Here is a 57,671-nt window from a genome sequence, read left to right as displayed (position 1 = left end):
CAATTGCTGAATAGCTTAAGGTGTTTGTTTCGTAAAAATCATTATTAAGCAGTGCTTGAGGACTAACTGTTAAACCAATGTATGCGGCTAGACCGGTGATAGCAATAGATAAGATGCTTTTGTTATCAAAATAGTAGGCACAAAAGAGTCCGATGGCAGTGGGAATTAAAGTAGCTAACCCATAATGAGTGCCAAAGGCAGTGTATTGAAATTGTAAATAGCCTATAAAAATACAAGTCAAAAGAACAGCCGCAAGAATAAGGTAATCAAATATGGGGTTGTCAAAACTTGTTTCTCCTTTCTGAAATCCAGTGCTATTTTTAAAACTAAAAAAATAACAAACAATAGTTACAATTAATAATATAGATAAGATAGCAATATGACCAATCGTATCAATATTTTGATAAATCAATATTCCAATCCCTGTCGTAAAAGACAAAATAGAAAGGTATAGAAACAGTTTTAACTCGAGATTTAGTGAAAAAATTTCCAAACTTCGATATGCTTTAACTTGTTTGAATTGGGTATCCGTTATTAATTTTTTCTCAAAAAGGGCTTGAGTTGCTTGTTCTTCAAAGGGGTTCATATTTATAATTTAAATTGGCTACTTTCAAATATATGCAAAATGTGTTAATTTTCGGAGTTTAAAATTACTTTGATTTGGACTGATTTAAAAAACAAAAAAATCCATTCGTTTGAAGGAATGGATTTATAAAATAGTTAGGTATGAAGTAGTTTTTAGAAAGCCAAATTCATTTTATCCTTAATCTCTGCTAAACACAAATTATTGATACTTCCTTCATGGGTATGTTTAGTTTCTTTTGGAGACTGAAAGGTACCGTTTTCAAGCTGTTCTGCAACGGCTTTGTAGGCATCTCTAAAAGGGATTCCCGCCACCACCATTTCGTTTAAAGTATCTACGGTAAATAAGTAGTCGTATTTTTTATCGGCTAAGATATTGTCCTTTACTTTGATGTCTTTGATCGAAAAAATGGCAATATCCAGACAAGCTTTTAGGTTTTGAATGGCCGGGAATAATCCTTCTTTCAATAGCTGTAAATCTCTATGGTAGCCGCTTGGAAGATTATTAGTAATTAAGGTAATTTCGTATGGCAACGCTTGAATCTTGTTGCATTTACCACGGATTAATTCAAATACATCTGGGTTTTTTTTGTGTGGCATAATGCTAGAACCTGTAGTTAAATGTGCAGGCAAACCGATAAAATCAAAATTCTGACTCATGTACAAACAGACATCCATAGAGAACTTCGCCAAAGTTGCTGCCACGCTACTCATTGCAAAAGCTAAAATTTTCTCTGATTTTCCACGGCTCATTTGTGCAGCAACCGAATTGTATTTTAAGGTTTCGAAACCCAATTCTTTTGTAGTGAATGTTCTATTGATAGGGAAGGAGCTTCCGTATCCTGCTGCAGAACCTAGCGGATTTTGATCCACCACTTTTAAAGCAGCATTCAACATCGTGATATCATCAATCAAGGTTTCGGCATAAGCAGAAAACCACATTCCGAACGAGGACGGCATCGCGATTTGTAAATGGGTATATCCTGGTAATAATACATTTTGATGTTTCTCGGCTGATTCCATCATCAAATCAAACAAGGTTCGTACTTGCTCTTTTAAATCTGTAATAACATCCTTCAAATACAAGTGAACATCAACTAATACTTGGTCATTACGGGAACGAGCGGTGTGAATCTTTTTACCCGCATCACCTAATTCTACCGTTAGTAGATATTCGATTTTCGAATGTACGTCTTCAAAGCTGTCTTCGATTACGAAATTTCCTTTTTCGACATCAAGGATGATTTCTTCTAAAGCCGAAACTAGAGATGTAGTTTCTGAATCGGTCAAAAGTCCAATTTGGCCCAGCATTTTGGCATGAGCAATAGAGCCCAAAGCATCGTATTTTGCCAGTACTAAATCGAGTTCTCGGTCATTGCCAACGGTGAATTGTTCGATTTGCTTATCAGTAGGTATTCCTTTTTCCCAAAGTTTCATAGTGGTGTGTTTTGTTTCGCAAAGATACTCGAAGGTGACCCAGAGCATCGCAAAGTTTTATATATTAATCTTATTGTTACCACAAAATGCTAGCCCTGATAGCAGTGGAAATCCTTTTATTTTTTATCTAAAAAATAAAAGATTGTAACGGATAGCGGGAAATTGCTCCCAATTATTCTATTTTCTTAAAGAAATCCCCCAGTATTTTAACATACAATTTGATTCCTTCTTCAATTTCGTTTACATATATAAATTCATCTGCGGAGTGCGACCGCAGCGTATCTCCAGGGCCTAATTTCAATGATTTACAGTTCAAAACCGATTGGTCAGAAAGAGTAGGAGAGCCATAAGTCGTGCGACCTAAAGCAATTCCGGCTTGCACTAATCCGTGCGATTCTGGAATAGAAGACGAACTTAAATTCATAGATCGGGGAGTAACTTCGGCATTGACATTGTCTTTTACAATTTGTAAAATTTCATGATTCGTATAACAGTCGTTGACACGGATATCGATAACCAAATCACATTCTGACGGCACGACGTTGTGTTGTTTTCCGGCATTGATTTGGGTAACGGTCATTTTTACAGGGCCTAATTGCTCTGATATTTCGTCGAAAGTATAATTTTTAAACCATTCCATCACGGGAATTGTTTTATAGATGGCATTATCTTCGTTTTGATGGGCAGCGTGACTTGGCGTTCCTTTTATCTTTACGTCAAGAACTAATAATCCTTTTTCGGCTATTGCCAATTGCATTAAAGTAGGTTCTCCTACAATAGCACATTCTAGTTCCGGTAAATGTTGTAGGACACTATTTAAGCCTTTTTTACCGCTGCTTTCTTCTTCGGCAGAACCAACAATTACAATATTATAAGGCAAATTTTCTTTAGCATAAAAATGAACAAAAGTAGCCAACAAAGAAACCAAACAACCTCCTGCATCATTACTCCCCAATCCGAACAATTTCCCGTCTTTTACAATCGCCTTAAACGGATCGTTTGTGTAGGCTTGGTTGGGTCTTACAGTATCGTGGTGTGAATTTAAAAGTAGGGTAGGTTTAGCGGCGTCAAAATGCATGTTGTAAGCCCAAACATTATTGTTTTCTCTTTTGAAAGGGATATCGTTTAAATTGAACCAGTTTTCAATTAGTAAAGCGGTCTTATCTTCTTCACTTGAAAAGGAAGGAGTCTCAATTAGTGCTTCTAAAAGGGAAATAGCTTCTTGTGTAAGGATTTCGATGTTTTTCATTTTATTTTTGTTTTTGCCACTAAGGCGCAAAGGCGCAAATTTTATTTTTTATTAGATATGCGATAAACAATATCCGTTGCTACACCTTCTCCTTTGGAGAGGGCTGGGGTGCGGACATTTTATAGTTGTATTGTTGTACAAATAGCATCGTCGTTTTGTAACATGCTATGGTGTCCAATTCGTATTTTTTGAACTCCTTTAGACAAGCTATTGAAGCAATTATCTAGTTTTGGAATCATTCCTGAATGAATGGCTTTTTCTACTTTTAATTTCGAATATAATTCGGCATTCATATTTAAAATTACAGAGGAATTATCTTCTGAATCGAATAAAACGCCTGGTTTTTCAAAACAATAATTCAAAGTCACCTCAAATACTTCTGACAAGGCAATGGCTAATTCACTTGCAATAGTATCCGCATTTGTATTTAATAACTGCCCATTTTTATCATGGGTAATCGCACAAAAAACAGGAACTATTCTGCTAGAAAGTAAAGTTTCTAGTAGGGGCGTATTCACTGATTTCACATCGCCTACAAAGCCGTAATCGATGGTGGGATGGTTCCTTTTGTCAGACTGAATTAAATTTCCATCCGCTCCAGAAAATCCCATCGCATTAGTATTATGTGCTTGTAATTGAGCTACAATGTTTTTATTGATTTGCCCAGCATAAATCATTACTACCACATCAAGCATAGGCGCATCAGTGATACGACGTCCGTCAATCATTTGTGGAACTAAACCAATGCTTTGAGCCATTTTTGTCGCTGACTTTCCCCCGCCATGAACAAGTATTTTATAGCCTTCAATTTTGGAGAAATAAGTTAGAAACTGTTGTAGCTCTTTGGGATCATCAATAATGTTTCCACCAATTTTTATTACTATAACGGATTTTTTATTGCCCATTTTTTAATATTTTTTGCAACACTAATTGTACGGCATAGGTTCTATTGTTGGCCTGTTCAATTACAATTGAATTTTCGCTGTCTAGTACTTCATCGGTAACAATTACATTACGTCTAACTGGTAAACAGTGCATGAACTTGGCTTTATTAGTCAGTTTCATTTTATCTGCTGTTACTGTCCAATTTGGATCACTATTAGTGATTTTTCCGTAGTCTTTATAGCTACTCCAGTTTTTAGTATAGATGAAATCGGCATTTTCAAATGCTTTATTTTGATCGTATTCAATCTTCGAATCTTTTGTAATTTCTGGATTCAATTCGTAGCCTTCAGGATGCGTAATGACAAAGTCTGCATCTTGCAACTGCATCATTTCCACAAAGGAATTGGCTACAGCCTGAGGTAAAGCTTTGGGGTGTGGTGCCCAAGATAAAACTACCTTTGGTCTGTGTGCTGTTTTGAATTCTTCCATGGTAATCGCATCAGCAAGAGACTGCAAAGGATGTCCTGTTGCAGCTTCCATATTAACGATAGGCACAGTGGCATATTTTAAAAATCCAGCCATTACGGTTTCGGCATTGTCTTTTTCTTTGTCTACCAATCCAGCAAAAGCTCTAATAGCGATGATATCACAATATTGAGACACTACTTCTGCAGCTTCTTTTATATGTTCAGAAGCGCCCTGATTCATGACAGCTCCATCTTCAAATTCCAGTGTCCAACCTTCATTTGTGAAATTCATGACCATGACATTCATACCTAAATTTAGAGCTGCTTTTTGTGTACTTAATCGTGTTCTTAAACTTGGATTAAAAAACAACATCCCTAAAGTTTTGTTCTTTCCTAGTTTTTTATTTTTAAGCGGTTGGCTCTTAATTTTAATTGCCGACTTTACCCATTTAGAGAGTGAGTCGATATCTTTTATTGAAGTGTAGTTCATCTTTTTTATATAATTTAACTCCGTTTTTTATATTTGTTCTATTAATTCAAGTCTTTTTACAATTGAATTTTTTTCAAGAATTGTTCCAGGTGATAGCACCGCATTTGCTCCTATTCTAGAATTATCGCCAACTAAAGCGCCAAATTTTTGAGAATTGGTATTAATAATTTCTGATTTATATTTTACAAATATATTCTTATCAATTCGTTCATTAAAATGATTTGCTGCAATTGAGCCAGCTTCAAAGTTTACATTTTTACCAATTATACTATTTCCGATATAATTAAAATGTGCAATCGCACTATTCGATAAAAGTATACTGCCTTTAATTTCACATCCTGGACCTATTTTAACATTTTTATCTAAAAAAACACCTTCTCTAAAATAAGCATTTGCTCCAACAAAACAGTTTTCGTTAATAACTACTGGACTTTTAAGTACAACTCCACGTTCAATAATGGCCGTTTTATGAATTGCAATTCCATCAGTAATAATATAATCATCCTTGTTTAGTTCTTGAATGTATCTGCTTAAATTATGTTTTAATTCATTTGTTATTTCCCAGGGCTGCAGCGCTATCTTAGTTAAGAAAGGAAGCCTAAGTTTTTCTACAAAGTCTTTAATATCTATCATAGTTTGTTTTCTAACCTAATTAATTTTTGTAAAAGGTATTTTATTTTCTAAGGCGTTCAAAATAAAGTTATCGTTTAAACCATTGACAACCCAAGTCTCGATATTTGCCGCTTTAGCAATTGCTGCCGCTTCAATTTTAGATTGCATTCCGCCGGTACCCTGTGAAGACTTAAAGTCACCTATTTCTTTTTCAAGCGATTGAAGGTCTTTAACTAATGTAATAGTTTCAGGTATCGAATCGTGGATAGACGATTTAGTGTAAATTCCATTTGTATTAGTTGCGATAATTAGTATATCCACTTTTAATAAAACGGCAGCTAGAGCGGCTAATTTATCGTTGTCACCAAACTGAATTTCATCTGTGGCTACGGTATCATTTTCATTAATAATCGGAATGTAATTGTTCTCGACTAAGACATTGATTGTATTGACAATATTTACTTTTGATTGGTCTTTTTCAAAGTCGGAATAGGAGAGTAGACACTGCGAAGTAAGCAATCCTAAATCACTGAAGTTCTCATGGAAAATCCGCATTAAATGAGGTTGTCCAATAGAAGCCAACGCTTGTTTAACTACTATTTCTTTGCCTTTACTTTCCAGTTTTACAAACTGTTTTGCTGCAGCGATAGCACCTGAACTTACAATGATAAATTCGTATTCTTCGTTTAAAGCGGCTATTTGCATTCCAATATCCTCAATCTTTCCTCTCGAAATATGATTGGTTTCTCTGGTTAGTGTATTTGTACCTATTTTTAGTAATATTCTTTTTTTAGCCATAATTTTTATTTAACCAAATAGGTTTCTATGTGTTTTCTTTTAACCGCAAAGGGCTCAAAGATTCTTTTATCCTTTTTTATCTACAAAAACGCAAAGTTCGCAAAGCTTTGTGTTAGTATTTTTTCCTTATTTCCAATTACTATTTTCTTAGACTGATTACTGAACACTAAGAACTGTACACTGCAAACTACCTTATTTGCCCTTCTCCATAAATATACCATTTATTGGTAACTAGGTGCTGCAATCCTATTGGTCCTCTTTGATGCAATTTATCAGTACTGATGGCAAGTTCACCACCAAGACCCAATTGACCGCCATCAGTAAACCGAGTTGATGCATTATGATACACTGCTGCCGTATCCACGTTTTCCATGAATTCCTGCGCTACAGCATCATTTTTCGTGATGATAGAAGCCGAATGTCCGCCACAATATTTGTTTATTTTTTTAATTGCTTCTTGATCAGAATTGGTAACTCCAATGACGATTTTGTAATCTAAGAACTCCTCATACCAAATCAAATCAGATTCAATTTCTTGTACTCCGGTCGCTTTTGCAACAGCATCATCTCCTAGTACCGTAACATTAAATAGTTGAAGCTCTCTGATAATTTGCTTGGCAAAAATTTCCCAATTTGGTAAATTTGTATCAATAAGTACTTTGTCTAAAGCATTACAAACAGAGATGTTTGATGTCTTTCCGTTGATGATAATAGCAATAGCTTTTTCAATATTCGCTTCGGCATTTACATACACAAAATTATTTCCTCTACCACTTACAATTACTGGGCAAGTAGCGTGTTTCTTAACAAAATTAATTAGGTTTTCACCACCACGAGGAACGATTAAATCGACTTTTTGTGTTGGTTTTTCAAGAAATACTTGTGTTTCTGTTCGGTCATAATTCAAATATTCCACACATGAAGTAGCAACATCATTATCTTTTAAGGCTTGATGCCAAAGACTGACAATTTTTAAATTAGAAAGTAGTGATTCTTTTCCGCCTTTAAGCAAAATCTTATTTCCTGATTTGAATGCTATTCCGCCCGCTTCAACAGTAACATCTGGTCTTGATTCATAAATGATTAAAATAGTTCCAAAAGCAGCTGTTTTATTACTGATTTTTAAACCATTATCATGCGTAAAATTAAAACGCACTTGCCCCACAGGATCTTCTTGGCTGGCTAGTTGTTGTAAAGAAAGAATCATTCCGTCAATTTTAGCATCATCAACGAGCAAGCGTTTCTCCATAGCCAAATCATCACCAGAATAGTTGGCAAGATCTTGCTGGTTTGTGGTTTTTATAGCTGTTCTTTCTTGTTCGAGAAGCACAGCCATTCGACTTAAAACGGCATTTCTTTTGTCTATTGGTAAAATTTGACTCATGATTATTATTTTAGTTCCACTAATGATTCTTGCAAAGCCACAATAAAAGTATCAATTGCGGCTGTTGTAATTGTTAAAGGAGGAAGAATTCTTAATAGGTTTTTATTATTAGCTCCACCAGTGAAAATGTGTTTTTCAATAATCATTTTCTTTCTCAAAGCGCTTACGTCAAAATCAAATTCAACTCCTAACATTAATCCTCTTCCTTTGACTTTGATAATTTCAGGAATTACTTTTATGGCTTGCATAAAATAGGCTTCTACTTTTTTTGCGTTTTCCATCAAATTCTGGCTTTCGATTACCTCTAAAACGGCAATACTTGCGGCACAGGCCAAATGACTTCCACCAAAAGTAGTTCCTAGTAAACCGTAACTCGCTTGAAAATGAGGAGCAATTAGAATTCCACCGATTGGAAAGCCGTTACCCATTCCTTTTGCCATACATATAATATCAGGTTTGATGTCATGAAATTGATGTGCAAAGAACTTCCCGCTTCTTCCAAAACCAGATTGTACTTCATCCAAAATTAAAACAACATCATTCGCCTTACACACTTTTTCTAAAGCTTGAAAAAACTCGGTCGTTCCTTGGTCTAAACCACCTACACCTTGAATAGGCTCAATGATTACACAAGCGACATCTCCTTTTATCAATTCGGCTTCCACCAAATCAATTTCGTTCAAAGGCAAGAATGTAACTATTTGTTGTGCGTTAATAGGTGCGACAATCTTTTTATTATCGGTTGTTGCTACCGCTGCAGAAGTACGCCCATGAAAAGCATTGTGAAAAGAGACTACTCTGGATTTATTGGTATGAAAAGAAGCCATTTTTAAAGCGTTTTCATTGGCCTCAGCCCCAGAACTGCATAAAAACAAACTGTAATCTGTATAACCCGAAAGTTTTCCTAGTTTATCTGCCAGCTCCACTTGCAACGGATTCTGAATTGCATTCGAGTAAAAACTCAAATTATCCAGTTGGGCCTTTACTTTGGCTACATAATATGGTTGTGTGTGACCTATAGAAATTACTCCGTGACCAGAGTATAAATCTAAATATTCGATTCCTTTATCATCTGTAATAATACAATCTAATGCTTTTACTGGAGTGATAGGGTATAATGGGTAAACGTCAAATAAGTTCATATTGTTCCTCCCCCTAGCCCCCTCCGAAGGAGGGGGAATAAATGCTTACAACGGGGGTATTGCTTTTAGTTTCTTATCTGTTTTTTCTCTATTTTAAGAGAAAAAAAGATATATCACGATTATATTAATTCATTTTCATTTTTTAATTACTTAGTTGACGAAACTAAAATAATTTACAACGTTGATAAAGTCTCGTCTCCCTCCCCTTCGGGGAGGGTCGGGGTGGGGATTTAAAATCCGCTTGGTTTCAAGTGCAATCCTGTAGATTCTTCTAATCCAAACATTAAATTCATGTTTTGGATGGCTTGTCCTGATGCGCCTTTTACTAAATTATCAATTATTGAAGTAATTAGTACCCGGTTTCCTTTTTTCATTAAACTAATGATGCACTTATTCGTTTGTACTACTTGTTTCAGATTGATGTTTGTAGTGGTAACGGTTACGAAAGGTTGGTCTTTATAAAAAGCTTCATATTTCGCAACCAGATCTTCTAAACTTTCTTCTACAGTAGTATAAAGCGTAGCAAAAATTCCTCTTGCAAAATCTCCTCTGTTAGGCACGAAAATTAATTCGTTTGTATAATCAGCTTGTAATTGATTCACACTTTGGTTAATCTCACCTAAATGCTGATGATCGAATGCTTTGTAATGCGACATATTATTTGATCTCCAACTGAAATGTGTAGTTTCTGATGGGCTAACTCCTGCGCCAGTACTTCCCGTTGTAGCATTGATATGCACATCGTTATTTAATAGTCCGTCAGCTGCAAGCGGTAATAAAGCCAATTGGATAGCCGTAGCAAAACAACCTGGATTTGCGATATAGTTGGCGTTTTTAATATTGGCTTTATTCAGTTCAGGTAAACCGTAAACAAATGATTTTCCTTCAAATTGGTTGTCTTTTGTCAATCTGAAATCATTTCCTAAATCGATGATTTTAGTATGGCTGGCAAATTGATTTTGTTCTAAAAACTGAATCGATTTTCCATGACCCAGACACAAGAAAACTACATTGACATTCGGGTTTACCGTATCAGTAAAATTCATTTCAATATCACCCATCAAATCATGGTGCGCCACTGATAAAGGTTTACCTGCATTTGTAGTGCTGTAAACAAAATCAAGTTTTGCTTTAGGGTGAAACATCAAAATTCTGATTAATTCTCCTGCGGTATATCCTGAACCTCCTATTATTCCAACATTAATCATAAGATCTATTTTTTAAAACATTTTTTGTTTAAACCATTAAGGAATTAAGGAAAATTAAGTTGAATGAAACTTAATTGCGTAATGGTATAAACAGATTGTAAAAAGTTTCTGTGTAAAACGAAACTTCCTTATTAGCCCCGATTGCAGTGAAAATCCTTTTACTTTTTTTCAAAAAGGAAAAGATTGCAACGGAAAGCGGGACGGAATTTCCTAAAGAGCAAAATGTTTCTGCTCCTTATAAAAAGCCTTAATTTACTCGTAAGTTTCATTGTTTACAGACGAAAATATGTTTTGGGCATTTCCAAGTATCTTGATAAATCCTTTTGCATCATCAGATGTCCAAGCATTGTTCATTTCACCGTATTGCCCAAAACCGGTATTCATCAAATCGTTATCTGATTCAATTCCGTCAAGCGTAAAGTGATATGGTTTTAAAGAAACGATCACTTTCCCGTTTACTGTTTTTTGAGTGTCTTCAAGGAAAGCTTCAATGTTTCTCATCACAGGATCAAGAAATTGTCCTTCATGAAATAACATTCCGTACCAGTTTCCTAGCTGCTCTTTCCAGTATTGTTGCCATTTACCAAGAGTATGTTTCTCTAGTAGATGATGTGCTTTTATAATAATTAATGGAGCAGCAGCTTCAAAACCAACTCTTCCTTTAATTCCAATAATAGTGTCACCTACGTGCGTATCTCTACCAATAGCAAAAGCATTTGCTAATTTTTCAAGAATTACAATATTATCAATAGGTGACTTTTTTATATTGTTGATTTCCACCAATTCTCCTTTTTCAAAGGTTAAAGTCACTTTTTCTTCTCCTTCTTTCTGTAATTGCGAAGGATAGGCATCATTAGGAAGTGGTTGATTTGATGTTAAAGTTTCTTTTCCGCCAACACTTGTTCCCCAAAGCCCTTTGTTGATAGAATATTGTGCTTTTTCCCAAGAATAGTGTACCCCATTTTTTGATAAATAATCTACTTCTTCTTGTCTTGATAATTTCAAGTCTCTAATAGGAGTAATGATTTCAATTTCGGGAGCGATGGTGTGGAAAATTAAATCAAAACGAATTTGGTCATTCCCTGCACCTGTACTTCCATGAGCAATTGCAGTTGCACCAACTGATTTTGCATATTTTATCGCTTCAATAGCTTGAAAAACACGTTCAGCACTTACGGATAAAGGATAGGTATTGTTTTTCAATACATTGCCATAAATTAAATACCTGATTGCTTTGTCATAATATTGATCTACAATGGTTAGGTTAGCGTGTTTTGCGCTTCCTAATTCGTAGGCTCTTTCTTCAATTGCTTTTAATTCGGCATCATCAAAACCTCCAGTATTGATTAATACGGTGTGAACTTCATATCCTTTTTCGTTTTTTAAATACTTAAGGCAATATGAGGTGTCTAAACCTCCACTATATGCTAATACAACTTTTTTCATTTTTTTGAGCTATTATGGGCTATTGGCTTTAAGCCTTTAGCAGATTATATTTTTTGTTTTATTCTAAATTAGTCTTCTAAGAAAAGGGCTTGTTTGATTTTTTTCAATCGGTTCCAAATCCGGACATTAAAAGGGTGCTTTGGTGGAACTTTCGCTTTTTCCTTCGGGTCATAAAGCATTCCAGTACACAAACACATTTTGTTTTCTTTACTTTTTAGAATTTCATAATTAGTACAGGTTTGACATCCTTTCCAAAAACTTGGATCCGTAGTCAATTCAGAAAATGGCACGGGTTTGTACCCTAGTTCAGAATTGATTTTCATGACGGCAAGACCCGTTGTGATTCCGAATACTTTAGCATTTGGATATTTTTCTAACGAGTAATCAAAAACCTTGGATTTAATTCTTTTGGCCAAACCTAAATTTCTGTAATCGGGATGTACGATCAATCCTGAATGTGCGACATAGTTGCTGTCTTGCCAACTTTCGATATAACAAAAGCCTGCAAAAGTACCATTGTCTAAAGCGATAACGGCATCCTTATTTTCCATTTTTTTCAGGATATATTCAGGAGTTCTTTTTGCAATCCCCGTTCCTCTCAATAAGGCAGATGATTCTATAGTATCGCAAATAATTTCTGCGTACTTATAATGCTCTTCCTGGGCTATAATAATAGAGATGTTCATTACAAGAGTTGAATTTTTGAGTTAAAAAATGATTTGTAAGTTAGTTTTGAAATACATTCTTTGCTTCCTTGAATAAAAAAACTAAAATACGAATTTATAGTCCAATAATCTGAATAACAATAGAATAATATAAATGGTATACTGATTTTGGAAAATACTATTCCAATAGAAAATAAATGTGATTTCAAAACGAAAAAATAATAAATGAATAAAAATATTTACAAAACAACTTTGGAAACTATACTAATAGCGTCCGTACTTCGGGTGAAGTAGTAGGTTTGATTGTCCGTGAGATTGGATTAATATTTAAAATTGTATTATTCATTAGTGCAAAAGTACACTATTTTTCATAGCAGAATACTTATTTTACATTTTCTAACAAAATTTTAATTCTTTGTTGAATTTTAAAAAAAAACTCCTTGAGAAATATGGTTCTCAAGGAGTTTTGTTATTCGTTTAATTTCTAAATGGATTCCTGCTTATTATCTCTTTTATTTTCAATTTTAAATCTTCGGCAGTATCATAAACCATCTGCTCATTGGTTGGAAAAAGCAACCTATTATTATCAAAATACGAAGCGTAATTATCGTCTGAGGCGCGCTTGTCTCCTTTGTATTTAGAGTAAATATTTTCAAAGATATTTTCGGCAGTCAAAGGAAATGATTTTAGAAGACGGTTGTCTTGGTAACTAACATAATCAACAATAGCTGTAATTTGGCACGATTTAAACTGTCTGAATTCATAAATTCGAATGGTTACATCTCTAAAATTATCTACCATGATTACTTTACCATCCTTGTCTAAGACTTCTTTTCCCCTATCGTCTAACAGTTTCTTCGAACCCTCTTTTACTTTACGTTCTTTTACAAATTCTTTCTCATTGATTTGCTCCGGTGAAATGTATATTTGATTGAAACGAATAAGCATTCCGTAATCATACTTAATGCCTTTTTGCTTAGAGGAATGGTACACTGTCCATTTATCATTTAATCCGTAGGTACTGAAGTCCAATAGATCATTTTGTAAACGGGCAGGTATAATCATATTGGTTTGGTTAATTGTTTCCACCATGACATAATCAGAACCTTTGAAGAGTGCATTGTCCATAAGACTTAAAACATCTTTATAATTAGGGTTTATCTGATTCAAATATCCTAAATCATCATACGCTTTCCGGAAATTCATTTTATTGTCGGTTAATAACAACTTTTTTGAATTAGCATATAAATACGCAGAAAGGGCATTTTTACTATCAATGATTTGGTCATTATAATTGTCAAAAGGAAATATTGCATTTCGCCCTTCTCTAATCAATCCCAAAGGAAGTACTGGTTTAATTTTTTCCTGACGCGAGTTGAGTTGCAGATACATATTGTACATTTTTTCCAGCTTGACAGGATTTGCATCTTTGGCCAATAAATTTATAGCGTTCAAATCGCGCTCTTTGGCTTTAGCAAAAGCTTCTTCTAGTAAATAGATGTAATCCTGTTTTCCTTTTTTTTCTTTGTTGGTACGCAAGTTAGAAACTGCTTTATTTATTGCCGCATCGTAATTACCGGAACTTAATAAGTTTTGAGTACTCTTTACACCGCATGCTGCAACAAGGATAATAAAAGAGAGTAGGAGTAAAGATTTTTTCATATTTAATAATTTTAGACAAATATATTTTTTTAAAATTCAAAACTCAAAATAATACCGAAAAAAAAGAACCATCAAAATTCAATTTGATGGTTCTACTGTTTGAATAATAATTAAGCCCCTTTTTTAAAAAAAGTATTGATTTGTATTAGTGAGCTCCACCCACTTCAATATCGTGACCAATTCCTTGTTTTTGCAAGATTCCTATTACTTTCCATCCAAAGAAAGCCAAATATCCAAAGCACAAAACAGGAATAATATACGAAGCATGGATTCCTATTATATCAGAAAGTTTTCCTTGTAATGGGGGAATAATCCCGCCACCTAGAATCATCATTACTAAAAATGCTGAACCTTGAGAGGTGTATTTTCCTAAACCAGCGATAGCTAATGAGAAAATAGAAGGCCACATAATACTACAAAATAATCCACCGCTCATAAATGCAAAAATAGCGACAGTTCCAGTAGTTGATAAACCAATAATCATGGCAATCATACCCATTAATCCAAAAATCATCAATGTTCTTGCAGGTCTGTCTTGACCTAAGAAAAAACCAGCTATTTGAAAAACGATAACAAAGGCATAAGCATATAATGGCGTCACGTCTTGTCCACTGATGTAATTTACAAATAGAACTACTCCAAAGGCAACATAAGGAACAACAATAAGTAAAATTTTCTTTAATTTATTAGAAGGATTAAATACTGAAATCGCACCAGCCCAACGTCCGATCATTAAGCTTCCCCAGTACATAGAAATATAAGGAGCTAAAGCAGATCCTGTAATTTGACCAAATAAATCAGTCTTTAACAACTCACCTAAATTACTTCCGATAGTTACCTCGACACCTACATAGGTAAAGATACCTAACATACCTAAAACCAATTGTGGGTATTTCATTGCTCCCCATCCTTCTGGATTTTTTTGAGCTGTAGTATTAGCAAACAAAAGACCTAAAACAACAACAAGTAGTGTTGCAACGGTTAACCCTAATCCTAAATAATCTTTCTCATTATTATCTATAAAATGAGCAATAAATTGAGGGTCTTCATAACGTGAAAAAATATAGGCAAATATTCCAACTAATACTAAAGTAATTGCGATTAGCGTTTTCATTGCTTTGTTTGCCGTTTCAAATGAAGAATCACTTTTTCCCGACGGTAATTTTTTTGAAAAATAAAATAAGGCTGCAGCCAATAGGAATAAGCCTCCAACAAACACATATAGAATTCTCATAGAATCCAATGAATTTGCTTTTTGTGCAAACTCTTCGATACTAACACCAGATATCACACCAAATAAAGCAAAAGAAACAACTATCGGTCCTATAGTAGTTCCTAATGAGTTGATTCCGCCTGCAAGGTTTAATCTGCTTGATGCCGTGTGAGCTTCTCCTAGTGAAGCTGCAAAAGGTTGTGCAGAAGTTTGCTGCAATGAAAAACCTAAGGCAACAATAAATAAGGCTCCTAATATAAACAAATAACTCCCTTGAGTAACAGCTAATATCATTAATACTGCTCCAAAAGTACTAATCAATAATCCATATATTATTCCCTTCTTGAATCCCCAACCATTCAAAATGTCTTTTTTAGCTAGGCTACTAAATACAAAAAGAAGTAATGCGCCAATATAATAGGCACCATAAAATGCAAAATCAATTAGCTGACTTTGAAATTGATCTAAACCGAACTTGGCTTTGCAAAAGGGAATAAAAACACCGTTTGATGCTCCAATGAATCCCCAGAAGAAAAACACCGTGATGAGCGTGTATAACGCGGAATTATTTGACTTAGTTTGTTCTGTACTCATAGTGGTAAATTGGTTAATTTTTTTATATGTAAAATTTCAATTTTGGTAATTGAAAGAGCGTAAATATATTTGTTACTCAAATTAAAAAAAAACAATTTCGAATAAATCTTATTATAATTATAGAATAATTACTTTTTGTTATAAAAGCATGATTTTTTTTCAATTTTTTCTCTTATTAACATCTTATCGAATAGAATTAATTTCTAATAAAGACTTGAAATTACACTTTTATTAACTTAACCGAAGACTTTATTGGTAAAACAACGGTACTTATAACGAGTCGAAATTTTCATACCTTTATGATTCAGTAATAAACAAAACAATATGAAAAGTAATTTTAACAACAAGCTAGAGATCAGCTATGAAAGCCCCGGTAAATTTGAAGACACGCGGTTTGAAAAGATCCATAACGTAATTTTCAAAAATGCGGCAGAAGCATCTATGATTGTTGCTAAAGAAATTGCTGACTTAATTAAATCCAAACAACAGAAAAAAGAAAATTGTATTCTTGGCTTGGCTACAGGCTCTTCGCCCATAATGGTATATGAAGAATTAGTGCGGATGCATAAAGAAGAGGGGCTTAGTTTTAGAAATGTAATTACTTTTAATTTGGATGAATATTATCCGATGCGAATAGACAATAACAAAAGCTATCATTATTTCATGCACCAACATCTTTTTGATCATATTGACATAAAACTGGAAAACATCAACATACCAGACGGAACCGTCTCTATTGAAGAAATAAAGCAGTACAGCATCGATTATGAAATCAAAATAAAAAATTTAGGAGGACTTGATTTTCAGTTGTTGGGTATCGGACGTACTGGACATGTAGGATTCAATGAGCCAGGATCGCATATTAATTCTGGAACCCGAATTATTACTCTAGATCATATTACACGTGTCGATGCTTCTTCTGATTTTAACGGTACTGACAATGTTCCCAAAAGAGCAATTACCATGGGTGTTTCCACTATTTTACAATCCAAGAGAATTGTTTTGATGGCTTGGGGACAAAACAAAGCCGATATAATCAAAAGAACAATTCAGGAAGACATCAGCGCTGAAGTTCCCGCTTCGTTTTTGCAAAATCATCCGAATGCCACTTTTGTTTTGGACCAGTCGGCAGCATCAGAATTGACCCGATTTAAAACACCTTGGTTGGTTGGTGACTGTATTTGGACTCAAGAATTGAAGAGTAAAGCTATTGTTTGGCTGTGTCAAAAGACGGATCAAGCAATTTTAAAGCTGACCGACAGAGATTATAATAATAACGGAATGTCTGATCTCTTGGCCGAAGAAGGATCTGCGTATGATTTAAATATTAATATGTTTAATGTATTGCAACGTACCATAACGGGATGGCCGGGTGGAAAACCCAATACAGATGATACCTATCGGCCGGAACGAGCGAGTCCAAGTCAAAAAAGAGTAATCCTCTTTAGTCCTCATCCGGATGACGACGTGATTTCGATGGGAGGTACTTTTTCGAAATTGATAAAGCAAGGTCATGATGTCCATGTCGTATATCAAACCTCTGGAAATATTGCAGTTACGGACGATGAAGCCTTAAAATTTGCAGAAGTGGGGAATGATTTTGTTGGAATGGGCACTGCCGCAATTAATTTTGCTTCAGTAATCGAGTTTTTAAATAATAAAACTGAAAATCAAGTTGATTCAATAGAAGTTAGAAAGCTAAAGGGATTAATAAGGCGCCGAGAATCTTTCGGTGCAACGAGGTACATTGGATTGCAAGATAAAAACATTCATTTTTTAGACATGCCTTTTTACGAAACAGGGCATATAAAGAAAAAGCCAATAAGCGATGAAGATATTACTATTGTCGCTGCTATTATCGCAAAAATAAAACCACATCAAGTTTTTGCAGCAGGAGATTTAGCAGATCCACATGGTACACATGAAGTTTGCTTGAATGCCATATTTGCGGCTATGAAACAATTAAAACCCCAATCATATATGCATGATTGCTGGCTGTGGTTGTATCGCGGTGCTTGGCATGAATGGGAACTTCATGAAATCGATATGGCAGTACCGTTAAGTCCAGACGAAGTACTGTTAAAAAGGCACGCTATTTTGTACCATCAGTCCCAAAAGGATATGGTGATGTATCAAGGGGATGATTCAAGAGAATTTTGGGTAAGAGCCGAGGACCGCAATAAACATACCGCCACGCTTTATGATAACTTAGGGCTACCTGAATATGAAGCCATTGAAGCTTTTAAACGATTTGATTATTAAAAAAACAAAAAATTAAACGCATAAAAAAATCTATGAAATACATTGTTATACTATTGTTGGCCGCTTTTGTGTCGAATGCTCAAATTAGAAAAGAGCAATTAGACCTTATGCCTTGGCCACAAAACATAAATTTGACTTCAGGTACTTTTATGTTGACCAAACAATTCAAAGTCAATATTACAGGTAACCCAGATGCCAGACTATTTATAGGTACAACTAACTTTCTAAGAAGATTAGATAGTAGAACTGGATTGTTTTTAGGACAGGCATATGTCACAAAAATCAATGAATTTCCTGAAGCAGAATTACTGATAAACTGCGGTCGAAAGGGAAAGGTTGGATTAAACGAAGACGAAAGTTATCAGCTTTCTATAGTATCAGGCAAGATTACACTTAATGCGACAAATGATTTAGGTGCTTTACATGGATTGGAGACCTTATTGCAATTAATGCAAAATAATGGCACCTCTTTTTATTTTCCAGCAGTAGAAATTACGGATTCGCCACGGTTTACTTGGAGAGGGTTGATGATTGATGCAGCAAGGCATTTTCAACCTGTTGATGTTATCAAGAGAAATCTTAATGCGATGGCTTCAATGAAAATGAATGTCTTTCATTGGCATTTAGTCGATGATCAAGGTTGGAGAATCGAAATAAAAAAACATCCAAAGTTGACCCAGTTGGCTTCAGACGGAGATTATTATACCCAAGAAGAAATTAAAGACATTGTCAAATATGCTGATGAACGCGGGATTATGGTAGTACCTGAAATAGATATTCCCGGCCATGCTTCCGCTTTACTTTCTGTTTATCCTGAAATAGGGAGTAAACAAATTGGTAGCACGCCTTATACTGTTGGACGAAGGTCCGGAATTTATGATTCGGCACTTGATCCTACGAATCCTAAAACATATCAATTATTAGGCGAAATTTTTGACGAAGTTTGTCCACTGTTTACCAGTAAATATTTTCACATTGGCGGAGACGAAAACAACGGTAAAGAGTGGAATGCAAATCCAGCTATTGAGGAATTTAAAAAAGGAAATAAAATAACAAGTAATCATGACTTGCAAACCTATTTCAACATGAAGTTGATACCGATGTTAAAGAAGCATAATAAACGACTGATGGGGTGGGAGGAGATTATGACCAAAGACATGTCTAAAGACGCCATTATTCATGCATGGAGAGGAGGCAACGAAGGAGTTACTCCCGGTGGCGCTCTAATTGCAGCTGCAAAAAATGGTTATAATACTGTTTTGTCTAATGGATATTATATCGATTTGATGCTTAGTGTTGATGGTCATTATTTAAATGATCCATTACCTAAAAATATTGCTCTTTCTCCGGAAGAAAAGGCACGAATACTAGGTGGGGAGGCGGCCATGTGGAGCGAACTGGTTACGCCTTTAAACATAGATTCAAGAATCTGGCCAAGAACTGCTGCAATAGCGGAGAGATTATGGTCAAATGATACTATTACCGATTTAAGTAGTATGCACAAAAGGTTAAAAGTCATTTCGTCCAGACTGGAAGAAGTAGGAGTAATGCATATTAGAAATAAAGAAGTGATTTTGAGAAATATTACTAATTATCAAGACACCAGGGCGTTGAATGATTTTACGAATATTTGTGAACCTTTAAAAAATTACAAACGTAATGGTGGTGGGAAAAAGTATTTTATGTATTCTCCACTAACGCTATTTGCTGATGCTTGTACAGCCGATGCTTCTGATGCTTATGATTTTAATAAGGCAGTAAATCAATATTTAGAAAATAAAAGCCCTGAAAATCAAACTGGGGTAACGAGTTTTTTAATAAAATGGATAGCCATGAATAATGATTTAATTGCACTAAGTGCTAACGCTCCATTGATTCAGCCTGTTTTACCGATGTTAAATAACTTAAGTGTAATTTCAAAGCAGCTTTTATTAGCGATTGAAGAAAAACAAAATGTTGATAAAAAAGCATTGAATGAGTTATTAGAACAATTAACTATTCGGAATTCGGCCGATGTAGAATTAGCGGTTTATGCTAGTTTAAAAAGGCTGCTATAACTGCCAAAAGGAGTAGCTGAAAAGCGATAGTAGAAGATTTCTTTTTCTTTAATCTTTTTGTTGGTTAACAGCTGCTTCATTGATTTTTTATTCTTTAACTGTTTTATAATAAGAAAGATAGGTTTTAAATCTTTGAAAAAAGTAAAAAGAAATATTTTTTTCAGATATTTTTAAGCTTTGGAGTTATTGATTTCACAAATATGTATTTACAGATTTAAAAAATCGTAATTTTTTTTGTACTTTTGCACAAATTTTATAAAAAAATATACATGCTAACAATTAATAATTTATCAGTTCAGTTTGGCAAACGAATTTTGTTTGACGAAGTAAATACCACCTTCACACATGGTAATATTTATGGAGTTATCGGAGCTAATGGAGCTGGGAAATCTACATTTCTTAAAATAATTTCAGGTGAAATGGATCCTACATCAGGACATGTCCATTTAGAGCCAGGGAAACGTATGTCGGTTTTAAGTCAAAACCACAATATGTTTGATGAACATACCGTATTGGAAACCGTAATTATGGGGAACAAGACATTATATTCTATCAAAAAAGAAATGGACGAGCTCTATTTAGATTATAATGATAAAAATGCAGATAGAATAGGAGAATTACAAGTGCAGTTTGAAGAAATGAGTGGTTGGAATGCAGATTCTGATGCCGCTTCAATGCTGTCAAATCTAGGTATTGGCGAAGAGCATCATTATACTTTAATAGGAGATCTAGAGGGAAAAATAAAAGTTCGCGTCCTTTTGGCACAAGCTCTTTTTGGAAACCCAGATTTACTGATAATGGATGAGCCAACCAATGATTTGGATTTTGAAACCATAGCTTGGCTAGAAAATTTCTTGGCAAACTATGAAAATACTGTAATTGTTGTATCGCATGACCGTCACTTCTTAGATTCTGTATGTACACATATCTCGGATATTGATTATAGTAAAATAAATCATTATTCAGGAAATTATACTTTTTGGTATGAATCAAGTCAGTTAGCTGCAAAACAACGTGCACAACAAAACAAAAAAGCAGAGGAAAAGAAACAAGAATTAGAAGAATTTATTCGTCGTTTTTCTGCGAATGTAGCCAAGTCTAAACAAGCTACTTCTCGTAAAAAAATGATTAGTAAATTAAATATATCTGAGATAAAACCTTCAAGTCGTCGCTACCCCGCGATCATCTTTGATCAAGAGCGTGAAGCAGGAGATCAAATATTGAATATTCAAGGTTTAAGCGCATCTATTGATGGTGAGGTCTTATTTAAAGGAGTTGATTTGAATATGGCTAAAGGAGATAAAATTGTTTTATTCTCTAAGGATTCTCGTGCAACGACTGCTTTTTACGAGATATTAAACAGAAACCAGATGGCAGATTCGGGTACTTTTGACTGGGGAGTTACTACCAATCAAGCTTATTTACCAGTTGAAAATCATTCATTTTTCGAGAGTGACTTGACACTTGTAGATTGGTTGCGTCAATGGGTAAAAACAGAAGAGGAACGTGATGAAGTTAATATTCGTAGTTTCCTTGGTAAAATGATTTTCTCAGGAGAAGAGGCATTAAAAACATGTAGAGTGTTATCAGGAGGAGAAAAAGTGCGTTGCATGTTGTCTCGAATGATGATGGAGAGAGCAAATGTATTGATGATTGATGAACCTACAAATCACTTGGATTTAGAGTCTATTCAAGCATTTAATAATTCATTGAAAAACTTTAAAGGATCGGTAATCTTTACTACTCATGATCATGAGTTTGCTCAAACTGTGGGTAACAGAGTAGTGGAATTAACTCCTAACGGAGCTATCGACAGTTATATGACATTCGATGAATATTTAGACGATGAAAAAGTTCAGGAATTAAGAACTAAGATGTATACTAAATAAGAGCGATAAAACTATTTTAAAAAACTCCTGTAGTCGATGCTGCAGGAGTTTTTTTATATTAAAATTTGGTTACTTTTTACCAAATAATTTACTCACGATAAAGAGAATTACCGCTAGAATCGCGATTACTATAAAAATACCCACACCCATTCCAGCTTTAAAAATTCCTTCTACTACTGAACATCCTGTTAGGGATAATATTACTGTTAACAACAACAATATTCTAATTATTTTATTTTGCATAATTTCTACTATTTAGTTCTAAATTTGATTTGTTAGCTTTGATAAAATTAATAAAATAAGTCAAAATTACTTTTATATAATTCTATATATTTGTTATACTATTTTTATAATTGCTCTTTTGTCTCAATGATTTTTTAATCTCGAATGATAATTATAAAATCCTAAACTGGAATTCGTATATTTGCGAGACTAAAAACAACACTTTACTATGACTCAAAAAGTATTGCTCAATTCCAAAGAAGTCAATATTATTCTGCATCGTTTGGCTTGTCAGCTAATTGAAAAACATCTCGACTTTAAAGATACAATTCTAGTAGGCATTCAACCGAGAGGAACTTTTCTAGCAGAACGACTTAAACTTATTTTGGAAACTGAATATAATACCCCTGAAATAAAATTAGGTTATTTAGATATTACTTTCTTTAGAGATGATTTTCGAAGAACAGATAAACCTTTGGAAGCAAATGAAACTAAAATTAATTTTATTGTCGAGAACAAGAAAGTGATATTTATTGATGATGTTTTGTTTACAGGGCGAAGCATTCGATCTGCCTTGACCGCTATTCAATCTTTTGGTAGGCCGTCAGAAATAGAACTACTTGTTTTAATTGACAGACGCTTTAGCCGTAATCTACCTATACAGCCCGATTATAGAGGGAGACAAGTTGATGCTATTAACAATGAAAAAGTGAAGGTAGAATGGAGCGATAATAACGGTGAAGATGCAGTGTATTTAGTTACTAATTAGAGGATTTAGATTAAATAGTAAAGAATCTAATTTTATAAAAACAATAATAATCGTAAAAGAATGAAAGAATTAAGCGTAGATCATTTATTAGGGATAAAATATATTAACAAGAATGATATTGACCTTATTTTTGAAACAGCCGATCATTTCAAAGAAGTCATTAATCGTCCCATTAAGAAAGTACCTTCTTTACGAGATATTACGATTGCCAATATATTTTTCGAAAATAGTACCCGAACAAAACTCTCCTTTGAACTGGCACAAAAACGATTATCTGCAGATGTTATTAGTTTTTCAGCAGCTCAATCGTCTGTAAAGAAGGGGGAAACACTAATAGATACCGTAAACAATATTCTTTCGATGAAAGTGGATATGGTAGTGATGCGTCATGCTAATCCTGGAGCAGCTTATTTTTTGTCTAAAAATGTAAAAGCAAGCATCATAAATGCCGGTGATGGTGCGCATGAACATCCTACTCAGGGACTATTAGACAGTTATTCGATAAGAGAAAAACTAGGTGAAGTAGGAGGTAAGAAAGTTGTAATCGTAGGAGATGTATTGCACTCCAGAGTTGCATTATCTAATATCTATGCTCTGCAAATGCAAGGTGCAGAAGTTAAAGTTTGCGGACCAAAAACCCTAATTCCAAAACACATTGAATCACTGGGGGTAACAGTAGAGCCTAATTTGCGTAAAGCACTAGAATGGTGTGACGTTGCTAATATGTTGCGCGTGCAAAACGAACGCATGGATGTGAATTATTTTCCATCGACTAGAGAGTATGCACAACAATATGGAGTTGATAAAACATTATTAGATTCTTTAAATAAGGAGATTGTAATTATGCATCCCGGACCTATAAACAGAGGAGTAGAGATTACTTCTGAAGTGGCCGATTCCCATCAGTCCGTTATTTTGAATCAAGTTGAAAATGGTGTAGCAATACGAATGGCGGTGATTTATCTTTTAGCATCAAAAATTCAGTAATATAAAAAAAGGTAGTAACTTAGATAGATAGTAATTCTGAAAACGCGGTATAATGAAAGTAGATCAAAAAGGACACACAATTACAATCAAAGACACTCAAGGGGATTTCACTTCTTTTTTGATGAAAGTAACACATCAATATAAAACCTTCGAAAAACATAATATTATAATAGACCTTTTGCATCATAAAGACTTGACTGTAGATGACGTCAAATTATTTTTGCCTTTGTCTAAGCAACATAAAAAAGCAAAAAAATCTTTTATAATTGTTATTTCTGAGTTGGATTATAATGCAGTTCCTGATAAATTAACTGTTGTTCCTTCTCTACTGGAAGCGCAGGATATTATCGAAATGGAAGAAATTGAAAGAGATTTGGGTTTTTAAAAATATTTAATTCTTAATGGATAATTTATCTTAATGTCTTTAATCGAAAAGCATAATTTTGAAACTAACAATACTAGGCTGTTATGCAGCAACTCCCCGCACTTTTACCAATCCCACTTCGCAAATATTAGAAATCAAGAATAGACTATTTCTAATCGATTGTGGAGAAGGTACTCAAGTACAGTTGCGTAAAAACAAAATAAGATTTTCTAAAATCAACCATATCTTTATTTCGCATTTGCATGGAGATCACTTTTTTGGATTGATAGGTTTAGTGTCGACGTTTACATTACTCAATCGAAATACCGATTTACATATTTATGGTCCAAAAGGGATTAAAGAAATTATAAAATTACAATTGCGATTAGCCAATTCATGGACTAATTATGGTTTGCATTTTCATGAATTAGAATCAAATGAAAGTCAAATTGTTTTTGAAGATGATAAAGTAATCGTAAAAACAATACCGTTGAAACACCGCATTTATACCAATGGTTTTTTATTCGAGGAAAAAATGGATAAAAGGAAACTGAATACAGATGCCGTTCAGAATTATGAAATTGACAAATGTTATTTTCAAAATATTAAAAACGGCAAAGATATCACCTTAGACGATGGAAGGCTAATTAAAAATGCACAATTGACATTTGATCCAACGCCCCCAAAGAGTTATGCTTTTTGTTCTGATACAGCCTATAATGAGGCTATTATTCCAATAATAAACGGCGTAGATGTATTATATCACGAGTCAACTTTTTTACAATCAGAAGAAACGCTGGCGGGAAAGACAATGCATTCCACGGCAAGAGAAGCGGCTACAATCGCTTTGAAAGCAAATGTGAAACAATTGGTTTTGGGGCATTATTCGACGCGTTATGAGAATATCAGTCTTTTTAAAGAGGAAGCGGAGACTATTTTTTCTAAAGTGCTTTTAGCTGACGATGGACGAAGTTTTGATTTTTAATCGAAGTCATTAGTTTTTAGAAAATATTAATAAACAGTCTTGTTTTTAGTTTTTTAAAAATAGATAATATATTAAATAGGATAATCTTAAAATAATAAGAAATGCAAGATTTAAGTAATTATAGAAAGTCATATGAAAAGAGCGAGTTATTAGAATCTAACATTCCGGAAGATCCAATTAATCTTTTCAATCGATGGTTTCACGAAACAGAGGATTTTGGAGGAACTGAAGAAGTAAACGCAATGACTGTGGCAACAATTGGTTTGGATGGGTTTCCAAAATCCAGAGTGGTGCTGTTGAAAAGATTCACAGAAGAAGGATTTATATTCTATACCAATTATAATTCAGAGAAAGGAAAGGCTATTGAGGCCAATCCTAATATATGTCTTTCTTTTTTTTGGCATAGTATGGAGCGTCAAGTAATCATAAAGGGAATTGCTCATAGAACCTCTGAGGTCATTTCTGATAATTATTTTGATTCAAGACCTGAAGGAAGTAAGTTGGGAGCGATAGTTTCTAATCAAAGTGAAGTCGTTCCTTCTCGTGCTTATATCGAGGAAAATTTAAAACAATTAGAGGTAGAATATGAAAGTATGGTAATTCCAAGGCCAAAACATTGGGGTGGCTTTTTAGTTGTTCCTGTTGAAGTTGAATTTTGGCAGGGAAGACCCAATCGTCTGCATGACAGAATCCGGTATAAAAGCGTAGAAGATTTTTCTTGGAAAATTGAAAGACTTTCTCCTTGATATGTAAGAAAATGATATTGTCTGATGTTAATTTATTGTCATTTGTCCATTTTATAACATGGTTTATCAGCAAAAAAAGTAGTTTTGAAATCTAAAAAAAAACAAGATATTAAACATTTATAAATTTTTTAGTATATCTAACTAATTTATAATCAAACTACTAAAAATTTTGATAAAAACAAAATTATTTTTTGCATTATTACTTACAACCGTGATATGTACTTTGAATTCTTGTTCCACAGACTCTTATGAAACTCCTGGAACATCAGCTGAATCTTTAGCATTAGAAAAACGAATACGTACAAAAACACCTGTTCCGACACCAACTACTGATTTACATAATTACTCGTATAGTAGTGTTGAAATTCAACTTATGGATTTAATAAATGCTTATAGAGTAAGTAAGGGTTTGAATTCATTAGTAAAAACTAATTACATATCTATAAAGGCTGAAGAACACAATAACTACATGTTATCTACTAATATACTTAGTCATGATAATTTTGCAGTGCGTTCTCAAGATATAATGAAAACTTTGGGAGCTAGATCAGTAGGTGAGAATGTTGCCTATAATTCTAGTACAGCACAAGCTGCTTTTGATGCATGGATGGCTAGTCCAGGGCATAAAGCTAATATTGAAGGAGCTTTTACTAACTTTGGTATGTCAATAAGAGTGAATTCATCTACTGGCAGAAAATATTACACCAATATTTTTGCTAAAATATAATTTAGTATTTTTATAATTCTAAAGGCTGCATCAATTTGATGCAGCCTTTTATTTTAAATCAAATTAGTAATTTGATATTGTGATCTCCTAGAATAAGATAAAGTAAATGAAAAAGGAGCAAATTAAAGAGATTCAAAAGCTACGTATACATCACATTCAACAAACACATGAATATTTATAGTTTGATAATTAATTTCCACAAATAAAACATAACAAAAGTGTTTTCAATTAATTGGTTTATAAACTAATGAGTAAAAGGCATAATCGACAGAAATAATATACTCCAATTATTTCTTTTGTAAGAATAAGTTCAAAACAGCTAATCAAGAAGCTGCTATTTAAAGGATTTACAAATTTCGTATGTTTTATGTGATCTAAACGAGATTTAATTTTTTGTTTATTCGAAATTTATAACAGCTCCCTGCTCCAAAAATAAAACGCTCATTCTTAAAGTAAGAAAAACACATAAACTGCAGTTAAACTTTTGTAAATTATTGATTTTAGTTAGTAGTTTATGGATGAAAAAAGTAGTTTTGGATTCTAATAAAAGATATTAAAAACAATTTTTTCCAAATAATTTTAGACACGAACTATTTGGTAATCAAACTACTACAAAATTTTATGAAATTTAAATCACTTGCCACATTATTACTTGCCTCAGTAATATGTACTATGAATTCTTGTACTACAGATCCTTATGAAGAACCTATTTTACCTGTTGAAATAGTAGCTCCAACACCGACTCCAACACCGACTCCAACACCGACTCCAACACCGACGCCAACTCCGACTCCAACACCAACACCAACACCAACACCGACTCCAACGCCAACGCCAACTCCAACACCAACACCGACTCCAACACCGACGCCGACTCCGACGCCGACGCCAACTCCAACTCCAACGCCGACGCCAAAAACTGACCCATATAGTTATTCTTATAGTGCTTCTGAAATTCAACTTATGGATTTAATAAATGCATACAGAGTAAGTATTGGCTTAAATGCGTTAATAAAAACCAATTATATTTCCACAAAGGCAGAAGAACACAATAATTATATGATAACGACAAACATACTCAGTCATGATAATTTTACAGCGCGTTCCCAAGACATAATGAAAACCTTAGGAGCTAAATCAACTTCCGAAAATGTTGCCTATAATTCCAGTACAGTACAAGCAGCTTTTGATGCTTGGTTAGCAAGTCCTTCACACAAAGCAGCTATTGAAGGGGCTTATACTAACTTTGGGATGTCAATTAGAATGAATTCTGCTACTGGTAGAAAATACTACACCAATATTTTTGCGAGAATTTAATTCTTTTCTTTTTTAAAATTAGAGGTTGTCTATTCCCTGTTTTCAGCCTCTAAATTTTTACTTTAGGAAGGTATAGTGCTATATTTTTTTTAAGACCACCTTTATTTCAATATTTATTATCCTAGAATCAGTACGCATTCATTTGAGAAATAATCAACTCTAAACTCCATCAAGTATTTCACAAATAAAGCTGATTTATATTGGATACGATGATAGCTCTTTCTTCATATTGAAATTCACCACGAATAATTAACGTATTCTTTTAAGATTAAGTGAAAGAATACTACTTTCCGTTATCTATTAGAATTCATTTACTTCTTGTTTCATTCATTATTAAGGTAAGTGAAATAATACAATACAAATAAAAAAGTGTATTTTATCAACTATTTTTGTTGTTTGTCGCAAATAGATGTATGTTTGAAAAAATAAAAAACGTACTAAATACCATATTAAAGAAGTTTGCCCCACAATCTACTTTAAACTTAAACTACTAAATTTATGAAGAAAAATTTATTTCTAGCAGTACTGTTAACAGCAGCTATATTCTCTTTGAATTCCTGTTCGTCTAATACTTCAGAAATATCTAAAGTAGAAGCAAAGATAAATGTTGATGTAAATTATACTTATAGTCTTAATGAGTTAGAAACGATACAACTGATAAATGATTACAGAGTAAGCCTTGGTCTTAATGCATTAGTAAAGATCAATTACATTTCTGTTAAATCAGAGGATCATGATAATTATATGATTAGTAATAATGTTGTTAATCATGATGGGTTTGTAGACCGCTCTGAAAACATTATAAAAACACTAGGAGCTAAAACAGTAAGTGAAAATATAGCTTATAATTATAATACACCTCAAGCTGCAATGACTGCTTGGTTGAATAGCCCCGGTCATAAAGAGAATATAGTTGGTAATTTCACTCATATTGGAATTTCAATAAGAGAAAACGCTGTAACAGGTAAGAAATATTATACCAACATATTTACAAGAATATAATTCGTTTATTTTTTTTAAAAAAAGAGGTTGTCTTTCCCCAAATGACAGCTTCTTTTTTTGTTTTTAGACTAATTTAGAATTATATGTTTTTAAATTAAACTCCACAGCTATTTCTACATTCTTAATGAACCAAGTTGAAAACTCGCGGAATAGTGATAATTAAAGGTAAAATAAAAAGGAAAAATTTAATCTTTCTAACTCCTCTAAATTTAGACATAAAAATTTTTATCTTCACATTTAAGGATTCAACAGAAGTATTTATGAAACCATAATAAAAATAGTTTAAGATTGTTTGATAATGATTTACAATCAATCTAGAAATTATATTGAAGTACTTTAATTGAACTTGATTTACTTTTTCTTTAATTAATTTTGACGAAACCATAAACCTTTTCATTTCAATGATATTATGCCGTTCTTGCGCTAGATTACAGGCTATTTAAATATCCGAAAAATAAGTAACGTCCTTTTTAACTTACTAAATATTTCGATTTGTTTTTTATAAAAAAAATAGTGTCTCTACTAAATTATGTCTGATGATTAGTAGTACTAAGCACCACTTGTCACTTATCTTCATTACGTCATCAACTCAGCGCGATTTTTATATATGTTTTACTTATCCATATCTGAAAATACTGCACAATAAGCTCAGTAAAAACACTAATTCCTAATTTAAATTTCATATATCTTTTTTGGACAGAATTGATCTCTTTTTAGTAGGTATCTAAAACTTTTTGTACCGTCTTATAAATTGTCAATTTAAAAACGATAAGGATGATTTTTAGAATTATAATTTGACCTGTTTAGTATGGTACTCTTCTATTTGTAAATTAACTTGAATACTTTAATTTTTTTTCTACAAATTTGTAAGTTTAATCCATTTAGAATATAAAATTATTTTATAATAAACATGTGAATATTGCAATCTAATGGCTTTAATTTTTTAGATATTTTTAAAATTTAAATTCACTTAAAGTAATCCAATTATTACGTTATTAACAAAATGATGTAGTTTGTCGATTATTTATGTAGTTTTAACGGAATTGTATGTATGTTTGAAAAGAATTAGAACATATAGTAAAACAACATTGAAGAAGTTTGCCCCACAATCTACTTTAAACTTAAACTACTAAATTATGAAAACAAAACTACTTTACCCAGTACTTCTTTTAGCAGTTATTTTTACATTAAATTCCTGTTCATCTGATGCTTCAGAAGCATCTACTGTAGAAGCAAAAATATTAGTTGATGCAAGTTATACTTATAGTCCAAGTGAATTAGAAGCAATGAAATTGATAAATGATTATAGAGTAAGTGTTGGACTAAATTCATTAGAAAAAATTAATTATATTTCTGTTAAATCAGAAGTTCATGATAATTATATGATTAGTAATAATGTTGTTAATCATGATGGTTTTGTAGACCGTTCTGAAAATATTATAAAAACACTGGGAGCTAAAACAGTAGGTGAGAATATCGCTTATAATTATAATACTCCTCAAGCAGCGTTAAATGCCTGGTTGAATAGCCCTGGACACAAAAAAAATATAGTTGGTAATTTTACTCATTTTGGAATCTCAATAAGAGAAAATCCAGTGACAGGTAAGAAATTTTATACTAACATATTTGCAAAAATTTAATTAGTTTTTTTTTTAAAATTAGAGGCTGTCTTCCCCCAATTGACAGTCTCTTTTTTATTTCTATAAAGCAAAAATAATACAAATTTCCCTTGGTATTAATCATTCCATTATTTAAATAGACTTTTTTATTTTTTAAATATTGTACTGCAAAATCTATTTCAATATAGAACAATGCAGGAACCATTAGTTTGATTGCACAAACTTCTTTTAAATCAACAAATATTTTTTCATTAGCTACTTCTCTCCTCAACAAGGCTTATACTTTATTTATGAAATAAGAAATTGGGTAATTCATTATAAACACAATACCTTTGGAAGATTCAATAAAAAAGATATAAAATGATAACCCATCTCGCACTTTTTCGTGGCATTAATGTTTCTGGTCACAATATGATAAAAATGGACGCATTAAAAACCACTTTGGAAAACATTGGTTTTACAAAAGTGCAAACGTATATTCAATCAGGGAATGTTTTTGTAACCACAGAAGAAGAAAGTGCCGCTAAAGTAGGTTTTATTATCAAGCAGGAAATTTTTAAAGTCTTTGGCGGTGATGTACCAGTAATCATTCTTAATACAGCAGATCTCCAAGCTTGTTTTACCAACAATCCGTTTTTAAAAGAGAAAGAAGCAGACACGAAGAAATTATATGTCGCTTTTGTTTCTAAAGAGCTTCGTTCTGAAAATATCAATGATTTAAAAATCAGTCAATTTAAGCCTGACGAAGCCCATCTAGACGGCAATCGGATTTTTATTAAATACGCTGTAGGAGCAGGGAAAACAAGGCTAGATCAGAAATATATCGAGAAAAAATTAAACCTGACGGCGACCATCAGAAACTGGAATACAGTCACAAATTTGCTAAAGATGTATCAAGAAATGAATTAAAATATAATCGGGATGGTTTTTACTTTACCAAGCTTAGACTAATAAATTCAGATGCAAAACAGTAAATTTAAAACTGACTGATTAAACTAAAACTCCGGAATCTAGTGATTTCGGAGTTTTTTTATACTGGCAATTCTTCAAAATAAAGTTCATTACCACTCTATTTCTTATGATAATATTCGCAATTTATTTGAAGTTTTTGTTTTAAATTTATACTTAAATAGTTGATAATATATTTTTTAATACTCTTTAAAACAGGTTGTTATATTATTTTAGAGAATTAATTAAAATTAAACATGATCTCACGAGTAGGTACTTATCTCAACTTACATGAAAGGAAGATGTGAAATTTAAACGATAACATTATGGAATCAAATGAGAAAATAGTTATTTCGGTCGAAGTTATAATTGACGCCCCAGTTGAAACGGTGTGGAAGAATTGGACTACACCTAAAAATATTATGCTATGGAATGCAGCTTCTCAGGATTGGCATACTACTTTGGCAGATAATGATTTACGAATGGACGGGATTTTCTGCTATAAGATGGAAGCCAAAAACGGGAGCGCCGGTTTTGATTTTAGAGGAAAATATGAGGAAGTTCAAGCAAATGAACAAATTTCCTATGTTACAGATGATGGAAGAAAAGTAAAAATTTTTTTTACTAAAGAAGAGTATAAAACCAAGGTGGTCCAACTTTTTGAAGCTGAAAATGAAAATCCGATTGAATTACAGAGAGAAGGATGGCAAGCCATTTTGAATAATTTTAAAAATTATGTAGAAATGCATCTTCAAGAAATAAGCTTTTCAAAATGGAAAGTCTAAAAATAACTTCATTTTTATGTTTCCTTTTTCAAGGACTCTAAGATTGATCACATCAGCCTATTTACGATTAAATAATTTTTGCAAAAAAAGGAGTTACTTCTGAGTTTTTTATTATAAACGCGACCTCTGCAGTAGATCACAATACCAAAATCCATAATCAAAAGCATCAGTTGCATTTGTATCACAAGCGGTATTAGACGAATCTTCTTTTGGTTTTTCATATTTGCGATACACGATTTCTCCAATTTCAAAATCAATCGGCTTTGAGAAAATAGGACCGTCAAAAGTGAAGGTATGAAACTCGCCATTTTCACCACAAACATCTACATTTTCAGGCAAATCGTTAATAAAATCCTGATCAATTATCCTTCCTACAAAGCTTTTGTCTAGAAATCGCTCGTTGACACAAACGACAATGGTTTTAAAGCCCAGTTCAATGAATTCCTGTATTAAGTCATCCGTTGGTACTTTCCAAAGTGGAAAAACGCCTTCAAATCCCATAATAGCAAGTTTTTCTTCTCGATATTTACGTAGGTCTTCGAGGAAAATATCACCAAAAATAGAGTGAGTTAGCCCTTTATTTTTTAGTTTTTCCAAAGTTCTTTGTACAACAATTTCATACACTTCCATTGTTGGCATTTCGGGGATTTGCATGATCTCCAGAGGTAGTCCGATGCTTTTGGCCTGTTGTTCCAATAATTCTACACGAACACCATGCATGGAAATACGCTGAAATTCTTGATTTACGCTGGTAAGCAAACAACTGATTTCAAATTCAGGATCGCGTAATACTTTATAAAGGGCTAGAGCAGAGTCTTTTCCGCTACTCCAATTAAATAGGGCTTTCTTTTTCAAGGTTTTTATAGTGTGAATTTCTATCCGTAAACTTACAAAAATACTTCTGTTTGTTCCTTGAATCCTTTGTAACTTTGGCTTTTACTTATTAAATTTTATCGAATGAAATACCTGTTTCTTTTACTCTCTTCGTTAGCTTTCGCCCAACAAACTAAATTTGTTGATTTCAAATCGGTTTCGGGTCAATTAACTTTAGCTGCAAAAGACAAATCTGTTGCAGGTGCGGTACATTATAGTTTGGAGGTGCTAAAGCCAATTGACACCATAAAAATTGATGCACAAAACATGAGTTTTATCGATGTGAAACTGAATGATAAAGTGGTCTCTTTTATAAATACAACTAAGCAACTGCAAATCATTTTTCCGTTCAAAAAAGGCAAAAATGAAATCAGTTTTATATATAAAGCGATACCAAAACAGGCTTTGTATTTTGTTGGTTCTGAATCTGCAGATGATTTGCAAATCTGGACGCAGGGACAAGGAAGATATACCAGCAATTGGTTTCCGAGTTTTGATGATGTTAATGAAAAAATGATTTTTAATATTAACCTCGCTTATAATCAGGAATATCAGGCTATTTCAAACGGAATGCTGACCAATAAAACGACCAGCCACAATATGACTTTATGGCAATATAAGATGGAAAAGCCCATGAGTTCTTATCTGCTGATGCTTGCCATTGGCAAATTTGATAAGCATACGGAGAAAACAAAATATGGAACTGAATTAGAATTGTACCTGGAGCATATGGATGCAGACAGGTATGAACCGACCTACCGATATTCCGTTCGAATGTTTGATTTTCTGGAGAAAGAAATAGGAGTGAAGTATCCATGGAAAGTGTATAAGCAAATTCCGGTGCGTGATTTTCTCTATGCTGGAATGGAAAACACTTCGGCTACCTTATTTTCTAGTCGCTATGTAGTCGATTCTACTGGCTTCGAAGACCGCAATTATACCAATGTTAATGCACACGAATTGGCGCATCAGTGGTTCGGTGATTTAATCACGGCCGAAAGCGGTAAACACCATTGGCTACAGGAAGGCTTTGCGACTTACTATGCCTCACTTGCAGAACGAGAAATCTACGGGGATGATTATTTCTATTCCAAATTATATGAAACAGCACAACAAATCAAATATGCGTCCAGAACAGATACAATTCCGATTCTAAATGAAAAAGCAAGTTCCTTAAGTTTTTATCAAAAAGGAGCTTGGGCACTATTCGTTTTACATGAAGCAATAGGTGATAAAGCATTCAAAAAAGCAGTACGTAATTACTTAGAGAAATATTCATTCCAAACTGTAAAAACGCAAGATTTCTTTGATGAAGTAAATAAAGTTTCTAATTTTGATACCAATAAGTTTAGTAAAGTATGGCTTGAATCTACTGTATTTAGTACAGAGAAAGCCAATGATTTATTAAATAAAAACAAAACTACTCAGTTATTACTTGAATTGGATAAAATTAAGAAAAAGCCATTATCAGAAAAAGCAGTATTTATGGCTGATATTCTTCAGTCACACGTATATTATACGGTGAAAGAAGCAGTTGTGAATCAGCTGAAAAACGAAAATTTTGAAGCTAAAAACCAGCTATTGGAGCTGGCTTTGGCGACTAACGATGTGCAAGTTCGTCAGGCTGTCGCCACTACAAATTCAATAATCCCCGAAGATTTCAGAAAGCAATATGAACGTTTATTGAACGATAAATCATATCAAACGCAGGAAATAGCTTTATTTTATTTATGGAATAATTTTCCCGAAGAACGTTTTGTTTACTTGGAATTATCAAAAGACTGGATTGGTTTTAATGATTATAATCTAAGAACATTATGGCTGTCGCAAGCACTTTCCACTCCAGGATATGAGGCAAACAAAACAGCTTTGATCGCAGAATTAATCAATTATTCATCACCCAATTACGAGGCAATCACACGTCAAAAAGCTTTGGAAAAACTAATCGGTTTTCAATTGATTAATGATGCTGTTTTAAAGAATTTGGTCAATGCGACCACGCATCACATGTGGCAGTTTTCTAAATTTGGAAGAGACAATATTAGAAAATTATTAAAAGATAAGGAAATGGTACTTTCGTTTGAAAGAATACTGCCTCAACTCGATGAAAAAGAACAATTCCAGTTGAATAGGCTTTTAAAAGAATTGTAGTTTCTTTTAAAAGCCTAACTTTAATGACTTTATTTGAATAACTATAAAGGTTCTAAAAACTACCATAATTCCCCAACCTCATTCTTAATAAATGCCAATGCAGCACTACTTGGAGATGGCTTTTCCAATAAATCACTAATAACTGCTTCTCGTAAACCATCAGCATTCATTACTTTTTCATTTTTAGCGGCTAAACGGATCATTTGGATGGTTGCATTTTTTGCGGTAACAATAATAGACCAGCATTTGGCTGAAATATAGATTTGTTGCGCTAAATTATGTTCAAACTCTTGTTCAATTTGTGCTATAACAAAATTGCGATATTCATCTTTATCTTGTGAAACAGGTGTAATTCTCACCATCAATTGAGAGGGATTAATGCGCTCCATTAACAAAGTCATACGTTCGTAAGCCTGTAACCGAATTGGTAGTATTGCTTGTTGATTGTCTTTTTGTAACAACCAACGTCTAGTGTTTTGTTGGTCTTTAAAATGCGCATTAAATAAATAGTAGGCAACAGCGCCAGTAATTAATGATGGAATAGTGTAAGCTAATATTTCGATGATATTTATAGAATTCATGTTGATTTAAATTTTGTCAAGCAAAAATATACTTTTTGATTTAATTTCTCCTTATTTATAGTGCAATTTACAATGGCGAGTACTATTTTTGCGAAAAAAATATAGCTAAATTTTTCGCTTGCTGAATTAGAAATATAAATGGAAACATACATTATTGTTTTACTTTGCGTTGCTGCTTTTGCTGCTGGATTTATTGATGCGATTGTTGGTGGAGGAGGTTTAATTCAGACTCCTGCAGGTTTGATATTACTACCTAATTTACCAGTTTCCACCGTTATTGGAACCTTAAAAATACCCGCTTTTAGTGGAACTTCATTTGCAGCATACCAATACCTAAAAAAGGTCACGATGAATTGGCGTTTATTATTGATTATGGTTGGTGTTGCGATGCCCTCAGCTTTTGCAGGTTCTATGTTATTGACTTACATGAGTAATGATTTTATGAAACCGCTTTTACTGTTTATTCTTTCATTATTAGCTATTTATACCTACGCTAAGAAAAATTTTGGACAGCATGTTGCTAAAAATCTATCGGAGCGAACTCAAATATTAAATGCTATCGTGATTAGTTTTATCGTTGGGTTTTATGACGGTTTTATTGGCCCAGGCACAGGAAGTTTTTTTGTAGTAGCCTTCATTGCTTTGATGGGTTTTGATTTTCTTCACGCTTCTGCGAATGCTAAAATGGTCAATCTCGCGACTAATTTTGGATCTATTTGTTTGTTTATGTTAAAAGGGAAGATAATTTGGGCAATTGCCTTACCAATGGCTGCCAGTAATGCTTTAGGTGGATGGCTAGGGGCGAAACTGGCGATTACAAAAGGAAATGGCTTCATCCGAATATTCTTTTTGGTTGTTGTTGTTGGGACACTAATTCGGTTTGCTTACGATGTGTTTTTCAAATAAGCCACGATAAACTTTAAGTGCATCGTTTGGATTTTTGAAGTCTTAATCAAAAGAAATGAAATCCGTTTTTTAATTCTTAAATTCTTATTTTTGCATAAATAGATAATTTCCATGCAAAAATACATTTCCCAACTTAACGAAGCACAACGCGAACCCGTATTGCAAAAAGACGGCCCTATGATTATTATCGCTGGTGCCGGTTCAGGTAAAACCCGTGTTTTGACGATACGTATTGCTTATTTGATGCATCAAGGAGTGGATGCATTTAATATTTTGTCGCTGACTTTTACCAATAAGGCAGCACGCGAAATGAAAAAGCGTATTTCTGACATTGTAGGGTCCAGTGAAGCAAAGAATCTTTGGATGGGAACGTTTCACTCTGTATTTGCCAGAATTCTACGATCGGAAGCGCATCTGTTAGGATATCCTTCTAATTTTACGATATATGATTCCCAGGATTCACTTCGTGCTATTTCTGGAATTATCAAAGAAATGCAATTGGATCGAGATGTTTACAAACCCAAACAGGTTTTAGGGAGAATTTCTAACTTTAAAAATAGTTTGATTACCGTAAAAGCGTATTTCAATGATCGTGATTTACAAGAAGCGGACGCAATGTCTAAAAAACCTCGTATGGGGGAATTGTATCAAAATTATGTAGAGAAATGTTTCAAGTCTGGAGCGATGGATTTTGATGATTTATTATTAAAAACGAATGAATTGTTGACTCGTTTTCCGGAAGTTTTGGCGAAGTACCAAAACCGTTTCCGTTATATTCTGGTAGATGAGTACCAGGATACAAATCATTCCCAATATTTGATTGTTAGAGCATTATCAGATAAGTTTCAAAATATATGCGTGGTAGGTGATGATGCGCAAAGTATTTATGCGTTTCGTGGTGCCAATATCAATAACATCTTGAACTTCCAGAAGGATTATGAAGGAGTAAAAACCTTTCGTTTAGAACAAAATTACCGTTCGACAAAAAATATTGTGGAAGCAGCAAATACAATTATTGATAAAAATAAAACCAAACTGGATAAAATTGTTTGGACGGCTAATGATTTTGGACCTAAAATAAAAGTGCACCGCAGTATGACCGATGCCGAAGAAGGTCGTTTTGTTGCTGGAACAATTTTCGAGCAAAAGATGCAAAATCAAATGAATAATGGCGATTTTGCAATCTTATACCGCACCAATGCACAATCCCGCGCGATGGAAGACGCATTGAGAAAAAGAGATATTCCGTATCGAATTTATGGTGGTTTGTCTTTTTACCAAAGAAAAGAAATAAAAGATGTATTGTGTTATTTGCGATTGGTAATCAATCCAAAGGATGAAGAAGCATTAATGCGCGTGATTAATTATCCAGCACGAGGGATAGGAAATACTACGATCGAAAAATTGATGGTTGCTGCTAATCATTATAAAAGATCCATCTTTGAGGTGATGCAAAATATTGACAAAATTGACTTGAAACTGAATTCGGGAACTAAACAAAAACTATTGGATTTTGTTACCATGATTCAAAGTTTTCAGGTGATAAATGAAAATCAAGATGCTTTTTATCTGACGGATCATGTTTCTAAAAAAACAGGATTGGTTCAGGAATTAAAGAAAGATGCTACTCCTGAAGGAATGGCTAAAGTTCAGAATATAGAAGAATTATTAAACGGAATCAAAGACTTTACCGAAGGACAGAAAGAAATTGATGGTGCTCGTGGCGCCTTAGCTGAATTCATGGAAGATGTGGCTTTGGCGACAGATCTCGACAAAGATACCAGTGACGAAGACCGTGTGGCATTGATGACAATACATTTGGCTAAAGGGCTTGAATTTCCTCATGTTTTTGTTGTGGGAATGGAAGAAGACCTGTTTCCAAGTGCCATGAGTATGAGCACCAGAAGTGAACTGGAGGAAGAACGACGCTTGTTCTATGTGGCGCTGACACGTGCAGAACATCAAGCCTATTTAACCTATGCGCAATCGCGATACCGCTGGGGTAAATTGACAGATAGTGAACCCTCTCGTTTTATTGAAGAAATAGACGGGCAATATTTAGAATACCTAACGCCTGCAGAAAATAATTATCGTTACAAACCGATGATTGACAGCGATATTTTTGGTGATGTGGATAAATCCAAATTGCGTTTGGCTAAACCGGCTAATGGAACACCTCCGCAACAAATCAAAGGAAACACAGCCAACTCTGAAATAAATATTCGTAAATTGAAGCCTGTGGCGGGAAAATCCATGTCGGGAGGATCTAATTTATTTGACAACAAATTAGTTACTGGAAACATTGTGATGCACGAACGTTTTGGAAAAGGAGAAGTGTTAAATATAGATGGAGTGGGCGCGGATAAAAAAGCTGAGATCAAATTTGATGTCGGTGGCATAAAAAAATTATTATTGCGTTTTGCAAAATTGGATATAATCGGATAATTTTTTTTAAAGTTTATAGTTGTTGATATAACGAACTTTAGACTTTAGACTTTACATTTTAAAACTTTAAACAAAAAAAAATGGCTCAATTTATAAAAATATACCCAGACAAACCAAACGAAGCGGCTATAGCCAAAGTAGTAAAGGTTTTAAAAGATGGTGGTTTAGTTATTTATCCAACTGATACGGTGTATGGGTTGGGGTGCGATATCACAAATACAAAAGCATTAGAACGAATTGCTAAGATAAAAGGGATTAAGTTAGACAAAGCTAATTTTTCATTCATTTGCCATGACTTAAGCAACATTTCTGATTATGTAAGGCAAATAGATACGGCTACTTTTAAACTTTTAAAAAGAGCTTTACCTGGGCCATATACTTTTATTTTACCAGGCAATAATAATTTACCTAAAGAATTTAAGAAGAAAACAACGGTTGGAATACGTGTACCCGATAATTCCATCGCTTTGGAAATTGTTCGTCAATTAGGAAATCCTATCGTTTCCACATCTATTCACGATGAAGACGATGTGATCGAATATACCACAGATCCTGAACTTATTTTTGAAAAATGGCAGAATTTGGTTGATATGGTAATCGACGGTGGTTATGGAGATAATGTAGGTTCTACGATAATAGATCTATCAGGTGAGGAGCCAATAGTGCTGCGTGAAGGAAAAGGAAGTCTGGATATTTTATAGTACAATTTAATTTTGGCAAAATATTTGATTATATAATAATAATATTTATATTCGCAAACAACATTTTGTAAGATATTAAAGCATGTACTTCTTAATTAATATTTAATTGGTTATTAAAAAAAGATTGAGAATACATAAAAGCAGGTCGAAAGACCTGCTTTTTCTTTAAAAAAAAGCATAAAAAAAACGTTCCATATTTCGGAACGTTTTTCTTTTTCTGTACTTTGAATTACAAACTACCTTATGAAATTCAAAACTATTTTTTTGTGTTTTTCATTTCTTTCTCGATCATTTCGTAGAATTGATCAATTTTTGGTAAAACAACGATACGAGTTCTTCTGTTACGTGCTTTGTTTTCAGCAGTGTCATTTGCTACTAGTGGAATGTAAGAGCTTCTACCTGCAGCAATTAATTGTGCTGGGTTAACACCTAATTCATTCGTTAATACACGAATAATTGATGTAGAACGTTTCACACTTAAATCCCAGTTGTCAAGTAATATATTATTACCTATGTAAGGAACATTGTCAGTATGACCTTCAACCATACATTCGAAATCTGGTTTGTCATTTACTACTTTAGCAACTTTCGCTAAAATTCCTTTTGCTTGATCAGTTACATTATAACTACCGCTTTTGAATAATAATTTATCGGCAATAGAAATAAATACAACTCCTTTTTCAACATTAATTTCGATATCTGGATCACTGAATCCTACTGATCTTTTTAGACTTGTAACCAAAGCAAGTGTAACACTGTCTTTTTTAGTTAACGCATCTTGCATTCTCGTAATTTTTAAATCTTTTTCTTTGATAGACTCTAAAGCTTTTTCAATGTTTTCTGCACCTTTAGTAGTCAATACAGTCATATCTTTGGAAGTACTAATCAACGTTTGGTTGTGTTCTTTTAAACCAGCAACTGTAGCCGTTAGACCCGCTTTGTCTTCTAAGCAAGTATTTAATTTTACAGTACAACTATTTAATAAATCTTGAGTCTCCTTGTTTCTCGCCTCTAAATCGGTGTATTTCTTCTTAGAAACACAAGACGTTAAAAGGGCTAATACGGATAAGGCAATTACAATTTTTTTCATAAATTTAATGTTTAGTGAATTACAAAAATAGTTTTAATAAAGTTAATAAAATATACAATTTAATGTTAAAAATCATCTCACAAAGACCTTGCCAGAAATTATATAGTATTGGTAAACGATGCTTTTGCTGGTATAGTATTTCTTCATCTGAAAATCTCCTCTTTTCTTGTAAGTTACTAAAAATAAAGTATAAAAAGAATAATGAGCTTTAAGAATTGCTGAAAAATGAGAAAATTTTCCTTGAAAAATAAATTGCATTCCTGCAATTCCATCTAAAATCATTCGGCTAAATAAAACACCAAACAAGTTTTCTTTGGGAACGTTTTTGGTTAACATTAGTAATGAATTTCTGAAATTCAAATAGGTTTTCTTTGGATTTCCCAATTGTAGGGTGGCTCCGCCCACGTGATACACTACCGATTTGTAATTATATTTTATAGAATATCCCTTATTTATGGCTCGCCAACACAGGTCGATCTCCTCCTGATGAGCAAAAAAATCATCGTCAAATCCGTGTAGTTCTTTGTAGACATAGCTTCGAATAAAAAAACAAGCTCCTGAAGCCCAAAATATCTCTCTTTCATCATCATATTGTCCTTCGTCTTCTTCGATAGTTTCAAAGAGACGTCCCCGACAATAGGGATACCCATATTTATCGATGAAACCACCTGCTGCTCCAGCATATTCAAAGTACTTTTTATTCTTAAAATCTAATATTTTAGGTTGTACAATAGCAGTTTGAGGTTCATTTTTAAAAGTATCTATTATAGGTGCTAACCAGTTTTGTGTAACTTCTATGTCCGAATTAACCAAAGCATATATTTCAGCATCAATGTGTTTCAGTGCTTCATTATATCCCTGTGCAAAACCAAAATTATCGGTGTTTTTGACAATTTTCACAGTAGGGTAGTGCCTTTGTACAAAAGAGATGGACTCATCTGTAGAAGCATTATCTGCGACATAAATAGTGGCTTCTGGGGAAAACGCTAGTATCGAAGGTAAAAATTGCTCTAATAATTGGACACCATTCCAATTAAGGATAACGACTGCTATATTCATTTTGATTATTTAGATAGTATATTCAGGGAGTTCGAGCAGAAATTGGTATTTCTCATTTTCGAAATCCATTTGGCAAAAGTAATGATTCATTCCGTTGGTTACCATCAAATATTCTGCTTTCATAGTCATGTTGTAGCGGGCAATTTGGTCAAAGGTAGCTTGGGCAATTTTTATTTCGGGAGCTTTGCATTCGATTAAGACACAGATTGAGCCATCCGAGTTAAAGACTACAACGTCATATCTTTTTCGTAATCCGTTGACTTTAAGAACTTTTTCTACGTTAATCAGAGATTTAGGATATTTTTTTTCTTCCAATAAAAAACGAACAACATGCTGACGTACCCATTCCTCTGGTGTGAGAACGATAAATTTTTTCCTGATTTCGTCAAAAATAGACACTTTATTTTCGCTATTTTTGAAGCGGAAAGTATAAGAAGAAAAATCCAGTTGCTGCATCAGGCAAAAATAATTAAAATGTTTAAAGTTTACCGTTTAAAGTTATCGTTATTTGTAACATTGTGACTGAATACTGTAACTAAATACTGAAAAAATGGACGAGGTTATAAAAATTCTGAATGATATAAAAAGCGGGGACATCAAACCGATTTATTTTTTGATGGGTGAAGAACCGTACTATATTGATATCGTATCAGACTACATTGAAAAAAATGTCTTGTCTGAAGAGGAAAAAGGATTCAATCAAACCGTTTTGTACGGTAGAGATGTTTCTATTGAGGATATCATTTCTACAGCCAAACGTTATCCAATGATGGCGGAACGTCAGGTAGTGATTGTAAAAGAAGCACAAGATTTGAGTCGTACTATTGATAAACTGGAAAACTATGCAGATAATCCAATGCCTTCTACCGTTTTAGTGATTTGTTACAAATACAAAACATTGGATAAACGTAAAAAAGTAACTAAGGTACTGGGGAAAAATGGTTTGGTTTACGAAAGCAAAAAGTTATATGAGAACCAAGTTGGAGATTGGATCAAACGAATATTAGCTAGTAAAAAATATACGATTGAACCCAAGGCCAATGCTATGCTTGTGGAATTTTTGGGAACAAACTTGGGGAAAATAAACAATGAGTTGGAGAAGTTGCAAATTATATTACCTAAAGGAAGCATAATCACTCCTAAAGATATCGAAGAAAATATTGGGTTCAGTAAAGACTTTAATGTATTTGAACTTCGCAAAGCAATTGGAGAAAGGAACCAACTTAAAGCGTATACCATTGCAGCAAATTTTGCGAACAATCCGAAAGAGAATCCAATGGTCGTAACTACTAGTCTGGTTTTTGGTTTTTTTATCCAATTATTGAAATACCACGGGCTGAAAGACAGAAACCCGAAAAATGTCGCAGCAGTTATTGGAGTCAATCCTTTTTTTCTAAAAGAATACGATGTGGCACTTAAAAATTACCCTATGAAAAAGGTAAGTCAAATTGTGGCTTCCTTACGGGATATCGATGTAAAAAGCAAAGGAGTAGGGGCTAGTTCGATGTCAAATTCAGACTTGCTACGAGAAATGCTGTATAATATATTCAATTAGCAGTTAAATTCACGATATTTGCATTTTAAAAAACAGTCTTTAATTATGGGAATGAATAAGAATACCGTCTTAGGATGGGCTACTTTTATAATGATAGTAATGGGTGTACTCTTAATAGGTCTTGGTGCTTTTAGATATAGTGATGTTTCCGGATGGGGATTTGCTGCTGTTGGCGTTGGGTTCTTAGCAAATGCTTGGGTATTTAGCTCCCTCAAAGGGAGACTGTAAAAAATGTTTTAAATATTGAATTTTAAATTAAAAATAATAAAAAATGGCAGACGATAAGAAAGTAATATTCTCAATGTCAAAGTTGAGTAAAACCTATCAAGGAGCAGATAAGCCTGTTCTTAAAAATATCTATTTGAGTTTCTTTTATGGAGCTAAAATTGGTATTTTAGGACTAAATGGTTCAGGTAAATCATCCTTATTAAAAATTATCGCTGGTACGGATAAAAACTATCAGGGAGATGTTGTTTTTGCACCGGGGTATACGGTTGGTTATTTAGAACAAGAACCCATTTTGGATGATAGCAAAACAGTGATCGAAATTGTTCGTGAAGGTGTTGCTGAAACTATGGCTGTATTGGAGGAATTCAACCAAATCAATGATAGTTTTGGTCTTCCAGAAGTTTATGAAGATGCAGAAAAAATGGAGAAACTCATGGATCGTCAAGCTTTGTTACAAGACAAAATTGATGCATTAGGGGCATGGGAAATTGATACAAAATTAGAAATTGCAATGGATGCTTTGCGCACTCCTGATGCAGATACACCTATAAAGAACCTTTCTGGAGGGGAACGTCGTCGTGTGGCTTTATGCCGTTTATTATTGCAACAACCAGATGTATTGCTCCTTGATGAGCCTACCAATCACTTGGATGCAGAGAGTGTATTATGGTTAGAACAACATTTAGCGCAATATGCAGGAACAGTTATCGCTGTAACGCACGATAGGTACTTTTTGGATAATGTTGCCGGTTGGATTTTAGAGTTGGATAGAGGAGAAGGGATACCGTGGAAAGGAAACTATTCTTCTTGGTTAGAGCAAAAGTCAGGACGTATGGCACTTGAAGAAAAAGTAGCTTCAAAACGTAGAAAAAACTTAGAACGTGAGTTGGACTGGGTTCGCCAAGGTGCTAAAGGACGCCAAACGAAACAGAAAGCACGTTTACAGAACTACGATAAAATGCTTAATGAAGATCAAAAAGAATTAGACGAAAAATTAGAAATTTATATTCCTAATGGACCACGTTTAGGTACTAATGTAATCGAAGCCAAAGGCGTTTCTAAAGCCTATGGGGATAAATTATTATACGATAATTTAAACTTTACATTACCACAAGCCGGAATAGTTGGGATTATAGGGCCTAACGGTGCTGGTAAATCTACTATTTTTAGAATGATAATGGGAGAAGAAAAACCAGATGCTGGTGAATTTGTAATTGGTGATACAGTTAAGATTGCCTATGTCGATCAAGCGCACTCTAATATAAATCCTGATAAATCTATTTGGGAAAACTTCTGTGATGGTCAAGAATTAATTATGATGGGAGGACGTCAAGTGAATTCTCGTGCGTATTTAAGCCGTTTTAACTTTGGAGGAAGTGATCAAAACAAAAAAGTTTCAACACTTTCTGGTGGAGAGCGTAACCGCTTACATCTTGCTATGACTTTGAAAGAAGAAGGTAACGTTTTGCTACTAGATGAGCCTACCAATGACTTAGATATTAATACGCTACGTGCTTTAGAGGAAGGTCTTGATAATTTTGCAGGTTGTGCAGTGGTAATTTCGCATGACAGATGGTTCTTAGATAGAATTTGTACGCACATTCTTGCCTTTGAAGGAAACTCTGATGTGTATTATTTTGAAGGTGGTTTCTCTGAATACGAAGAAAACAAGAAAAAACGTTTAGGTGGGGATTTAACTCCAAAACGTTTGAAATACAGAAAACTAATTAGAAGTTAATTCTAGTTTTTACACAACAATAAAAAGGATGCCCATTTCGGCATCCTTTTTTTTGGTTTCAAATTATAGTTAAGACGATGTTGTTAAAACAGCCACCCAATTTGTAGTCTATTTTAAAAGAGGAAAGTACCTACTGCGCTCCATATTTAGATACAAGAGTACTTCTAAAAACCACACACGAAAGTATGAGATTTGAGGTACCTCGATTTATCTATCCTTAAATGGCTTAAAAGCAATCCTAATCTTATTTCTTTTTCTTGTCATTATTCATTAATAATATTACAGATGTGATTATTGCGAGGACAACAAATCCAAAGACAAAAACAATAATAAACGAACCATTATCCCAATTTACAAGTGCTATATTTTTCATACTAAATTTTTTTATAAATCAAAAATATAAATTTTGTCACTGAAACAATATGATAAAAATCATTAAATAATATTTTATGTTAAAAATTTTGATTTTAACTCCGGTGTAGGAATCATACAACTCTCTTTTTTGCCAAACCATTTGTATCTGTTTCTAGCAACCCAATCGTATATCAAGTCGCTTAATGAGCTTGGCAAAATTTTAAAAACACCCAGTAAACTATAAAAAGAACCAAGCTGAGAAGCAATTTCTAAAGCCGCTTCCGATTTGTGGTAATAAGCAATTCCAGGCTTGTATAGAATGATACTGTCCATTTTTTTGGAGTCAATCCCAATATGGTTACTAATCTTTTTCCCTAAATCAGACTGCAAAGCTACAAACCGGAAGAGGTCTTTTTTATCGTGTTTTATGATAAATTGTACTGCCGAATTGCACAAATTACAGACGCCATCAAAGAGGATTATTTTTTTTTCTTTAGGTAGTTTTTGCATTTTTTTTTATTGTGAGGCCAAAATAGTTTCTAAAACCGACTAAACGCTGATCACTTCAATCTGAATATTATTTATTTCTTCTTCATCGCTTCCACCAACTCTAGTTCGTCTAAACTAACTTTTGACGTAAACATGCCGTAATTTACAGTTGCTTTATTTTTTTCTATGGTATCAATACTTCCTACTGCTTTTCCTTCCAGCATTCGTACACGATCACCTATTCTTAAAATAGCCTTGACTTTTTCGATAACAGGTTTCAATTTCTTTTCCTTCTTTTCTTTCCTGATTTCCTCTACATGTACAGTAACTTCTGCAATGACTTCTTTCTTCTTGGCTACAATAGCTTTGGCTTCTTTTGGCGTTGCTTTCTTGCGTTTTGAATTTTCAATTTCGATGATTTTTAAAAACTCACCAATAAGGTCTTTTTTACTTTTGTTATTAAAATATTTTTCGGCAATGTCTTCAATTTTCTGACCTATGTAAATGGTCTTTTGATTGCTGTCATATAATTCCTGATAGCTTTCTAGTTTTTGCTTGATTTTGACATTGATTGTTTCCATTTTCTTTCCTTCCTCGCGCGCTTTAGTTTCTTCTTCCTTTAGCGTTTGTGAGGTCTTTTCCATCTTAGAACGCTCCTTTTGCAAGGTGGCAATAGTTTTATCAAATCGTACTTTTCCAACTTCAATTTTCTTCTTGGCACGATTGATCAGACTAAACGGAATTCCGTTTTTCAATGCTACTTCAAAAGTAAAGGAACTTCCCGCTTGACCCAAAGCTAATTTATACATGGGTTCCAATGACTTTTCATCAAACATCATATTAGCATTAGTCGCAAATGGCAACTCATTGGCCAAAATTTTTAAATTCGAATAGTGCGTTGTTATGATTCCAAAAGCTTCTCGATGGTAGAATTCTTCGAGGAAAGTTTCTGCCAAAGCACCACCCAATTCTGGGTCGGAACCAGTACCAAATTCATCAATCAGGAACATTGTTTTCTTGTTGCATTTCTTCAAGAAGTAGTTCATGTTCTTTAGTCGGTAACTGTATGTACTCAGATGATTTTCAATGGATTGATTGTCTCCAATATCTGTAAGTATTCTATCGAATAAAAAAGTCTCTGAGCGTTCATGAACTGGAATCAACATTCCGGACTGCAACATCAATTGGAGCAACCCAACCGTTTTTAAAGAGATTGTTTTTCCTCCAGCATTCGGTCCAGAAATTACAATGATTCTGTTTTCCTGTTGCAGTTCAATAGTTTGCGGATGCGTAATTTCTTTTTTCTGTTTGTTGTTCAGATACAAAATAGGATGGTAGGCATCTCTAAAATAAAGACGGCGATTGTCCGTAATTTGAGGCATGATACCATTGATTCGGTTAGCATATTTTGCTTTAGCGGCAATAACATCAATGTCACTAAGGAAATCCTGGTATTGAATTAACAACGGTAAAAACGGACGGATATCATTCGATAATTGTTTTAAAATACGAGTGATTTCTTCGGTTTCTTCATATTCTAAATTACTTAATTCACGAGAATATTTCAGTGTGGTCTCCGGTTCGATATAAGCGATGCTTCCTGTTTTCGAACTTCCCAGTATTGATCCTTTGACTTTACGACGGTACATGGCTAAAACAGCCAAAACCCTGCGATTTTGAACAAAACTTTCTTTAATATCATCAAGATAACCTAAACTGTTGTATTGCGTCAGTGCAACACCAAAACTTTGGTTGACTTTACCACGAATTACGTTTATGTCTCTGCGAATATTCAATAAATCAGGAGATGCATTGTCTTTTATTTCACCGTATTTATCTACGATCGCATCAACGGAGCTGATAATTTCTTTGGTGAGATCCACTTGGGAGGCTCTGGTATTTAAATGCGGGTAATAGTCATCGAATTTTTTGAAATAATTCAATAAAAAATTAACCGTTGAAGATAAGGTTGCAATTTTTCTAAAACTTCCCACTTCTAGAAAACTATCTTCAATCGCCAGAAATTTAATTTCGTGGCTTATGGCATCAAAACCATGATTGGGAATCGCATTGTTATTTTGAAAGGAAGAGACATATTCAGATGTTTGCATCAAAGCTTGCATCAAAGTTTCTTTGTCTTTAAAAGGGGTTATTTCTAAGGCTTTTTGTTTTCCAATGTCTGTGTTACAGATGGTCGAAATGGTTTCGAGTACAGTTGGGAATTGTAAATCTTGTAATGTTTTTTCGGTAATGGATATCATTCTTTTTTCTAAATTGCAATGAAGCAAAGTTACAAAGATTCTGTGTTAAATCAGACTATCACTTAGTGTACTTTATGATATATCTATAGTTGAATTCTATTTTACTCTCTTTGGTAATGAAATAAAACAAAAATGGAGAAACAATCGACATTTTGTTATGCTAATTTAGGAAATGACTTCGTAATCTTACTGTATATTTGCGCAACAACTTTACATTATGAAAATCAATCTTGATCCCAAGTGGCAGGCTATTTTAACAGACGAAATTCAGAAACCTTATTTTCATGAATTAATGAAAAATGTAGATGAAGAATACAAGCTTCATACTTGTTATCCCCCAAATGAGTTGATTTTTGCGGCTTTTAACTATTGTAGTTTCAAAGAGGTAAAAGTCGTGATCATAGGTCAGGATCCCTATCACGGTAAAGGCGAGGCTAATGGCTTGGCTTTTTCTGTAAACGATGGGGTACGTATTCCGCCTTCGCTACGAAATATTTTCAGGGAAATAAGTGATGAATTAGAAACCTTATTTTTACCATCATCAGGTAATTTAGAGTCGTGGGCAAAGCAGGGTGTTTTATTGTTGAACGCTTCGCTAACGGTAAGGGAAGATACGCCAAACAGTCATAAACATTTAAAATGGAACGTTTTCACGGATGCCGTAATTCAAAAGATTTCGGAGGGTAAGGAACAGGTGGTGTTTTTACTTTGGGGTAATTTTGCGCATAAAAAAGGACTTAAAATAGACCGAAGCAAACATTTAGTTTTAGAGTCGGGACATCCGTCGCCGATGAGTGCAAATCAGGGAAAGTGGTTTGGGAATAAGCATTTCAGTAAAACAAATTCCTATTTGAAGGCAAGTGGTAAAACCGAAATTGATTGGATTTTCAATAATGGGAGTCTTTTTTAATAACTCGAATTTTTAAAACAAATAGAAACATAGGTTTTTCTACTTCTAATACTGCTTCTAAATATAGCATAACCCAAATAATAAAAGCCTTCTATTCTATTTTATAAACTATAGCACCTAGTTTGTCACGCTAAAAGCGTCGTAGGATAAGTACGCAACTTTGCTGAGACGCTTCCAGCGTGACAAATAGTACGACTGATTGTTATGCCAAACACAAGTACAGTATAGTCCGAACTAATTTTTGTCACATAGAGCGGAGTCGAGATGCAATAGTGGTTCTCGACTCCGCTCGAACTGACAATTGGACTGTTTTATAATTAGCATAGGTATTATCTAGACGACATGGCACTATAATATCTATCATTAGTATCATTCTCGCGTGAGGGATTGAAGCTTGCTACCGAAGTAGCGCGTAAAGCCCGACAGCATATAAAAATAGGGCTCATTACCGCAAAGTAATGAGCCCTATTTTTATATGGTGGCACGTCTAAATAATGAAACTGACTGCTATTTTATTTCTTAATAATTTCTTCCAGAATAGCTTTGTCCTCGCGATTGCTTACTTTCAATATGATTTCTTGGTTTTTAGTAGTTTTCCCTTCAATCACGTAAAGTTTAGCTTTGTGAAATTCAGTATTGCTATTATCAAAATCAATATCTCCAAACTCTAATGTGTTTTTAATGTCGATAGTGTCAATCCATTTTTCGGCTAAAACTTGAGAGGCTTTTTCAGAATATTCAAATGGTTTATTCCTTAAATCATTTAAAACTCTGGCATTAGGAAAATAATTACAACGGGTATCTTTTCCGCTAAATACAAGAGAAACAAAAAATATACCTATAACTAACCCCACTAAATAGTAGGCAAAACGATGGAAAAACTTCATGAATTATTTTTTTGCAAAGATAACGGAAAGTTTACTTAAAATACAATTAAATTGATATCGTTATTAGGCAAATCAAACCAATCGCCAATGACTTTATTCGTCAGGATTCCGTGGTAAAAGTAGACTCCGTGCTTTAATCCAATATCACAGCGAATAGCACTTTCCAGTCCGCCATCTTCGGCAATTTGCATTAAGAAAGGAGAAATAATATTACTGATTCCCAGCGAAGCCGTTTTTGAATAACGTGAAGGAATATTGGGAACACAATAATGCACTACATTACTTTTAATGAAGGTCGGCTTTTCATGAGACGTAACCTCTGAGGATTCAAAACACCCTCCTGTATCAATGCTGACATCGACAATTACTGCACCTCTTTTCATATGTTCTACCATGGTTTCAGTAACTACTACCGGACAGCGTTCAATACCCGTCATCGCTCCAATGGCAACATCACACCGTCGTAATGCCTTAAGTAACGATTTAGATTGTATAGTGGAGGTAAAAATACGTTGATTCAGGTTATTTTGCAGTCGGCGTAGTTTTGTGATGGAATTATCAAAAACTTTTACGCTTGCCCCTAATCCAAGGGCGGTTTTAGCAGCAAATTCTCCCACTGTTCCTGCACCTAAAATAACGACATCTGTTGGGGGAACTCCAGTTATATTTCCAAATAGTAGCCCTTTTCCGAATTCATTTGTAATCATAAGTTCAGCCGCAATTAATATCGAGGCAGTTCCTGCAATTTCACTAGAAGATCGTACAGCAGGGTAGCTGCCGTCTTCATCTTTTATATATTCAAATGCTAAAGCAGTTATCTTTTTTTTGCTCAAGGCTTCAAAATAACTTTTCTGCATCGTTTTTAATTGAATCGACGAGATTAGAATAGTCTGATTGTTCATCATAGCAATCTCAGCAAGAGTAGGAGGGCCAACTTTCAAAATCATTGGACAGCTAAATACTTTGGCTGTATCTTTTGTCACTTCTGCACCAGCATCGCTATATTCTTTATCAGAATAACTAGAACTTTCACCGGCTCCTGATTCTATCATTACACGGTGTCCGTTGAAAGACAAGGAATTAACAGCATCTGGAGTAAGGCAAATACGACGTTCCTGATAACTCGTTTCTTTGGGAATACCAATAAAAAGATCGCTTTTTTTTCTGGCTACCTCGAGTTTTTCTTCTTGTGGTAATAATTGTTGTTTAGTAAAAGGAGTGAGTGCTATTGACATTGATAAAGTGATTATTAGAGGTAAAATTACGCAAAAAGATTAAAAAAAGTTCCTTTCTGCAGGTATAAATATTCAAAATAAAACAATCTACAGTTCCTTATATTCGTTTTTCCATTTTAATATCGGCTCTTTCATAAACGCCATCTTCTAAAGGTATTTCCTTAAATCCATATTTTTCATACAGTCCAATTGCAGTAGCCAGTTTTCTGTTAGAGTATATAATAATCTTTTCAAGATGCTTTTCTCCGGCGGCTTTGATGCAATGTTCCATCAGTTTTTTTCCTATTCCCAGGCCTTGCAAACCATCAGTAACGGCCATTTTACTCAATTCAAATTCTGTATCATTCATTTTTATCAATGAAACGGTACCTACAATGACATCATTGTATTTAGCATAAAATATCATTCCGCCTTTGTCAATGATTTCTTCCTGAGGATTAGAAAGTACTCGCTCGTCTTTGGGTTCTATTTTAAAATATTTAGTAAGCCATTCTATATTTAATGTTTTTATCGGTTCCTTTAAATCAGAAGAAAAAGGGATAATTACAACTGTATTCTCTGCGTTCATGATAGATTTTATTGGTCTCAAATAGAGTTTAAAACTATGTACTTTCAGTGCATCTCGCTTTAGCTTCTAAAAAATGTTAACTTCGCAGATTGGCAAATTTAAAATAATTGATTTGAGATAATTTTGCGAATCTGCGGTAAATATTAGCAATACAACATGCAGACTTTAAGTCTGACAATCAAATCTATGGACTTTAAGTCCATAGTGGTTTAGTTAGCTCAATTCTAACAAACGTTTGCCACCGGCGATTTCCTTTATAGTGATAACAGAATGGGAATCGGGGATTAGGTTTGGGATATTTTCGGCCCATTCGATAAAACACCAATTTCCAGAGTAAAGGTATTCATCTACTCCCATGTCTAATGCTTCTGTTTCAGTTTTTAAACGATAGAAATCAAAATGATAAACAGTCTTATTATCGACAGTATGATATTCGTTTACTAAAGAAAAGGTTGGACTGCTAGTTGCTTCCGTAACGCCTAGTTCTTTGGCTAATTGTTTGATAAAAGTAGTTTTGCCAGCACCCATATCTCCGTGAAAAAGAATCACTTTATTCGGGTTTTTAGCAACAATCTTGCGTGCTGTCTTTTCGATTTCATCTAATGAAAAAGTAATTTCCATGGTCATATTTCTTACTTTGGATTAAAGATCAAAAACGGAATAATCATTTCTTCTAATGAAATTCCACCGTGCTGATAGGTATTTTTATAATAACTTACATAATGATTGTAATTATTTACATAAGCCAAAAACAAATCATTTTTTGCAAAAATATAAGAACTACTCATATTAATGGCAGGTAAGCCTATTTTTTTTGGTTCTTTGACAGCATATACGTCTTTGTACTCATAGGTAAGACTACGTCCTGTTTTGTAACGCAAATTAAGACTCGTATTTTTATCCCCTACGACTTTCGACGGGTTTTTTACATTTATTGTTCCATGATCTGTGGTTAAAATCAATTTGAAACCAAGTTTTTGAGCCTGTTGGATGATTTCTAACAGCGGAGAGTTCTTGAACCAACTCAAGGTCAACGAGCGATACGCTTTATCATCTGAAGCGAGTTCTTTTACCACGTCCATTTCTGTTTTAGCATGCGATAACATATCAACAAAATTATACACCACAGTAACTAAGTCGTTGTCTTTTAATCCTTTAAAATTTTCCACCAGTTTTTTACCAGCGGCCAAATTGGTGATCTTGAAATAATCTTCTTTAATATTCAGTCCTAATCGTTTTAACTGTGCCGATAAAAACTCTGCTTCGTACAGGTTTTTACCGCCTTCTTCGGGGTCATTTTTCCAGTACTGCGGAAACTGTTTTTCCATTTCTAATGGTGTTAAACCAGAGAAAATAGCGTTTCTAGCATATTGGGTTGCCGTGGGAAGAATAGAGAAGTACGGTACTTCTTTTTCCACTTTATAATAGTTAGACACTTCGCTCTCAAAGGTTTTCCACTGGTCGTAGCGCAAATTATCGATGACTACAAACAAAATGGGTTTGTCTTTTTTTACGATTTCAGGAACGACTAATTCCCTGAATAAAGTATGTGATTGAATAGGTTTGTCCGCTTTTGGTAAAAACCAATCTTCATAATTGCGTTCGATGAATTTTCCAAACTGCGAATTGGCTTCGGCTTTTTGAGACTCTAAAATTTCAATCATCCCATGATCGTTGATATTCTCCAGATTAAGTTCCCAAAAAATCAACTTCTTGTACAACTCCACCCAGTCTTCATAGGAATTCACCATCGCCATTTCCATAGAAATTTTTCGGAATTCTTTTTGGTAATCCAAGGTCGTTTTTTGCGAAATCAAGCGGGAGTGATCTAAGTTCTTTTTTAAACTCAATAAAATCTGATTGGGATTCACCGGTTTAATCAAGTAATCAGCAATTTTAGAACCTATCGCTTCCTCCATGATATACTCCTCCTCACTTTTGGTGATCATAATCATCGGAACGGCTGATTTTTTCTCTTTCATCTCAGAGAGCGTTTCCAGACCACTCATGCCAGGCATGTTTTCATCCAGGAAAACGATGTCAAAATTCTCGTTATCAAATATATCTATGGCGTCGCGACCGTTATTGCAGGTCGTAACACTGTAATTTTTCTTTTCCAGGAACAATATGTGGGGTTTTAAATAATCGATTTCATCATCTACCCAAAGTATTTTTATCTTATCCATATATTTATAAATCGTATTTGTCTTTTTGTTTTATAGCCAATCCAAAGAATGAGTTGGCGTACAATTAATTATTATCCTTAAACGCAATTAACGCCCGTTCATTGTGCCAATTTACAGCTTTTTGAAGCGCTAATTTCCTAATATTATGATAAAATTTCTTGATAAAAGGAGTAGTGGAGCGAAGCCCTTGGAAAAAGCAATATAACGGCTACAGTCATATTACTAGCGGCTGAAGGTTAAGAATCATGGCGTGCCCTTCGTGATTGCTGCGTTACACTTCGCTAATCACTTCGGTCGGGCTATACGTTGCAATCTTTATTATTTTAAATAAAAAATAATAAAGGATTTCCACTTCTATCCCTCACGCAGCCTCGATACCGTCAATTAATATTGTTTTATAACAGGAATCGCACTAAAAGTCATAATTGATACTTTATAATTTGTTATAGATGTTAATAACTCTTTCTGTTCTTTCAGATAAAATATCCTACATTTGAAAACCACGAAAAACAAAATTAATCCACAACAAGAAGATGTAGCACATTTGTTTTTGTTGTGGGTCTTTATGTCTTAGAGAAAGAGAGAATTTTAATAAAAAGAGGTATATAGTTGATGTTATATACAAGTTGGCAGAAACCGTGAAAAAACCGCAGAAATACTATATAACCAAAAGACAAATTACTACAAATTAATGAGTAAGAAAAATAAAAAATATCACTCTATAAGAAATAATTACCAGAAAAAAAGAAGAACAAAAAATTGGATAAAAAACAAGTTAAATAATATACAATTACGTTACGATAATTTGCAAAAACAAATTGAAAACTCGAAAAAGACTATTATTAATTATCCTTCTCCACAGAAATTTTCTTTTATCAATAATACTAATGAGGTTTTAACTTATTTTAATGATGTGAGAGACTACATAAAGCAAAAGGAATCAGTAAATTTAGATATTTCAGATATTACAGAATTGACACCCGAAACAATTACGTTGTTAATGGCTAAATTAAGTGAAAAAGAAAGTAGGAAAGTTATTTTACATGGTAACGCACCAAAAGACCCAATACTTAAAAAAATGTTTGTCGAATCAGGGATTTACAATTTTGTAAATAGTCGAGGAAAGAAACAAGTTTCTCAAAAAAATAAACTTTGGAAACATTCAACAAATAATGAAGTAAGAGGTGAAATGACTGCAGAAGCAATAAAAGCTTGCAAAGAATTGTTTAAACAAAAAGGAATAAATTACGATACTGATAATTTGTATAATCTACTTGTTGAAGCAATGTCAAACACTATGAATCATGCTGACGGAAAAATATCAAATTTAGATTGGTGGTTATACTACTATTTAGATGAAGAAAATAATACTTTAAAATTTAGCTTTATTGATTTAGGTATTGGCATATTTAAAAGTGCAAGTTTTGATACTTATAAAAATTATATGAAGCATCTTTATAAAGGCAATCTTTTATTAGTTAAACCCTTTTTAGAAGGTAAAATAATTTCTTCGAGAAAAACAGATAAAGAAATTAGTGGAAAAGGTGTTCAGCAAATTATCGATTGTGCAAAACTTCATGAATTTAAAAAATTTATCATCATAAGCAATGATGTAAAAATTGATGTTAAATCTCAAGAAGGTGAGGAATTAAGTGATAACTTTGAGGGTACTTTTATATATTTTGAAATATCAAGTAATAATTAGAAAATGGAAATTAAATATAGAATAAATATTGCAGAAGAATTTTCGGCATATCCAGCAGGTAGATTCCGTTCAGAAGGTGACACTTCAGGCGAAGCCTTTTTGTTAGACCACTTGTTAGGTAAACTAATTGTATCAATAATTGAGAATTGTCTTCTAGAAATTAACTTAAACGGGATGAATGGATATCCTTCATCATTTATTTCAGGTTCTTTCGGTAAAATAACTTTTGAACTTGGTAAAATTATGGGGCAAAAAAAAGCTTCTGAATTAGTTAGAAAACATATTATACTAAAATGTGAAGATAGTTCTTCAAGAGCAAAAGCAATAGAAGATGAAATCAATAATCCAATTTCGAAAAGATAAATGAAAAAAATCCCTTGGAAATTTATTGTAATCATCATCTTAACAATTATTGTTAGTTTAGTAATTGGAATTGGTATACAATCAAAATGTAATATTGAAATAGATAATAAAATTAGATATTCTGAAATCCTAAATTGGATAACAACTGTATTTATAGGTTTTATGGTTGGATTTGTTTTTAAAAATCAATTTGAAAATAATAAAATTGTAAAAGGATACCTTTTAGACGATGTAAATAAAATTTCTCAAGAATTAATAACATTAAAAAATTATTGTTTTTCTTTTAAAAGCACTAATTGTTTTAATGAAGAACAGAGAAAAGAAATAAATTCAAAAATGAATTTAATTGATAAAAAAATCAATGTTTTTAGTGAGTTTTTAGAAGAATGTTATAATAGTAAACATATAGAAATTAAAACTAATCTTGTGAATTCTTATAATAGTTTAAATAAGAAAATCACAGGAGATGAATTTTACGAAAAAGATGTATCTAACAAATATTTTGATGATGTAGTTACTGAATCTGCAAAATTTGAAAGTGAATTAAGAAAATTGACTTTAAAAATCATAAAATCGTTATAAATAAAACGGCATCTGCCAACAGCCGTTTGCCAAGATTGGGGATTTAGTGGAATTAGCGTTTTTTTACTACATTTACGTTCAGCCGAAAATACTCGGCTTCGAAAGTCCCCAACCTCGGCAAGCGCCAAGACGTCAGGCTGTGAAAAAACTCCGTTTTTGAATTAATTACCGCAAAATCTATCGTTGTATAACTCAATATAGACACTCTAAGCAGGCTTATTTTTTATGCTGCAATTGCTAGGTTCAGCCCGAATAAGTCGTTAAAAAGCCTTAAATAAACCCTTTTAAAAA

The 57,671-nt window shown here is 33.6% G+C and carries 54 protein-coding genes (1 of these 54 running past the window's edge); 25 read left to right on the top strand and 29 right to left on the bottom strand.

The window, feature by feature from the left end:
• The 14 genes from AC4PRO_RS14285 to AC4PRO_RS14220 form a co-directional block, all read right to left on the bottom strand.
• On the bottom strand, positions 1-586 hold the 5' portion of the coding sequence (locus tag AC4PRO_RS14285) for a DUF2157 domain-containing protein (protein ID WP_492117803.1). The gene continues 413 nt to the left of window position 1, outside the view; only the first 586 of its 999 coding nucleotides appear in the window; it begins with the start codon at positions 584-586; the stop codon falls past the left edge of the window.
• 152 nt (positions 587-738) lie between these two features.
• Positions 739-2,019, bottom strand: a complete 1,281-nt coding sequence (gene argH, locus AC4PRO_RS14280) for an argininosuccinate lyase (protein WP_492117802.1) — start codon at positions 2,017-2,019, stop codon at positions 739-741.
• A 172-nt stretch (positions 2,020-2,191) separates the two neighbouring features.
• Positions 2,192-3,268 carry a M20 family metallo-hydrolase gene (locus AC4PRO_RS14275; protein WP_492117801.1) on the bottom strand — a complete coding sequence of 359 codons (1,077 nt, stop codon included), beginning with the start codon at positions 3,266-3,268 and terminating at the stop codon, positions 2,192-2,194.
• 119 nt (positions 3,269-3,387) lie between these two features.
• A complete protein-coding gene (gene argB, locus AC4PRO_RS14270; protein ID WP_492117800.1) occupies positions 3,388-4,173 on the bottom strand; it encodes an acetylglutamate kinase in 786 nt (261 codons plus the stop codon).
• Positions 4,163-5,110: an N-acetylornithine carbamoyltransferase gene (locus tag AC4PRO_RS14265; RefSeq protein ID WP_492117799.1), complete on the bottom strand. Its 948-nt coding sequence runs from the start codon at positions 5,108-5,110 to the stop codon at positions 4,163-4,165. Before AC4PRO_RS14265 ends, argB begins: the two co-directional genes overlap by 11 nt.
• Before the next feature lie 27 nt (positions 5,111-5,137).
• Positions 5,138-5,743 (bottom strand): DapH/DapD/GlmU-related protein, encoded by a 606-nt coding sequence (locus AC4PRO_RS14260; protein WP_492117798.1) that lies wholly within the window; start codon positions 5,741-5,743, stop codon positions 5,138-5,140.
• A 15-nt stretch (positions 5,744-5,758) separates the two neighbouring features.
• Positions 5,759-6,520: a glutamate 5-kinase gene (gene proB / locus AC4PRO_RS14255; RefSeq protein ID WP_492117797.1), complete on the bottom strand. Its 762-nt coding sequence runs from the start codon at positions 6,518-6,520 to the stop codon at positions 5,759-5,761.
• 187 nt (positions 6,521-6,707) lie between these two features.
• Positions 6,708-7,904, bottom strand: a complete 1,197-nt coding sequence (locus tag AC4PRO_RS14250; protein WP_492117796.1) for a glutamate-5-semialdehyde dehydrogenase — start codon at positions 7,902-7,904, stop codon at positions 6,708-6,710.
• 5 nt (positions 7,905-7,909) lie between these two features.
• Positions 7,910-9,046, bottom strand: a complete 1,137-nt coding sequence (locus AC4PRO_RS14245) for an aspartate aminotransferase family protein (RefSeq protein WP_492117795.1) — start codon at positions 9,044-9,046, stop codon at positions 7,910-7,912.
• A 230-nt stretch (positions 9,047-9,276) separates the two neighbouring features.
• Positions 9,277-10,254, bottom strand: coding sequence for an N-acetyl-gamma-glutamyl-phosphate reductase (argC, locus tag AC4PRO_RS14240; RefSeq protein ID WP_492117794.1), 978 nt, complete (start codon positions 10,252-10,254; stop codon positions 9,277-9,279).
• A 252-nt stretch (positions 10,255-10,506) separates the two neighbouring features.
• Entirely contained in the window at positions 10,507-11,700 is a 1,194-nt protein-coding gene (locus AC4PRO_RS14235; RefSeq protein ID WP_074723639.1) for an argininosuccinate synthase, read from the bottom strand.
• A 68-nt stretch (positions 11,701-11,768) separates the two neighbouring features.
• Complete coding sequence (locus AC4PRO_RS14230) at positions 11,769-12,386, bottom strand: GNAT family N-acetyltransferase (RefSeq protein ID WP_492117793.1); 618 nt, start codon at positions 12,384-12,386, stop codon at positions 11,769-11,771.
• Positions 12,387-12,842: 456 nt separating this feature from the next.
• Positions 12,843-14,027 carry a hypothetical protein gene (locus tag AC4PRO_RS14225; RefSeq protein ID WP_074723637.1) on the bottom strand — a complete coding sequence of 395 codons (1,185 nt, stop codon included), beginning with the start codon at positions 14,025-14,027 and terminating at the stop codon, positions 12,843-12,845.
• Between the two features lie 145 nt (positions 14,028-14,172).
• Positions 14,173-15,834, bottom strand: coding sequence for an MFS transporter (locus AC4PRO_RS14220; protein WP_074723636.1), 1,662 nt, complete (start codon positions 15,832-15,834; stop codon positions 14,173-14,175).
• Positions 15,835-16,158: 324 nt separating this feature from the next.
• Here AC4PRO_RS14220 and nagB point away from each other — a divergent pair, with 324 nt between their 5' ends.
• The 3 genes from nagB to AC4PRO_RS14205 all read left to right on the top strand — a co-directional run bounded on the left by nagB (position 16,159) and on the right by AC4PRO_RS14205 (position 22,042).
• Positions 16,159-18,096 carry a glucosamine-6-phosphate deaminase gene (nagB, locus tag AC4PRO_RS14215; RefSeq protein WP_492117792.1) on the top strand — a complete coding sequence of 646 codons (1,938 nt, stop codon included), beginning with the start codon at positions 16,159-16,161 and terminating at the stop codon, positions 18,094-18,096.
• A gap of 32 nt (positions 18,097-18,128) precedes the next feature.
• Positions 18,129-20,153, top strand: coding sequence for a beta-N-acetylhexosaminidase (locus AC4PRO_RS14210; RefSeq protein WP_492117791.1), 2,025 nt, complete (start codon positions 18,129-18,131; stop codon positions 20,151-20,153).
• Between the two features lie 269 nt (positions 20,154-20,422).
• Entirely contained in the window at positions 20,423-22,042 is a 1,620-nt protein-coding gene (locus tag AC4PRO_RS14205; RefSeq protein WP_492117790.1) for an ABC-F family ATP-binding cassette domain-containing protein, read from the top strand.
• A 69-nt stretch (positions 22,043-22,111) separates the two neighbouring features.
• Here AC4PRO_RS14205 and AC4PRO_RS14200 read toward each other — a convergent pair whose 3' ends face one another.
• Positions 22,112-22,285, bottom strand: coding sequence for a hypothetical protein (locus AC4PRO_RS14200; protein WP_175460281.1), 174 nt, complete (start codon positions 22,283-22,285; stop codon positions 22,112-22,114).
• Between the two features lie 208 nt (positions 22,286-22,493).
• Between AC4PRO_RS14200 and pyrR the strand changes: the two genes are divergently transcribed.
• The 8 genes from pyrR to AC4PRO_RS14160 all read left to right on the top strand — a co-directional run bounded on the left by pyrR (position 22,494) and on the right by AC4PRO_RS14160 (position 29,161).
• The gene (gene pyrR, locus AC4PRO_RS14195; RefSeq protein ID WP_492117789.1) at positions 22,494-23,033 is read left to right on the top strand and encodes a bifunctional pyr operon transcriptional regulator/uracil phosphoribosyltransferase PyrR; all 540 of its coding nucleotides are present in this window, start codon (positions 22,494-22,496) and stop codon (positions 23,031-23,033) included.
• 60 nt (positions 23,034-23,093) lie between these two features.
• Positions 23,094-24,020 carry an aspartate carbamoyltransferase catalytic subunit gene (locus AC4PRO_RS14190; protein ID WP_492117788.1) on the top strand — a complete coding sequence of 309 codons (927 nt, stop codon included), beginning with the start codon at positions 23,094-23,096 and terminating at the stop codon, positions 24,018-24,020.
• A gap of 52 nt (positions 24,021-24,072) precedes the next feature.
• Complete coding sequence (locus AC4PRO_RS14185; protein WP_074723630.1) at positions 24,073-24,405, top strand: ribonuclease Z; 333 nt, start codon at positions 24,073-24,075, stop codon at positions 24,403-24,405.
• A 58-nt stretch (positions 24,406-24,463) separates the two neighbouring features.
• On the top strand, positions 24,464-25,369 hold the full coding sequence (locus tag AC4PRO_RS14180; RefSeq protein WP_492117787.1) for a ribonuclease Z: 906 nt from the start codon (positions 24,464-24,466) through the stop codon (positions 25,367-25,369).
• Positions 25,370-25,470: 101 nt separating this feature from the next.
• Entirely contained in the window at positions 25,471-26,115 is a 645-nt protein-coding gene (gene pdxH / locus AC4PRO_RS14175) for a pyridoxamine 5'-phosphate oxidase (protein ID WP_074723628.1), read from the top strand.
• A gap of 169 nt (positions 26,116-26,284) precedes the next feature.
• Complete coding sequence (locus tag AC4PRO_RS14170) at positions 26,285-26,842, top strand: CAP domain-containing protein (protein WP_492117786.1); 558 nt, start codon at positions 26,285-26,287, stop codon at positions 26,840-26,842.
• Between the two features lie 621 nt (positions 26,843-27,463).
• The gene (locus tag AC4PRO_RS14165) at positions 27,464-28,159 is read left to right on the top strand and encodes a CAP domain-containing protein (protein WP_492117785.1); all 696 of its coding nucleotides are present in this window, start codon (positions 27,464-27,466) and stop codon (positions 28,157-28,159) included.
• Between the two features lie 498 nt (positions 28,160-28,657).
• On the top strand, positions 28,658-29,161 hold the full coding sequence (locus AC4PRO_RS14160) for a CAP domain-containing protein (RefSeq protein WP_492117784.1): 504 nt from the start codon (positions 28,658-28,660) through the stop codon (positions 29,159-29,161).
• A 121-nt stretch (positions 29,162-29,282) separates the two neighbouring features.
• Here AC4PRO_RS14160 and AC4PRO_RS14155 read toward each other — a convergent pair whose 3' ends face one another.
• Positions 29,283-29,546 carry a transposase gene (locus AC4PRO_RS14155; RefSeq protein ID WP_492117808.1) on the bottom strand — a complete coding sequence of 88 codons (264 nt, stop codon included), beginning with the start codon at positions 29,544-29,546 and terminating at the stop codon, positions 29,283-29,285.
• A 751-nt stretch (positions 29,547-30,297) separates the two neighbouring features.
• On the opposite strand from AC4PRO_RS14155, the gene AC4PRO_RS14150 reads away from it, so the two are divergent.
• From AC4PRO_RS14150 to AC4PRO_RS14140, 3 genes are all read left to right on the top strand, one after another.
• The gene (locus AC4PRO_RS14150; protein ID WP_492117783.1) at positions 30,298-30,801 is read left to right on the top strand and encodes a CAP domain-containing protein; all 504 of its coding nucleotides are present in this window, start codon (positions 30,298-30,300) and stop codon (positions 30,799-30,801) included.
• Between the two features lie 339 nt (positions 30,802-31,140).
• The gene (locus AC4PRO_RS14145; RefSeq protein ID WP_492117782.1) at positions 31,141-31,689 is read left to right on the top strand and encodes a DUF1697 domain-containing protein; all 549 of its coding nucleotides are present in this window, start codon (positions 31,141-31,143) and stop codon (positions 31,687-31,689) included.
• Positions 31,690-32,054: 365 nt separating this feature from the next.
• Entirely contained in the window at positions 32,055-32,513 is a 459-nt protein-coding gene (locus AC4PRO_RS14140) for an SRPBCC domain-containing protein (protein WP_492117781.1), read from the top strand.
• A gap of 111 nt (positions 32,514-32,624) precedes the next feature.
• Here the strand turns inward: AC4PRO_RS14140 and AC4PRO_RS14135 are convergent, their stop codons facing one another.
• Positions 32,625-33,368 carry a Dph6-related ATP pyrophosphatase gene (locus AC4PRO_RS14135; protein ID WP_492117780.1) on the bottom strand — a complete coding sequence of 248 codons (744 nt, stop codon included), beginning with the start codon at positions 33,366-33,368 and terminating at the stop codon, positions 32,625-32,627.
• Positions 33,369-33,470: 102 nt separating this feature from the next.
• Here AC4PRO_RS14135 and AC4PRO_RS14130 point away from each other — a divergent pair, with 102 nt between their 5' ends.
• Positions 33,471-35,537 (top strand): M1 family metallopeptidase, encoded by a 2,067-nt coding sequence (locus AC4PRO_RS14130; protein ID WP_492117779.1) that lies wholly within the window; start codon positions 33,471-33,473, stop codon positions 35,535-35,537.
• A 59-nt stretch (positions 35,538-35,596) separates the two neighbouring features.
• Here AC4PRO_RS14130 and AC4PRO_RS14125 read toward each other — a convergent pair whose 3' ends face one another.
• Positions 35,597-36,118: a DUF7935 family protein gene (locus AC4PRO_RS14125; RefSeq protein WP_492117778.1), complete on the bottom strand. Its 522-nt coding sequence runs from the start codon at positions 36,116-36,118 to the stop codon at positions 35,597-35,599.
• A gap of 138 nt (positions 36,119-36,256) precedes the next feature.
• Between AC4PRO_RS14125 and AC4PRO_RS14120 the strand changes: the two genes are divergently transcribed.
• The 3 genes from AC4PRO_RS14120 (at position 36,257) to AC4PRO_RS14110 (ending at position 40,170) form a co-directional block, all read left to right on the top strand.
• Complete coding sequence (locus AC4PRO_RS14120; RefSeq protein WP_074723617.1) at positions 36,257-37,024, top strand: sulfite exporter TauE/SafE family protein; 768 nt, start codon at positions 36,257-36,259, stop codon at positions 37,022-37,024.
• Between the two features lie 111 nt (positions 37,025-37,135).
• Positions 37,136-39,469, top strand: coding sequence for an ATP-dependent helicase (locus AC4PRO_RS14115; RefSeq protein WP_074723616.1), 2,334 nt, complete (start codon positions 37,136-37,138; stop codon positions 39,467-39,469).
• Positions 39,470-39,549: 80 nt separating this feature from the next.
• Positions 39,550-40,170, top strand: coding sequence for an L-threonylcarbamoyladenylate synthase (locus tag AC4PRO_RS14110; protein ID WP_074723615.1), 621 nt, complete (start codon positions 39,550-39,552; stop codon positions 40,168-40,170).
• A gap of 256 nt (positions 40,171-40,426) precedes the next feature.
• On the opposite strand, the gene AC4PRO_RS14105 is transcribed toward AC4PRO_RS14110, so the two are convergent.
• The 3 genes from AC4PRO_RS14105 to AC4PRO_RS14095 form a co-directional block, all read right to left on the bottom strand.
• The gene (locus AC4PRO_RS14105) at positions 40,427-41,260 is read right to left on the bottom strand and encodes an OmpA/MotB family protein (RefSeq protein WP_074723614.1); all 834 of its coding nucleotides are present in this window, start codon (positions 41,258-41,260) and stop codon (positions 40,427-40,429) included.
• Between the two features lie 72 nt (positions 41,261-41,332).
• Complete coding sequence (locus tag AC4PRO_RS14100) at positions 41,333-42,319, bottom strand: glycosyltransferase family 2 protein (protein WP_492117777.1); 987 nt, start codon at positions 42,317-42,319, stop codon at positions 41,333-41,335.
• Positions 42,320-42,328: 9 nt separating this feature from the next.
• Positions 42,329-42,775, bottom strand: coding sequence for a type I restriction enzyme HsdR N-terminal domain-containing protein (locus tag AC4PRO_RS14095; RefSeq protein WP_492117776.1), 447 nt, complete (start codon positions 42,773-42,775; stop codon positions 42,329-42,331).
• Between the two features lie 94 nt (positions 42,776-42,869).
• Here AC4PRO_RS14095 and holA point away from each other — a divergent pair, with 94 nt between their 5' ends.
• The 3 genes from holA to ettA are packed head-to-tail and all read left to right on the top strand — an operon-like array spanning position 42,870 to position 45,840.
• On the top strand, positions 42,870-43,874 hold the full coding sequence (holA, locus tag AC4PRO_RS14090; protein WP_074723611.1) for a DNA polymerase III subunit delta: 1,005 nt from the start codon (positions 42,870-42,872) through the stop codon (positions 43,872-43,874).
• A 45-nt stretch (positions 43,875-43,919) separates the two neighbouring features.
• Complete coding sequence (locus AC4PRO_RS14085; protein ID WP_074723610.1) at positions 43,920-44,102, top strand: CAL67264 family membrane protein; 183 nt, start codon at positions 43,920-43,922, stop codon at positions 44,100-44,102.
• A 43-nt stretch (positions 44,103-44,145) separates the two neighbouring features.
• Entirely contained in the window at positions 44,146-45,840 is a 1,695-nt protein-coding gene (ettA, locus tag AC4PRO_RS14080) for an energy-dependent translational throttle protein EttA (protein ID WP_492117775.1), read from the top strand.
• 244 nt (positions 45,841-46,084) lie between these two features.
• Here ettA and AC4PRO_RS14075 read toward each other — a convergent pair whose 3' ends face one another.
• From AC4PRO_RS14075 to AC4PRO_RS14065, 3 genes are all read right to left on the bottom strand, one after another.
• Complete coding sequence (locus tag AC4PRO_RS14075) at positions 46,085-46,213, bottom strand: hypothetical protein (protein ID WP_492117774.1); 129 nt, start codon at positions 46,211-46,213, stop codon at positions 46,085-46,087.
• A 74-nt stretch (positions 46,214-46,287) separates the two neighbouring features.
• Entirely contained in the window at positions 46,288-46,704 is a 417-nt protein-coding gene (locus tag AC4PRO_RS14070) for a thiol-disulfide oxidoreductase DCC family protein (protein ID WP_492117773.1), read from the bottom strand.
• Positions 46,705-46,775: 71 nt separating this feature from the next.
• Positions 46,776-48,944 (bottom strand): endonuclease MutS2, encoded by a 2,169-nt coding sequence (locus AC4PRO_RS14065; protein WP_492117772.1) that lies wholly within the window; start codon positions 48,942-48,944, stop codon positions 46,776-46,778.
• A 217-nt stretch (positions 48,945-49,161) separates the two neighbouring features.
• On the opposite strand from AC4PRO_RS14065, the gene AC4PRO_RS14060 reads away from it, so the two are divergent.
• Positions 49,162-49,854, top strand: a complete 693-nt coding sequence (locus tag AC4PRO_RS14060) for a uracil-DNA glycosylase (protein ID WP_074723606.1) — start codon at positions 49,162-49,164, stop codon at positions 49,852-49,854.
• Between the two features lie 512 nt (positions 49,855-50,366).
• Here AC4PRO_RS14060 and AC4PRO_RS14055 read toward each other — a convergent pair.
• The 5 genes from AC4PRO_RS14055 to porX form a co-directional block, all read right to left on the bottom strand.
• Positions 50,367-50,741 (bottom strand): DUF4258 domain-containing protein, encoded by a 375-nt coding sequence (locus tag AC4PRO_RS14055; RefSeq protein ID WP_074723605.1) that lies wholly within the window; start codon positions 50,739-50,741, stop codon positions 50,367-50,369.
• A gap of 35 nt (positions 50,742-50,776) precedes the next feature.
• Positions 50,777-51,976: an alanine dehydrogenase gene (locus AC4PRO_RS14050; RefSeq protein ID WP_074723604.1), complete on the bottom strand. Its 1,200-nt coding sequence runs from the start codon at positions 51,974-51,976 to the stop codon at positions 50,777-50,779.
• Positions 51,977-52,073: 97 nt separating this feature from the next.
• On the bottom strand, positions 52,074-52,544 hold the full coding sequence (locus AC4PRO_RS14045; RefSeq protein WP_074723603.1) for a GNAT family N-acetyltransferase: 471 nt from the start codon (positions 52,542-52,544) through the stop codon (positions 52,074-52,076).
• A gap of 213 nt (positions 52,545-52,757) precedes the next feature.
• Complete coding sequence (tsaE, locus tag AC4PRO_RS14040; RefSeq protein ID WP_074723737.1) at positions 52,758-53,165, bottom strand: tRNA (adenosine(37)-N6)-threonylcarbamoyltransferase complex ATPase subunit type 1 TsaE; 408 nt, start codon at positions 53,163-53,165, stop codon at positions 52,758-52,760.
• A gap of 11 nt (positions 53,166-53,176) precedes the next feature.
• Positions 53,177-54,730 carry a T9SS response regulator signal transducer PorX gene (gene porX, locus AC4PRO_RS14035; protein WP_074723602.1) on the bottom strand — a complete coding sequence of 518 codons (1,554 nt, stop codon included), beginning with the start codon at positions 54,728-54,730 and terminating at the stop codon, positions 53,177-53,179.
• Between the two features lie 691 nt (positions 54,731-55,421).
• Between porX and AC4PRO_RS14030 the strand changes: the two genes are divergently transcribed.
• The 3 genes from AC4PRO_RS14030 to AC4PRO_RS14020 are packed head-to-tail and all read left to right on the top strand — an operon-like array spanning position 55,422 to position 57,380.
• Positions 55,422-56,435, top strand: coding sequence for a hypothetical protein (locus AC4PRO_RS14030; protein ID WP_492117771.1), 1,014 nt, complete (start codon positions 55,422-55,424; stop codon positions 56,433-56,435).
• 3 nt (positions 56,436-56,438) lie between these two features.
• Positions 56,439-56,798 (top strand): hypothetical protein, encoded by a 360-nt coding sequence (locus AC4PRO_RS14025; protein WP_492117770.1) that lies wholly within the window; start codon positions 56,439-56,441, stop codon positions 56,796-56,798.
• Positions 56,799-57,380: a hypothetical protein gene (locus tag AC4PRO_RS14020; RefSeq protein ID WP_492117769.1), complete on the top strand. Its 582-nt coding sequence runs from the start codon at positions 56,799-56,801 to the stop codon at positions 57,378-57,380.
• The last annotated feature ends 291 nt before the right edge of the window (positions 57,381-57,671 follow it).

The sequence above is a fragment of the Flavobacterium sp. DW-iso2 genome (assembly GCF_058725285.1).
This window is presented reverse-complemented; position numbering and strand designations above follow the sequence as displayed.

Bases quoted from the DNA above. Each gene is read 5' to 3' on its own strand.
- AC4PRO_RS14060 (WP_074723606.1), top strand. From the start codon at position 49,162: ATGAAAATCAATCTTGATCCCAAGTGGCAGGCTATTTTAACAGACGAA.
- AC4PRO_RS14085 (WP_074723610.1), top strand. From the start codon at position 43,920: ATGGGAATGAATAAGAATACCGTCTTAGGATGGGCTACTTTTATAATG.
- AC4PRO_RS14150 (WP_492117783.1), top strand. From the start codon at position 30,298: ATGAAAACAAAACTACTTTACCCAGTACTTCTTTTAGCAGTTATTTTT.
- AC4PRO_RS14075 (WP_492117774.1), bottom strand. From the start codon at position 46,213: ATGAAAAATATAGCACTTGTAAATTGGGATAATGGTTCGTTTATTATT.
- AC4PRO_RS14130 (WP_492117779.1), top strand. From the start codon at position 33,471: ATGAAATACCTGTTTCTTTTACTCTCTTCGTTAGCTTTCGCCCAACAA.
- AC4PRO_RS14205 (WP_492117790.1), top strand. From the start codon at position 20,423: ATGCTAACAATTAATAATTTATCAGTTCAGTTTGGCAAACGAATTTTG.
- AC4PRO_RS14275 (WP_492117801.1), bottom strand. From the start codon at position 3,268: ATGAAAAACATCGAAATCCTTACACAAGAAGCTATTTCCCTTTTAGAA.
- AC4PRO_RS14105 (WP_074723614.1), bottom strand. From the start codon at position 41,260: ATGAAAAAAATTGTAATTGCCTTATCCGTATTAGCCCTTTTAACGTCT.
- pyrR (WP_492117789.1), top strand. From the start codon at position 22,494: ATGACTCAAAAAGTATTGCTCAATTCCAAAGAAGTCAATATTATTCTG.
- AC4PRO_RS14020 (WP_492117769.1), top strand. From the start codon at position 56,799: ATGAAAAAAATCCCTTGGAAATTTATTGTAATCATCATCTTAACAATT.
- AC4PRO_RS14245 (WP_492117795.1), bottom strand. From the start codon at position 9,046: ATGAACTTATTTGACGTTTACCCATTATACCCTATCACTCCAGTAAAA.
- AC4PRO_RS14230 (WP_492117793.1), bottom strand. From the start codon at position 12,386: ATGAACATCTCTATTATTATAGCCCAGGAAGAGCATTATAAGTACGCA.
- AC4PRO_RS14055 (WP_074723605.1), bottom strand. From the start codon at position 50,741: ATGAAGTTTTTCCATCGTTTTGCCTACTATTTAGTGGGGTTAGTTATA.
- AC4PRO_RS14025 (WP_492117770.1), top strand. From the start codon at position 56,439: ATGGAAATTAAATATAGAATAAATATTGCAGAAGAATTTTCGGCATAT.
- AC4PRO_RS14100 (WP_492117777.1), bottom strand. From the start codon at position 42,319: ATGAATATAGCAGTCGTTATCCTTAATTGGAATGGTGTCCAATTATTA.
- porX (WP_074723602.1), bottom strand. From the start codon at position 54,730: ATGGATAAGATAAAAATACTTTGGGTAGATGATGAAATCGATTATTTA.
- AC4PRO_RS14045 (WP_074723603.1), bottom strand. From the start codon at position 52,544: ATGAACGCAGAGAATACAGTTGTAATTATCCCTTTTTCTTCTGATTTA.
- AC4PRO_RS14265 (WP_492117799.1), bottom strand. From the start codon at position 5,110: ATGAACTACACTTCAATAAAAGATATCGACTCACTCTCTAAATGGGTA.
- AC4PRO_RS14210 (WP_492117791.1), top strand. From the start codon at position 18,129: ATGAAATACATTGTTATACTATTGTTGGCCGCTTTTGTGTCGAATGCT.
- AC4PRO_RS14165 (WP_492117785.1), top strand. From the start codon at position 27,464: ATGAAATTTAAATCACTTGCCACATTATTACTTGCCTCAGTAATATGT.
- tsaE (WP_074723737.1), bottom strand. From the start codon at position 53,165: ATGGAAATTACTTTTTCATTAGATGAAATCGAAAAGACAGCACGCAAG.
- AC4PRO_RS14120 (WP_074723617.1), top strand. From the start codon at position 36,257: ATGGAAACATACATTATTGTTTTACTTTGCGTTGCTGCTTTTGCTGCT.
- AC4PRO_RS14095 (WP_492117776.1), bottom strand. From the start codon at position 42,775: ATGCAGCAACTGGATTTTTCTTCTTATACTTTCCGCTTCAAAAATAGC.
- holA (WP_074723611.1), top strand. From the start codon at position 42,870: ATGGACGAGGTTATAAAAATTCTGAATGATATAAAAAGCGGGGACATC.
- nagB (WP_492117792.1), top strand. From the start codon at position 16,159: ATGAAAAGTAATTTTAACAACAAGCTAGAGATCAGCTATGAAAGCCCC.
- AC4PRO_RS14200 (WP_175460281.1), bottom strand. From the start codon at position 22,285: ATGCAAAATAAAATAATTAGAATATTGTTGTTGTTAACAGTAATATTA.
- argB (WP_492117800.1), bottom strand. From the start codon at position 4,173: ATGGGCAATAAAAAATCCGTTATAGTAATAAAAATTGGTGGAAACATT.
- AC4PRO_RS14185 (WP_074723630.1), top strand. From the start codon at position 24,073: ATGAAAGTAGATCAAAAAGGACACACAATTACAATCAAAGACACTCAA.
- AC4PRO_RS14250 (WP_492117796.1), bottom strand. From the start codon at position 7,904: ATGAGTCAAATTTTACCAATAGACAAAAGAAATGCCGTTTTAAGTCGA.
- AC4PRO_RS14145 (WP_492117782.1), top strand. From the start codon at position 31,141: ATGATAACCCATCTCGCACTTTTTCGTGGCATTAATGTTTCTGGTCAC.
- pdxH (WP_074723628.1), top strand. From the start codon at position 25,471: ATGCAAGATTTAAGTAATTATAGAAAGTCATATGAAAAGAGCGAGTTA.
- AC4PRO_RS14160 (WP_492117784.1), top strand. From the start codon at position 28,658: ATGAAGAAAAATTTATTTCTAGCAGTACTGTTAACAGCAGCTATATTC.
- AC4PRO_RS14125 (WP_492117778.1), bottom strand. From the start codon at position 36,118: ATGAATTCTATAAATATCATCGAAATATTAGCTTACACTATTCCATCA.
- AC4PRO_RS14070 (WP_492117773.1), bottom strand. From the start codon at position 46,704: ATGCAAAAACTACCTAAAGAAAAAAAAATAATCCTCTTTGATGGCGTC.
- AC4PRO_RS14140 (WP_492117781.1), top strand. From the start codon at position 32,055: ATGGAATCAAATGAGAAAATAGTTATTTCGGTCGAAGTTATAATTGAC.
- AC4PRO_RS14065 (WP_492117772.1), bottom strand. From the start codon at position 48,944: ATGATATCCATTACCGAAAAAACATTACAAGATTTACAATTCCCAACT.
- AC4PRO_RS14260 (WP_492117798.1), bottom strand. From the start codon at position 5,743: ATGATAGATATTAAAGACTTTGTAGAAAAACTTAGGCTTCCTTTCTTA.
- ettA (WP_492117775.1), top strand. From the start codon at position 44,146: ATGGCAGACGATAAGAAAGTAATATTCTCAATGTCAAAGTTGAGTAAA.
- argC (WP_492117794.1), bottom strand. From the start codon at position 10,254: ATGATTAATGTTGGAATAATAGGAGGTTCAGGATATACCGCAGGAGAA.
- AC4PRO_RS14225 (WP_074723637.1), bottom strand. From the start codon at position 14,027: ATGAAAAAATCTTTACTCCTACTCTCTTTTATTATCCTTGTTGCAGCA.
- AC4PRO_RS14050 (WP_074723604.1), bottom strand. From the start codon at position 51,976: ATGTCAATAGCACTCACTCCTTTTACTAAACAACAATTATTACCACAA.
- argH (WP_492117802.1), bottom strand. From the start codon at position 2,019: ATGAAACTTTGGGAAAAAGGAATACCTACTGATAAGCAAATCGAACAA.
- AC4PRO_RS14155 (WP_492117808.1), bottom strand. From the start codon at position 29,546: ATGGTTTCGTCAAAATTAATTAAAGAAAAAGTAAATCAAGTTCAATTA.
- proB (WP_492117797.1), bottom strand. From the start codon at position 6,520: ATGGCTAAAAAAAGAATATTACTAAAAATAGGTACAAATACACTAACC.
- AC4PRO_RS14235 (WP_074723639.1), bottom strand. From the start codon at position 11,700: ATGAAAAAAGTTGTATTAGCATATAGTGGAGGTTTAGACACCTCATAT.
- AC4PRO_RS14115 (WP_074723616.1), top strand. From the start codon at position 37,136: ATGCAAAAATACATTTCCCAACTTAACGAAGCACAACGCGAACCCGTA.
- AC4PRO_RS14030 (WP_492117771.1), top strand. From the start codon at position 55,422: ATGAGTAAGAAAAATAAAAAATATCACTCTATAAGAAATAATTACCAG.
- AC4PRO_RS14220 (WP_074723636.1), bottom strand. From the start codon at position 15,834: ATGAGTACAGAACAAACTAAGTCAAATAATTCCGCGTTATACACGCTC.
- AC4PRO_RS14190 (WP_492117788.1), top strand. From the start codon at position 23,094: ATGAAAGAATTAAGCGTAGATCATTTATTAGGGATAAAATATATTAAC.
- AC4PRO_RS14110 (WP_074723615.1), top strand. From the start codon at position 39,550: ATGGCTCAATTTATAAAAATATACCCAGACAAACCAAACGAAGCGGCT.